Source organism: Bacillus seohaeanensis (assembly GCF_042684945.1).
In the GTDB taxonomy this organism is placed as follows: Bacteria; Bacillota; Bacilli; order Bacillales; family Bacillaceae_B; genus Rossellomorea; species Rossellomorea seohaeanensis.
On the sequence record NZ_JBHUMF010000033.1, the window covers coordinates 1 to 48,848 of the forward strand.

The following is a 48,848-nucleotide window of genomic DNA, read 5'->3' on the forward strand; positions in this document are numbered from 1 at the left end:
CGCCCTTTGCCTTTTTGGGATGATTGGCTTATGACTCGAGCCTCTAGCCGCTGGAGCTGGACAATGAAAAGCGGAAGCGGCTTATTCCAAGACGTAAATTACCATAAAAAGTAAGTTTGTCCAGAAACCCCGAAAATTTGTCCAGAAAAGATGAAAAAGTGTCCAAAAAGGTCAAGGAAATGTCCAGAAACTAAAGAAAAGTGTCCAATAAACCCAAAATAATGTCTAGAAACCTCACGACAGGAAAAATAGGAGGTAAAACAAACATGCGATACGGTTCAATAATCAATGGTAGAGAAAGAAATGAAACCCATAGAGATACATTAGAGGTTAGAAGCCCATATAATCAAGAAAAAGTCGCAGAGCTTGCTTTAGCAAAACGTTCTGATCTTGAAGATGCTGTGAATAATAGCTTCGATACTTTTCATTCTACAATGAAAACCATGTCAGCTCACAGACGGGCTGACATTTTACGAAAAACAGCTGACTTATTAGAGGAACGGGTGGAAGATTTTGCTCGTACAATAATGAAAGAAGCAGGAAAACCCATAAGATTTAGCCGAGATGAGATTAATCGGTCCATCCAGGTCCTTCGTTTCGCATCGGAACTTGCTAAAAATATTTTAGGTGAAGTTCTCCCCATGGATGCTGCTATAGGCGGAGAAAATAGAATGGGATTAGTGAAACGAAAACCTTTAGGTGTCGTCGGGGCTATTACGCCTTTCAATTTCCCGTTAAACTTAACACTTCATAAAGTTGCACCAGCTATTGCAGCAGGCAACACAATCGTTCTTAAGCCTGCTGAAAAAACTCCAGTATCCGCTTATATGTTAGTAAAATTATTTCAAGAAGCGGGTCTTCCAGATGGGGTACTAAATTTACTGATGGGGACTGGAGAAGAAGTAGGAGAACCACTCGTTACACATGAAAAAGTGCATAAAATTACTTTTACCGGAAGCTTACCTGTCGGAAGAAAAATTCGAGAATCTGCTGGATTCAAAAAGGTAACGTTAGAGCTAGGTTCAAATTCCCCCAATATAATATTTGAAGATGCTAATATTGAAAATGCTGCGACAAGTTTGGTCAAAGGTGCTTTCGCCTTTTCCGGGCAAGTTTGTATTTCCGCACAAAGAATTTACGTTCAAAAAAACATTTATGATCAGTTTCTTGAAAACTTTGTCAAGCAAACAAAAGAATTAAAAATTGGGGATCCCGAGAGCGAGGAAACAGATATTGGTCCAATGATTAATGAGGATGAAGCAAGACGTGCTAAGCTTTGGATTGATGACGCTGTAGAAAAAGGTGCTAAAATTGAAACAGGTGGTGAGCAAAATGGCACTGTACTCTCCCCTACGATTATGACAAATGTTGATCAAAATATGAAAATCATTGCCGAGGAAGTTTTTGCACCGATTGTATCGGTCATTCCTTTTGATAGTGAAGAGGAAGTTATTAAGTTTTCGAATGATTCCATTTACGGGCTACAAGCAGGGGTTTTCACAAAGGATATCGATCGTGCGATGCGTGTAGCAGACCAATTAGAAATGGGTGGAGTATGGGTTAATGAAATCTCCACTTACCGCCAAGATAATCATCCATACGGTGGTGTCAAACAGAGTGGCATTGGCAAAGAAGGGGTTAAATATGCAATTGAAGATATGACCGAAATGAAATTTATCGGGATTAAATTGGATTCATAAAGCTAAAAGAGGCTGGGACATAACTAAAGTACTATCCCCTAAAGACGAACAATGTCAGGTTAAATTGTTTAGTAATCACTGTTACACACCGCTGTTGATTTCCGTGTCAAGACTTCGCTTTCCGCGGGCGGTCGGTGAGCCTCCGAGAAAAGCGGAAGCGGCTCGTTTTGCTCGCGAAGAAAATAGGGAAATACCCAAAAGGCGCTTTTTGCCTTTAGGGTATTTCATCTTTTTCATAGCGAGTTAGCCGCTGGAGCTAGACATGCGCTGCGCTCTTGCGGGGTCTCACCTGTTCCGCTTTTCCCGCAGGAGTCTTCGTCTTGCACTCCAATCAACAGCTAGAACAAGTTAAAAAGAACAACAAGTTTTATGAAGACTTATAAAAAAAACGAACTAATTCGCCTTCAAATGAAAGAATTAGTTCGTTTTTTTATTCACCTAGAGCACATTTGTCCCAGCCTCTTTTTCCATTGTATTAGATGCATTTTATGAACGTTCATATACGATTAAGAAGCAAATGTAAAGTATTGAAATATCAATTTCTATCGTTTACTATATTCTATATTAGGAAATTCACTATATATAGTGTCACAAAACAACACATGCAACTAAATATTGTTTTTTATAACAGTAAGAAAAGGTGCCGAGTACGGCTTAATAGGGAATCTGGTGTAATTCCAGAACTGTCCCCGCAACTGTAAGTGTGACGAAATGGTTCATCCACTGTATACATATCGTATATGGGAAGGTTCCAAAGTAGAATGATCACAAGTCAGGAGACCTGCCTGTTTCTTACAAAGTTTCTTATTCTTCGGGGATTGAGATAATGAGACGATACTTTCACAGATTACTTTCTATCTCTATGTAAAGTATCGTTTAAATCCACCCTACTTCCAGGAGTGGATTTTTTTATTTTATTCTTCCCCTTCTAGTACAAAAAAGGAGGAAACATAATGAGTATTAAATTAGAAACAACCATTATTAAAAGAAAAAACGGGAAAGAAGAACTCTTTTCACCAGAAAAATTAACGTCTTTTATAAAAAGTGCTGCAGCGGACTTTCCTACGCTGAATACAGATGATTATATCTCTAGACTCATTACCACAATTGAATCCCAAAAATCGTATACGGTATCGCAAATCAATAATCTTTTACTGCTTGAAGGTTTAGCGAATATCTCCGAGCAAGAGCCTGATTGGACGTATGTTTGTTCAAGAATCTATATGCAACAACTGTACAAAGAGGCTGCGATTAATAGGAACTATCCGGCTAATCAAAACTATGGATGCTTTTATGAATTAATCGTCCGACTAACAAACAATGGAATATATAATCCTATTATTTTAGAAAAATATTCAAAAGAAGAGCTGCATGAGCTTGGGGATATGATTGTTCCTAATAGAGATAAGTTTTTTACATACATTGGATTGCGAACATTAGCGGACCGTTACCTTGCCCGGGATCACGAAAAAAACACCTATGAGTTGCCACAAGAACGATTCATGATGATTGCCGTAACCCTTATGATGAATGAACCTCGAGAATCACGTCTTTCACTTGTTAAAGACGCTTACTGGGCTTTAAGTAATTTATATATGACAGTTGCTACTCCTACATTAGCAAATGCGGGGAAAAGTTATGGACAGCTTTCTAGTTGTTTTATCGATACGGTCGATGATAGTCTCCAAGGTATCTACGACAGTAATACCGACATCGCCAATCTTTCAAAATCAGGTGGTGGAATAGGTGTCTACCTTGGCAAAATCCGAAGCCGTGGGAGTGATATTAAAGGATTTAAAGGCATTTCGTCTGGTGTGATTCCGTGGATGAAGCAATTAAATAATACAGCAGTAAGCGTTGATCAGCTTGGTCAGCGAAAAGGAGCAATCTCCGTCTACTTAGATGTTTGGCATAAAGATATCTTCCTCTTTCTCGACTCGAAATTGAATAACGGGGATGAACGAATGAGAACACATGATTTGTTTACGGGCGTATGTGTTCCGGACTTATTTATGGAGCAAGTAGAAGCAAGAGCAGATTGGTATCTTTTCGATCCTCATGAAGTACGAAAAGTAATGGGCTACAGTTTGGAGGATTTTTATGATGCTGAAAAAGGAGATGGAGATTTTCGTGCTCGTTATTGGGAATGTGTCGATAACCCTCTTCTTTCGAAAGAAAAGGTTCCTGCAATTGAGGTTATAAAAGGAATTATGAAGGGCCAGCTTGAAACCGGTACACCGTTCATGTTTTACCGAGACGAAGTCAACCGCCAAAACGCGAATCATCATCAAGGTATGATTTATTGCACTAATCTTTGTACCGAGATTACCCAAAACCAAAGTCCGACTACCGTGGACGAGCAGTACACATCAGACGGAAAAATTATTACCGTCAAAACCCCTGGTGATTTTGTTGTCTGCAACCTTTCTTCTATAAATTTAGGAAGAGCTGTCCCAGAAAATGTACTTGAAAAATTAATTCCAATACAAGTCAGAATGTTAGATAATGTCATCGATTTAAATACAATTCCTGTATTGCAAGCAAAGTTGACAAATGAAAAATATCGTTCGATTGGATTAGGTACGTTTGGCTGGCATCACTTGCTTGCATTAAAGGGAATCAAATGGGAAAGCGAAGAGGCAGTTGACTATGCGGATACACTTTATGAAAAAATTGCTTATTTAACCATCGAAGCAAGCATGAAACTAGCACAAGAAAAAGGTAGCTACCCTTTATTCGAGGGATCAAATTGGCACACTGGCACTTATTTTACGAAAAAAGGATACGATGACTCTTCTCGTTTGCTCGACTGGGCTTCATTAAAGGATAAAGTTCAGAAGTACGGGGTGCGAAATGGATATATGATGGCGGTCGCGCCAAATGCATCTACTTCCATCATCGCTGGTAGCACAGCGAGTATAGACCCTATTTTCTTCAAAATGTACTCAGAGGAGAAAAAAGATTATAAAATTCCTGTCACTGCTCCTGACTTGAATGAAACAACTACATGGTATTATAAATCGGCTTATTTTATTAATCAGAAATGGAGCATTAAGCAAAACGCCGCAAGACAGCAGCACATTGATCAAGCAATTTCTTTTAACTTTTATGTAGTCAATACAATTAAAGCGAAAGAATTATTAGATCTCCATCTTGAAGCTTGGAAAAGTGGATTAAAAACAACCTATTATGTCCGCTCGACTTCAAGTTATATAGAAGATTGTGATTCGTGTGCAAGCTAATGTTTTATGATCGGTGTCTTTTTTAAAGTTTAATTCAACAGTTGATATTCGCCTTGATTTCAACAGATGAATATCAGCTTTAAATGAACAGTTGAATAAACAGCCATATTCAACTGTTCAATCAAAACAACAATAATATTTAATATAAAAAAGCTAATACGAGGTGAAGAATATGAAGGAACTACTAAAAAAACGAGTACTCATGGACGCAACAGCGCCAAATCGCTCTACAAAGATAATTAACGGTGAAAGCTCCAACATATTGAATTGGGATGATGTCGCCTATTCATGGACTTATCCAAAATATAAAAAAATGCTCGCAAACTTTTGGACTCCTTTTGAAATTAATATGGCACAAGATGTGAAACAATTTGGTCAGTTAACGAAAGATGAACAGGAGTCGTTTTTAAAAATTATCGGACTGCTTGCACTCCTTGATAGTATTCAAACAGATTACGCTAGTAAAGTTGCAGATTATATTACTGACTCTAGTATTAACGCTTTAATGATTATTCTCGCACAGCAAGAAGTCATTCATAATCATTCTTATTCCTACGTATTATCTAGTATCGTTTCGAAATCCGAACAAGATAAAGTATTCGAATTTTGGAGAAACGAAGAAATACTTCGGAAGCGAAATGATTTTGTGACGAATGGCTATAAACATTTTGCTCTGGAAGCAAGTGTAGAAAATCTATTGAAATCAATTGTATATGACGTGATTTTAGAAGGCTTGTTCTTCTACTCTGGCTTTGCTTTCTTTTACAACTTGGCAAGAAATCAAAAAATGGTCGCAACGAGCACGATGATTAATTACATAAATCGTGACGAACAAATTCATGTGGACTTGTTTGTTAAAATTTTCAAAGAAGTGCTAAAAGAGTATCCAGAATACGATACGCCTTCTCTTTCCGATTTTGTAACAAGCACTTTTAAAGAAGCTGCAAAATTAGAAATAGAATGGGCTCATGAAATTATCGGTACTAAAATAGAAGGAATTCACATGAATGACCTCGAATCTTATATTAAGTTTTATGCGAATGTACGCTGTAACCAACTTGGATTTGAGCGTCCTTTCGAAGGCTACCGCACCAATCCATTAAAATGGATAAAAGCTTATGAGGAAGTTGACTTGGGTAAATCAGACTTCTTCGAACAAAAATCTCGTCAATATACCAAAGTCAACAACATCGACAATGGCTTTGACGAACTATAAAGGTCCGTCCCTAGACACGGTAATGCGTTAAAGCAACGAGGGACGGACCTCTTAAGGAGAAGCAGTATGAGAATCTTTCTTCGTTTTTTATTTTTTGTTATCGGTATTCTTGTTTTCAGTTATGGAATTTCAATGGCAATAAAGGTACAGTACTTGGGAATTCACCCCTGGGATGTATTAAATATTGCTCTGTTTGATAAATGGGGACTGACAATCGGAACCTGGAATCTCATCGTTGGCGGTGTATTAATTTCAGGCACACTCTTCCTAAATCGTAAATATGTCAGAATTGGAACGATACTAAATGGTCTTATGGTCGGACCACTAGTTGATTTATATTTATTTTGGGATATTCTCCCCCAACGTTCTAGCCTCTACCTAGACGCAATTATTCTCATCTTAGCAATTATCATTATGGGAATCGGTGGTGGACTTTACTCCGCATCTGGCTTAGGAACAGGTCCTCGTGACGGATTTATGCTTTCCCTTTCGGAATTAACAGGACAGTCTATAAGCAAAGTACGAATTGCTTTTGAAAGCAGCATTCTTATCATTGGTTGGCTACTGGGAGGTCCGATTTTCATTTTCACCTTTATCTATACATTTATTCAAAGTCCCATTTTTCAATTTTCATTTTTACATTTTACAAAACTTCTGGATTCTTATAGTGCTTCTCGGTCGAATAATTTTAATTTATAATAAATACTTTTACAGTTTAAGTTGGCTCAAAGAATGGGGCCAGCTTTTTTCTTTGGCTGTTTTCTAAAGGCTCTTTTCTCATAGATTATTGTTTTTACTTATAAATTTAGTCCGTTGATTTCCGCTACGGATACTCGCTTTCCGCGGGGAGAGAGGGAGTCAAATGCCCGCAGCGAGAATCAACTCAGTAAGTTAAACTTAGTTTCCGTTAAAAAGCAACAAACTTTACGAAAATAGCCTTTCTAAAAGATTATTGCTTGTAACAATAGTTGAAAACAGCCAAAGAAAAAAGGCCTCAACTGAGACCTAAACAATTTAATACCTGAGCAATTATCTTGAGAAATGTCTGCTATCATTACAAATACTTTCTCTGCACACTACGCCCATCGTACGTAAACAGCATTTCTCTTCCTTCAATAACGGATTCCATATGAACAGGGCGTCCCCATAGTTGATAAATATAAGGGAGAACTTTTTCTAAATATTTCAGATCAAGTTCGATATCTTCATACCAATGTTTCAAATATAGTTCACCATTTTTTAAATAGTCGCCATCATTAACTGTAATATAAGGAAAACCACCGTTGACTCTCATACTAACAAGCTGGTCACGGACCTTTTTCCATTCCTTATCAACAATCTTATAATCTTTCCCTTGTTTTTGGAAAAGGTACATATCCTCTCTCGTCACAAGATCTTTTGTTAAGTAATTTCGTAAAAAAGAAATATCCGATTCAATTTCTCTTACTTCAAACATCTTTTCACGACCTGAGTTTGGCCGAACCCCCATCCTTTTCATTTCATCTGTAGGGTTATTGTATCTCTCTTCGATATCTTCAAATATTTTCACACCAAGGTAATAGGGATTGATGCCTGTTCTTGATGGTTGAACAACACCTGCATTTAGTTTAGCAAACTCAATAGCTTCACCGCTCGTTAAATCCATTTCTCTAATGATGCGCTGATGCCAATAAGATGCCCAGCCCTCGTTCATGATTTTTGTTTCAAGCTGTGGCCAGAAGTAGAGCATTTCTTCTCTCATCATTGTTAAAATGTCCCGCTGCCAGTCTTCTAGTTCCCTGCTGTATTGTTCTATGAAAAGGAGAACATCCTTTTCAGGCTGCGGCGGGAATTTTTTCTTTACCTTTTTCTTTGGTCGGTCTTTTGGTTTATCATCAAGAGACCATAAATCATCGTACGGAGTAACCCGTGGTGCTTCTTCCTCCTCCCACTCCACATCGTCCATTGTCCACGAAAGCTTTGGACGCATTAAAGAAGGATCTATATGTTCATCTATCGCCAATACAGCATCAAGAAAAGCTTCTACTTCCTGCTTCCCATGATCAATCTCATACTGCCGCACTCGATCTGCTGTAGCTGCCATACTTTCCACCATATCACGTTTCGTGTTTTCAAATCGAATATTATTTTTGAAAAAGTCACAATGGGCTAGTACGTGGGCAACAATAAGCTTATTTTGAATTAATGAATTAGAGTCTAATAAAAAGGCATAACAAGGATTAGAGTTGATTACGAGTTCATAAATCTTACTTAACCCTAAATCATACTGGAGCTTCATTTTATAAAATTGTTTTCCAAAGCTCCAATGGGAAAAACGAGTCGGCATTCCATATGCACCAAATGTATAAATAATATCTGCAGGACAAATCTCATATCTCATCGGATAAGAATCCAGGCCAAACCCTGAGGCTATCTCGGTTATTTCGCTTATTGCTCGTTCGAGTTGCTTTTGTTCCTCCGGTTTCATATGCATCCCCCTTGTCTAGTCTCCTTAAAACACTATATGAGGAAAAACTCCATTTAATGATAATTGGTAGCTATCCCCAACCATATTAATGTATTAACGCACGAGAGAAGGGTACGCTGTTTTGCTGTTCATAAATCGTAACGGTAGCAACAATACCATCGACACCAGTGCTGCGAACAGAAATAGTGCTGATACACTTGTTTTTTCCATTAGCCATCCAGCAATAGCGATAGTAATACCAAATAAGATTGTTGTAAAAAGACCATGTACCGCATAAACTTTTCCAATTTTTTCAGGCGGAGTATTATATTGCAACATCGTTTGTAACATAATCGTTTTTATTTGTTCTACAGCACCAAAGAGGAATGATAAAAGTAGAGCCATTACCCCAAATGTCGTCCAGCCAAAAATAAAGATAATGAGAACAGATAAAACCGTTGTTATTATTAACCATTTTTCCGTATACTTAATAAAAAAACGTTGATTTTTAAATAATAAAAGTGAACCATTCATGATTCCGATGAAAAAACTACTGTTTATGTACCCCCACCATTGAGACCCAAGCTGTAATTGCTTTTCCACAAATAAAAACAGGATTGCCGCTAACCAAACAACACTTGAAACTGTTTGGAACACATTCAATGTGAAAATTACTTTCAAATTTTTATTTTTCTTTATTTCCCTCCACCCTTCTCCTAGTTGGGTAAACCAGACTTGTTTTTCCACCACAGAATTCGTAGGTATGAATGGCACTTTAAATTTTATAAAAGTACTTATTACATATAAAACTAATAGGAGAAGAAAAAAAACTTTTGCCGACAGAAGTCCATATAGTACCCCTCCAATAGCCCAACTTACAATTAGAAGTGTTTGATCTGTCATTGATAAATAACCATTCGGTGCCATTAGCTCCTCCCTTTTTATGAGAAACGGAACATATGCATTCTTTGCTGGAAGTATGAAGCTATCCAAAAGTGACAAAACTATCGCGAAGACATATACAAGGTGTACTGTTGGTTCTACTAAATAAAAAAACGATATACTAAATAAACCAATCAAAATTGTTTTTCCTGTTTGCGCATGTAATAATATCTTTTTCAAGGAAAATTGATTCAATAGTGGTGATAAAGCATTACTTATAATCCTAGAAAAAATGATGATTAGTGAAGTAAGCGCTACAAAAAAAGGCGAAGATGTTTGTTTATAAACTAACGAAATCAATCCAATTATTAAAAAGATATCCCCAACATTTGCAAGAATCTGGCCTAGCCATAGATAGTTAAATGTCCTTGAATTCATTCTTGCCCCCCTTACACTCCACAATAAAAACCCTATTTGTTTTTATTTACATATTAACAAAGTCCCCCTTTGTTACAGAATAAAAAGCCTCCAATTTAGGAAGCTTTCCTTTTACAAATGCTGTAGGTTTATCCTGCATTAACAACCAGTGGAGACGGAAAGAGTCCCCACTGATTGGAATTTCACTTTATTTCTAGGATAAATTAAAATGATTCAATTATTCATCCAATAGAAGGAAACCCCTTTGTACTAAGGTAACCAACATTTTCAGTGGAAAAATTAAAGATAATTCCACACAATAAGATTACCCCTTCAAGAGGAGGGAATTTGCATGAATAAAGTTGATTACGATCGAGCCTTGTATTACACGCATCGGTCCGAATGGGATAACCTTATGATCCTGATGGTGCGTACCCAAGATGATTTATTATCCAAACGAATTGAACATTTTTTACATGCCTACCACTTCTCTAAAGATTATGCTGTTATTGAGACAAGCCTATACACACTTTTACGCTATATTGAACATGCAAATACAACCTTCAGCCTAGAAACACCTATTGAAGAGACAGCAATGAAAATCTAATGCAAACAAGAATTCCACCAATCTTAAAAGGTCCGTCCCTCATCACTTTAAAGTATTGAGGGACGGACCTTTTCTTAGGCAATTGGATATTGCTGTGCGAATGGATGTATTTTTATTTCATCAATCAACATATGCTTTGGAGCAGATGCCATATAAACAACCGATTTTGCGATATCCTCGACTTTAAGCCAATCTTCTTTTTCTGGAAGTCCTTGAGTAGAATCTGCGAAGTAAGTATCAACCATTCCTGGGTTAATCGTTCCAACTCGAATGCCGTACTCTCTCACTTCTTGTGCAAGGGATCCACAAAAGCCTTGGACAGCATACTTAGTTGCTACATACGCTGAAGCGTTTGGAATCGTATATCGTGCCACATCCGAAGAAATCGTAATAATGGTACCAAATTTTTGACTTTTCATCGTTGGCAAGACAGCCTTAGAGCTCAAGAAAACCCCTTGAACATTCACATCAAAAATATGTTTCCATTCCGCTGCTGTCACTTCTTCTGTAGGTTTAAAAAAGCCAACTCCAGCATTGTTAACTAAGATATCTATTTTTCCGTAGGCAGCAATTGTTTTCTCTACCATTTGCTGAACATCTTCTTCTATTGATACATCTGCTTGCACAGATATAACATGTTCTACACCTGATTCCTGTAACTCTTTCGCAACCGTATGTATTTGCTCTGAGCTACCGACAACTGCAAGCTTCACGTTTTCTTTCGCAAACTGTTCCGTTATCTCTCTTCCAATACCTCTAGAAGCACCAGTCACGATAGCCACTTGATCTTTTAACATAATTGCTTTCTTCCTTTCTTGTTGAAAATTCTACTTTAATAAAGGAAATATATTTTTTCATGCAAATGTTACTTTATCATATTTTCTACTTTCCCCATAATGGCTTGTTGTAAGGAAGATAATTTTTCATCGCTTTCCTGTTGGGTTGAACCAATAACGCTAAAGTAAAACTTAATCTTTGGTTCTGTTCCTGATGGGCGTAGACATACCCATGACCCATCCTCTAAATGATATTTAAGAACATTGGATTTTGGCAACTCGATTGACTTTTCTTCCATCGTAATCATATCCATGCTTAAGCTACTTTGATAGTCTTCACTTGTTATTACTCTAATTCCAGCTACTTCTTTCAAAGGATCATCACGGAAATTTTTTAGAATTCCCTGAATTTGTTCGGACCCCTCTTTGCCTTTCAGTGTTAACGATTCTAGCCCTTCTTGGTAATAGCCAAAACGATTGTACAGGTCATTCAATGCGTCCCAAAGCGTTTTACCTTCGTTTTTATAGTATGCTGCCGCCTCTGCAGCCATCAGTACCGCTTGAATTGCATCTTTATCACGTGCAAAGTCACCAATTAAATATCCGTAGCTTTCCTCGTAACCAAATAAGAATTGATATTCACCAGACTGCTCATAATTTTTAATTTTTTCTCCGATAAATTTAAATCCGGTTAATACATCCTCAACAGAGGCACCATAATGCTCCGCCACTTTCCTACCCAATTCAGATGTAACAATTGTTTTAAACACTCTACCATTTGTAGGTATAGTTTCTTTTTCTTGCTTACGGGCTAAAATATAATCAAGTAACACTGCACCTGTTTGGTTTCCTGTAAGTAAGATGTATTCACCGTCTTCTCCTTTAACAGCAACTCCTAAACGATCAGCATCAGGATCTGTTGCAATTAAAATATCGGCATCGATTTCTTTTCCATCACGGATAGCTAATTCAAATGCAGCCTTGTCTTCCGGATTTGGAGATTTGACTGTAGAAAACTCAGGATCTGGTACTGCTTGTTCTTCTACAATATGTACGGACTCATAACCTAAGGCTTTCAAACCTTTTTCAGCCATCTTTTTCCCTGTTCCATGTAAAGGAGAGAAGACGATTTTAAGATCTACTTCTTTCGCAATTTGCGGTTTTTCTGAAATGGTTAGTAAATGTTCTAGGTAAGTTTGGTCAATCTCATTACCAATTATCTTAATAAAGCCATTTGTTTTTAGTTCCTCTTCTGTCTTAACCTTTAGTTCGAGTTCATTTTCTACTTTATTTACTTTTTCAATAACAATGTCCGCTATCTCAGGAGTTAATTGTGCACCGTCTTCACCATATACTTTATAACCATTGTACTCAGGAGGATTGTGGCTGGCAGTCACGACAATACCCGCAAACGCATGCAAATAACGCAGTGCAAAAGAAAGCTCGGGTGTCGGTTTTAGTTCATCGAATACATATGTTTGAATTTGATGTGAAGCTAATGTTTTAGCGGCCTCCATCGCAAACTCCGGTGATTTATGACGAGAATCATACGCAATAACAACTCCGCGTTTTTTTGCCTCTTCTCCCTGTTCTTCAATATATCGTGCAAGTCCTTCTGAAGCTTTTCTAACAGTATATACATTCATACGGTTTGTCCCAACACCGATTTCTCCACGCATACCGCCTGTTCCAAACTCCAAGTTTTTATAAAAGGCATCTTCTAGTGACTTTTCATCTTGTTTCATACTAGTGAGTGCCTCTCTTAAGCTTGTATCAAGCTCTTCAAATTGATCCCATTTTTCCCATGTAGTTTTCCAATCCAATAAGATCCCCTCCAAATGATGTCGTCACTATTAAATTCTCTTACACTTATTTATTTCCTTTTAAAACATTCCGTCAGTTTCCGACACGAATTTTAACAGTCTCATTTTACCATAAGTGTTTTGAAAGCGTAATCTCTCATCGTTCTGGATTAGATTTCTTGCATTCTGGATTGTTCTTCTTTTCTTTAAACAAAAAGAGCTTCAAGGATTTACACCTCAAAGCTCACATTATCATTTTTTATAACTCACATTATACACATCATGACGACGGTCCTTCAGTTGACGAACGGTACCTGATTGACGCTGGCGTCTCAGAACTTCTAAGTCAACATCACCAATCATGACCATTTCGATGTTCGGGTTTGTTTCTCCTACGATACCATCTCTTGCAAATTCAAAATCAGACGGTGCGAAAATTGCAGACTGTGCATATTGAATGTCCATGTTTTCTGTTTGTGGTAAATTTCCAACCGTTCCGGAAATAACCGTATAAATTTGGTTTTCCACTGCACGGGCCTGTGCACAGTAACGTACACGTAGGTAACCTTGACGGTCTTCCGTACAAAATGGAGTAAAAATAATTTTTGCTCCTTTATCCGTAGCAATACGAGCCATTTCTGGAAACTCGATGTCATAACAAATTTGAATGGCGATTTTGCCGCAGTCTGTATCAAATACTTTTACGGAGTCACCAGGACTGATTCCCCACCACTTTCGTTCATTAGGCGTTATATGGATTTTGTACTGTTTTTCAATTGTTCCATCGCGGCGGAATAAATAGGCGATATTGTAGATTTCATCATCCTCTTCTTTGACGAAATGAGAACCACCAATAATGTTAATATTGTAACGTACCGCCAAATCTGTAAACAATTCAATATATTCTTCCGTATAATCCGTTAGTTTGCGCACAGCTAAACTCGGTGATTTAATATTCAAAAATGACATTAACTGCGTAGTGAAAATCTCAGGAAAGACAACAAAATCTGATTTTGCATCTGAGGCAACATCTGTAAAGTATTCAACCTGATTCGCGAACTCTTCAAATGAATTAATCTTACGCATCATATATTGAACAACACATATCCTAACAGGGTAGCTTGTTTTAAAGTGACGTTTGCTTGAAGGGCGATAGTCTACATTATTCCATTCCATAAGTGTTGCGTATTTCTGCGAGCGTTTGTCGTCTGGCAAGTAATTCGGATTTATTCGCATTAATGTAAATCCATTTAGCAATTGGAAAGAAAGTACAGGATCATAAATTTTGTGCATTCGAACACTGTCTACATATTCTCTTGGAGACATTTCATCAGAATGCTTGTAAAAGTTCGGTATTCGTCCCCCAATAATGATACTCTTTAAGTTCCAATGTCTTGCCAACTCTTTCCTTGCCTCATATAAGCGATGTCCAACTTTCATACGACGGTAATCTGGATGTACCATAACTTCTATACCATAAAGATTATAGCCATCAGGATTATGATTTGTAATGTATCCATTGTCAGTGACATCATCCCATGTATGTCTATCATCATATTCATCAAAGTTAATAATTAAACTAGAGCAAGACCCGATAATATCGCCATCTAACTCCGCGACTAACTGACCTTCAGGAAAAATTTCTAAATGACTTTCTAGGTGTTCCAACTTCCATGGTTCCATTCCTGGGAAACAGATGGTTTGCATATTAATAATATGTTCAATGTCCTTATGTTCCATTGGACGAATGATCATTTTCTTTTCAAATTGGGAGAGATCTAACTTTTCTGCCATATGGTATTTCACTCCTTTGATCGTACTTCTCATGTAACAATATATTGTGCGAATACACACCATTCTATTTTATCAAATGTAGTTGTAAAAGTAGAATATAGTTGAAATCAACACGTAGATTTTAATGCAGTCGGTTCCTTTTTAAGCTTCGTAAAGATTCTCATAGAAATATCATTCTTATTACACTTAGTCATCCGTTGCGAATGATTGCATAAATAGTCATGAAACTATCATTTTTCGCTTGCAAATATCGTTCATTTTACTTTTATAATGGTACCATACTATAATTTATAAGAATATGAACTGAAAGGAGTTTAATATGGAGAAAAAAGCGGATACTCCTTTTTTTATAGCATGGGCTGCTTCCGTCATCGCAACATTAGGAAGTCTTTATTTTTCTGAAATAATGAAGTACGAACCGTGCCATCTCTGTTGGTACCAACGAATTATTATGTATCCTATGGTGATAATTCTCGGAATCGCTTATGTGAAAAAAGATTTTAAACTAGCTCTCTACTCGGCTGTTTTATCAGGAATTGGAATTCTTGTTTCTCTCTATCACTATTCTATTCAAAAAATAACTCTCCTGTCCGAAAGTGCCCCAGCTTGCGGAAGGGTTCCTTGCACGGGAGAATATATTAATTGGTTCGGGTTTGTGACGATACCGTTTCTAGCACTAACAGCCTTTATTATTATTTTCATTTCAAGCCTTATTGTTATTAAGGCAATAAGAAAGGTTAAGATGGTTTAGTAAGAGACGCACACTCTTCTACTTTTTATCGAACATGACTTTGAGTCGCTAAAAGAAAATAGGAGGAAAACTACATTGAAAAAAGTTATTATTTTTATCTCTGTTGTCGTCGTACTATTCGCAGGAATTGCTATTATAACTACGATGCAAAACAATGAAAAAGCAGAAGGAAATATGTTTAAAAAAGAAAGTTTGGATCCTGCAACTGTGGATTTACTTGACGATCCTAATTATCAAAACGTCATCCTTCCAGAAGAATTAGATAAAAAGCTTGAGGATGGTAAAGACGCGACAATTTATTTTTACAGTTCTACTTGCCCACACTGTAAAGAGACGACTCCAATGCTAGCGCCATTAGCCGAGGAAATGGATGTCAATCTTGAACAATATAATGTACTTGAATTTACACAAGGTTGGGATCAATTTCAAATAGAAGGAACCCCAACAGTGATCCACTTTGAGAATGGAAAAGAAGTAGATAGACTTACAGGTTCACACTCAAAAGAAACCTATACAGACTTTTTTAACAAATACGTAAAAGAATAAAGCTGTTTTCGTAAAGTTTGTTGCTTTTAAACTACAAACTAGGTTTAACCCACTGAGTTGATTGAAGCGGAGGGCACTTGACTCCTGCGGGAAGAGAGGGAAGTGGGAGACCCCGCAGGCGAAGCCGAGGAGGCTCCCATTCCTCCCCGCGGAAAGCAAGTGCCCGTAGCGGAAATCAACGGGCAGAATTTACAAATAAAAACAACAATCTATAAAAAAAGAGCCAAGAATAATAAAAATGCGGCTGTCTTCTCGAAGACTAGCCGCATTTTTTAAACTAGCAACTGATTTGCTGCTTTTGCATACATACTAAGATTGTACTTACTATTTTCCCCTTCCGAAAATTGCTCATAGGAAAATGGAAAACATAATCCGAAGTCTTGAAGTATTTGTACGTTAGTATAAAACATTTCTTCATAAGCCGATTCTTTTGAGGAATTTTCAATGATAGAAATAATTGTTTGAAGACTTGAAATTACTTGAAATGCCTCTTTTAATGTGCCGAAGTATTCAAAATGTCTTGTCGCCGTATGTAGCACTTGAAGATCTTCGAAATGTTCAATTTCATCATCTGTAAAATAATTAGGAAAGATTGTAAAATACATATAATTGATTAATTCTTGAATCTTCTCTTCCTGTTCATGTGTTGAAGCAATAACCACCTTCACCCGAAAAAACCACCTTCATCAAACTTGTAATCTCTTTGTAATGATACAATAAGAATAACATAGAAAATAGCTCTTTAAGGGTGGTAATTATCCCCACCGACTTGGTTTTAAATGGAAATAGATAGGAATATTCAACCATGAAAAGTAGAAGGATTTAATGTCAAAAGTTAGCCTTCGTACGAAACACTTGCTATATCAAACTTTTTAAGGAGGGTGTAATTTGAAAACAGAAAGAAAAGGAAGCATGTTTCAATTAGAGATCCCAATTGAGTGGGAAAACATAACAATTGAGGAGCTATTACGCAATAAATGGCAAGCCCCTAAAAAGCTTATCCATAAAATGCGCATGAATAAAGATATACAAGTTAACGGCGAATTATTTTCATGGCATAAACCACTTCAGAAGGGGGATCAACTGCAAATCAATCTCTTTTCTGAAGACGATTATGGCGTGATCCCCGTAGGCGAAGATATCGATGTTTTATATGAAGACGACCACTTACTTGTTGTGAATAAGCGGGCAGGTATTGATACTCATCCTAATGAACCTGATGAGGTAAATACGTTAGCTAATTTTGTCGCATTCTACTTACAAGCAAAAGGGGAAAAATGCAGAGTCCTGCATGTTCATCGATTAGATCGTGATACTTCGGGGGCAATTATTTTCGCTAAACACGCTCTTAGTAAAGCAATTTTAGACCGATTACTAACAGAAAGACAAATCAAAAGAACCTATTGGGCGATCGTACAAGGGAAGCTTTCAAAAAAAGCGGGGACTGTCAGTGAACCGATTGGACGGGATCGTCATCATAACACTAGAAGACGCGTCTCCCCTTCTGGCCAGCCTGCAACAACTCATTATAAATTATTGGAGGAAGCTAAAGGGAAAAGTTTAATCCAACTTCAACTCGATACGGGGCGTACCCATCAAATTCGTGTACATATGAGCTATATCGGACATCCACTTGCTGGCGATACATTATATGGAGGAAAGCCAATATATTCCCGGCAAGCATTGCATGCAAAAAAGATTGCATTTCCCCATCCACTTACAGGGGAAACTATCGAATGTAAAGCTAGTTTTTTAGATGATCCGCCTATTTTTTCTACATTTGGGTTATAAGCGTTTTTCATCTTTCTAGAAGGCTGTTTTCGTAAAGTTTGTTGCTTTTTAACGGAAAACTAAGTTTAACCCACTGAGTTGATTCTCGCTGCGGGCACTTGACTCCTGTGGGAAAAGAGGGAAGTGGGAGACCCCACAGGCGAAGCCGAGTGTCTAGCTCCAGCGGCTAGCTCGCTGTGAAAAAGATGATTACCCTCTAAAGGCAAAAAGCGCCTTTTGAGGGTAATCCCTATTTTCTTCACGAGCTGACCAAGCCGCTTCCGCTTTTATAAGAGGCTCCCATTCCTCCCCGAGGAGTCTTGTGCCTGTAGCGGAAATCAACGGGCTGAATTCATAAGCCAAAACAACAATCTATGAGAAAAGAGCCTTCTAGAAAAAGAGCCACTCTACACATGTAGAATGGCTCTTTCATTAGTATTTATTATTGTAAACCTTTTTTAAGAGCATCAGCAATTTGTACTGTTCTTCTTGCTTGGTGCTTAACAGCTGGTTCTACTTTTTCTACCATGTTCCCATCTTGATCAACGGTTACACTTGTTCCATAAGGATTTCCTCCAGTTTCGAATGTAACTGGATCTGTGTAGCCAGGTGCAGCGATGATTGCTCCCCAGTGCATCATTGACGTATAAAGTGCTTGAATAGTTGCCTCTTGACCACCATGAGCGTTTTGTGCCGATGACATGGCACTTACTACTTTATTCGCTAATTTACCTTGGAACCAAAGCCCACCAGTAGTATCAAGGAACTGTTTCACTTGACCTGGTACGTTACCAAAACGAGTTGGTACACTGAATATAAACGCATCCGCCCATTCTAAGTCCTCAAGACTTACTACTGGAACATCCTTTGTTGCTTCCACATGTTTTTTCCAAGCAGGATTTGAAGCAATTGCTGCCTCAGGAGCTGTTTCTTCTACACGTAAAACTTTTACTTCTGCTCCAGCTTCTTTTGCTGCTTCTTCTGCCCATTTTGCTAATTCATAGTTAGTACCTGTAGAGCTGTAATAAATAACTGCTAAATTGACATTTGCCATATTCAATCTCTCCTTATAATTATTATTTGAATTTTCAACACACTACTCAGTATGTCGGAAAATCAATAAAATACACCTACTATGAGAAACTTGGTTTTATACTTGATGAGACTTTTCAATAACAAGAATAAGTAATAATACTGCTTATACCGTTATGCCTTTCTTATTCCCTTCGAGCAAAACCTGAAAACATTCTAGCCCCTTTATTCTGAAGCTATATATCTCAGTTTTGAGATATATGAATAAAAAAATAACCTCTCGAAGTGTATTATTTTGATTTCAAGATAATCGTATCTTTTCTTCTAACTAAAGTCAATAACTAAATTTAAAAAAGTGGGACTATTTAGAAATTTATTCAGTCCCACTCTATATAAGTTCATAAATTAGAAATCATCTGGATTCGCTCCAAAACGTTCATTCATGTTCAATTGATTAATATGGTTCATATCCTCTAAAGAAAGTTCAAAGTCGAACAAATTACCATTCTCTTTGATCCTATTTACATGAACAGATTTTGGAATGATAATAACATTATTTTGTAAATGCCAGCGCAAAATAACTTGTGCAGCGGTTTTTCCATGCTTTGCTGCTATATGATTAAGCATCGGCTCGTTAAGTAATTTTCCTCGAGCGATTGGCGACCACGCCTCTACAGCAATATTCTGTGATGTACAATAGTCCCTTAACCCTTCTTGTGTTAATCGTGGATGCAATTCCACTTGGTTTAGAACAGGTTTTTCATTACTATCGCTTAGCAAATCTTCTAGGTGATGCTGTTTAAAATTACTTACCCCGATAGATTTTACCAATCCTTCATCATGAATTCGTTCTAAAGCTTTCCATGTTTCTTTATATTTGTCTTTCACTGGCCAATGAATTAAATACAGGTCAAGATACTCCATATCTAATTTTTTTAAACTTTCTTCAAACGCTTTTAATGTTGCATCATATCCTTGATCCGTGTTCCACACCTTTGAAGTGATGAATAAATCTTTTCTTGCAATTGAAGATTCTTTCGCTGCCTTCCCAACACTTTCTTCATTTTGATAAAAAGATGCAGTATCAATGGAACGGTAACCGTATTCGATGGCAGTCTTCACAGATTGAACGGTCTCTTCCGGATTTTCCATTTTATAGACACCTAAACCTACGTACGGAATTTCCTTTCCATTATGTAACGTGAATGTACTTTGAAGATTTTTCAACATATTTTCCCCTCCTCTCCTTTATTTTACAAACTTTCAGAATATATTACCAATAAGTTGAGGGATTCTTAAAAATTGGGTACTTTGACTTAAAAAATCCCTTCTCTGCTTTTATCTTAGTAGAGAAGGGATTTTTTAAAGAATGGCGGTTTTCGTAAAGTTTGTTGCTTTCCACTACGGGCAGGATTTATAAGTGAAAACAACAATCTATGAGAAAAGAGCCTAAAGAATAAATTGATTTTCATAACGACTAATAAAATATAATTGATGCAACGGTCTTGTCATCGCAACATATTGAAGTTTAATATCCAATTCATTCTCCTCGTTATAAGTTTCGTCAATTGCAGCAATCATGACTACATCAAACTCTAACCCTTTAGATAAGTAGGAGGGGACAATGACAAGTTGATCTTTCGGAATCGATTCCTGTTCTTGAAGGAGTTTCACTTTTATTGTTAAGCACTTCTCTAACGCTTTTGCAATTTTCCGGCAGTCCTTCATACTCTTTCCTATCACCGCGAAGGTTTGAAAATCTTTTGTCTTGCCCTCCTCTACTATTCTTTCCACTTTTTCTACTAATTGTTCTATTGTAGAAACAATGAAGGAAGTAGGTTTTTCACCGTGCCTTACAACGGGATTGACTTTCGGAAATGTGTACGGCAGCTTTTTTAGTAGATTATTTGCTTCATCCATAATCTCAATTGTCGTCCGGTAGCTTTTCTGCAATTCTGTGTAGGTTGCACGTGGGAATACCTCCTTAAAAATAGGCTCCCAAGAAGAAAGTCCTCGATAGGAATGGATCCCTTGTGCCAGGTCTCCAACTAATGTGAACATATCCGTTTCTAACGCACGTTTTAAGGAATAGAGCTGCAAGTAACTATAGTCCTGTGCTTCATCTATTACGACATTTTTTGCTTTGTAAAACTTGTCTATTCCAAAAAGGGCCGTTTGCAAATATAAAAGGGCGGCTAAATCCTCTACCTCATACCGTTTTTTTGAAAGAATGTTTAATGAGTATTTGGAGAGTTGTTCTGCTTTCACTCGCGATAAGTCTCCTCCTGAATACTCTACTAATTTTTCTGAAGAAGTAAAAAGTTCTTTATAATATTGATACAAATTTTTCTTCTCAAATTGCTTCATATATTGAGTGACACTCGTACTGATTGCTTTCTTCATTGCGGATAATCGCTCTGTTTTTTTATCTAGTGCCTTTGAAATATACTGTTTTCTATTTGGTGCTTTTGTATGTTGATAGAGTGCTTTTTCAATTTTTTCATCAAAAAAATCCTCTACCTTCTTTATCATTTGCGTTTTATTGGACCGAACATAGCTTTGAAGAAGACCCTTCAGTTTTTCCAACCTTCTAAACAAAGGGAGATATGTGTATTCCTCTGTAAGTAGTTTCGTAAATTTCTTAGCAGAAAATAGCTTATATTTATCTACCATAAAGTCCTTTTTAGGGTAAAACCGCTGTTCAATTTCTTCCAAATAGCAGTCTAATATTTTTCTGAAAGTCTTTGACCCTTTAAAGCCTGAAATCCATGAAGCCTCTTTGACATCATTCGTATCTTTTTCAATTAATTGAATAAGCTTATTATCTTCTACCAACTTTAGTTTCTTCTCAAGACATGTCATAACATAATCTGTAAAAGTCGTTTGTCTCACTTTTTCTACACCAAGCTCCGGCAATGCTTCCGAAATGTAATCAATAAATAACTTACTTGGAGCGAGGATCATCAATTGTCTCGGATCAAAATATTGTTTGTAGTTGTAAATAAAGTAGGAAATACGATGCAATGCAATCGTTGTTTTCCCACTACCTGCTGCCCCTTGAACAATAATCGGTCTGTTCAAATCAGCACGGATAATCCTATTTTGTTCTTCTTGAATCGTAGAAATAATTTCAGTCAAACGGTTACTGGAGCTTTTGGCTAAAGAATCTTGCAATAGTTCATCGGTCGTCGTCAAATCGATATCGCGTATTTCCTCAAGCTCCCCCTCTTCTATCATGTACTGTCTTTTTAAGGAAAGGTCCCCTTCGTATACTTCATCTTCTGCTTCATAAGAGACTTCCCCAATACGACCTTCATAGTAGAGGTTAGCAATCGGTGACCGCCAATCAACAATAATTTGTTCTTGATTTTCACGCTGGTAAAGTGATGTTTTTCCAATATAATGCTTTTCAGGTTGACTTGAATCGGTTCCTTTAAAATCGATTCTTGCAAAATAGGGTTTTCTTCGAGCCTTCTTTAATGACTCTAATTCTTCTTTTGACATGTCAAAGAAGCTGGCATTCGTTAAAATATCAATGTAGGCTGCACTAGACTCCAACCAATCAACGTCGCCAAATGCTTTTTCCATATTATCTTTGAATTTTTCTTTGCTGGATTCGGATGTTTCAATGACAACATCGATATACCGCTTCGTGAACTCTAACCGATCTTTTTCTGTTAAGAAGTCTGGATGTGGATGGATTTGCTTCGTCATACTTTTCTCCTTTCAAAAATGAAGTTAGCCGCGTTGGAGAAGTCTGACAAAATTATGTAGGCGTTGGGAGCAGAAATTTATATTATCAGAAAACTAACAACAATTCAACTTGTTTTTTTCGTACTTATTTATTGGGTTACTAAACCGTTTTCGCTATAATCAAAGTGGGCTTATATATTAAATAATAAAGGAGATTCTTATTATGAAGATTGCGGTTTTAAGCGGAAGTTCACGACCAAATGGTAACACAGAAACATTAGCATTACTTGCAGTTGAAAAACGTAATTATAAGCTTTTTAATTTAAAGGATTATCATATCAATCCTATAAATGATTTACGACATGACCCGAATGGCTTCCAACCTGTTGATGATGATTACGAAGAACTAATTAAGGAATTGCTTGAATACGATGTTTGGGTATATGCAACCCCTATCTATTGGTACGGAATGTCTGGCGTTATGAAAAACTTTATTGATCGATGGTCACAATTTCTTCGGGACCCACAATTACAGTTCAAAGAAAAAATGAGTCAGAAAAAAGCATATGTCGTAATTTGTGGTGGCGACCAAGCTAAAGTAAAAGGTCTACCACTTATTATGCAATTTAAATACATTTTTGATTTTGTCGGAACGGAATTTGGCGGATACGTTATTGGTCAAGCAAGTAAACCGGAAGATATCCATAAGGACGCACACGCATTAGAGCAAGCTAAATCTTTATTAGAGGTGTAAAACAATGAAACGATCGCCCATTTCATATTTTAGAATTTCAGGATTTATCGAAGGGATCTCTCTATTAATCTTATTATTTATCGCCATGCCACTGAAATATTTTGCTGGATTACCAGAAGTAGTGACAGTTGTCGGTTCGCTACACGGATTCTTCTTTGTTCTCTATATCCTTATTACTGGCTTTACAACATTAAAGGTCAAATGGCATCTTGGTTGGCCAATCGCAGCCGTCATCGTTGCCTTTATTCCATTCGGAAACTTTATCCTAGACTGGAGATTAAAAAAGACAGAACTAGCTTAAAAGAAAAGTGGTAGCGGCTTGGTCAGCTCCGACTAGCATAAGACGAGCATCCAGAAAAGGCGCTTTTTGCCTTTTTGGGGATGCTTGACTTATGACCTCGAGGAGCTAGCCGCTGGAACTAGACAAAGAAAAGTGATAGCGGCTCGGTCAGCTCCGACAAGCATAAGACGATCATCCCAAAAAGGCGCTTTTTGCCTTTTGGGGGTGCTTGGCTTATGACCTCGAGGAGCTAGCCGCTAGAACTAGACAAAGAAAAGTGGTAGCGGCTCGTCCTGAGGTGACAAGCTATTTTGAACCAGATCCTTCTATCTATATCCTATAACTGCAAAACCATACAAATAAGCCACTATCCATCCAAGGACAGTGGCTTTTATTTACATTTAACCTGTACTAACTATTTACCTTAGCTTTTCCACGGACTTTTTCCAGTTGACTGCCAAGATACTTTGCTAATTCCTGCATGCCAAACTTCCCGTATTTTTCTTCTGCTTCACTATTGTAGTTTGTGTTCGTATTAATATCATACGTAAATATTTCGCCCTCTTCATTGCGGATAAATTCAATTCCCGCAACCTTAACGCCATTATTTTTTAAGAAATTCTCATATTGAGAGATAATACCTTCTGAAAAGTCAGCAATAATTTGGAACTTCGGTTGCTCTTGCTGTTCCCCTACAGGACAAAATAGATCGTCAATTCGGCATGCGTCCGCTGGGCAAAGCTCAAATCCTTCCGATGTATCTACCCTTACTGCATATACAAACTTCCCACCAACAAATTCACAGCGAGTAATAGATGAATCGGGTGAAGTAATATACTCCTGAATGAGCGTTGTTCCGTCTACCGGTTCTTCAAATTCTGGTCCATTCACATACTGTTCTAAAGCTTCAATAGAATGGAACAACTGAACACCTAATCCTTTTCCAGCGCGATTATGCTTTGTAATAAAGGAAGGTTTATTCAATTTTTTTGCCGCTTCAATTATTTGTTCTTTCCCAACTGCTGCCAGTGTCTTAGGAGTTTTAATTCCTGCAGCCTCTAAAGCCATATATTGCTTCACTTTACTTAATTCTAATTTAAGTGCATCTGTTCCATTAATAACAAGACGGTTGTGTTGCTCTAACCAAGTAAGCACAGAATCCGTCAGCTCCGGTGAGTACCTATTCCCGCGTGTATGAGAAGAAGCACTCATTCTATTGTAAAATACTCCTTCAGGAGGTTTCTCATTTAAGTCGACGATCCCCTGTCCTAAAAACCACTCTTCATACGGTAATCCCTCTTCATCTAATCGTTTAGTAAGATGATTTGTCCATTCATTATTTTCATGGATAACATATATTTTACTCATAGCTTAAACCCCGTTTTATTTAAGATTTTTTCTCTGTAATGATAAAAGAAGGCTGTTTTCGTAAAGTTTATTGTTTGTGGGAAATGGACCGTTCCTTTCCACTCCCATTCACTCTGTGTTTTCAACTATTGTTAAAAGCAACACTCTTTTAGAAAACAGCCAAAAAGAAAAGCAGTTTTTAAAATTGCGATTCTTTAATTACTTACGACAGCGCGTTTAGCTTCAACTAGTGGCATAACGTCTCGTGAGAAACGTTCCATCTCTTCCAATTGAGGAGAAAATTGAAGAAGTAATAAATCAATTCCTGCACGTTCGTAAGCAATGATTTTATCTGCTACTTGTTCTGGTGTTCCAATTAGATTCGGACGTAAACCACGATTGGAAACAGAATAATCATAAAGCTTTACTTGCTGTTCTAATTGTGACTTTCCAACGAAGTCTTTATACCCTGAATAGGCGCTAGATTCTTTCACATCGGTAATACGATCAATCTCTGCTTGTGCTTCTTCTTCCGTATCGCGGCAAACAACATAGGCAGCCATACCAAATGATTGGAATGGTGTTTTTCCAGCCTGCTCGCGTCGTTCCTTCATATCCTTTACTTTTGTTTCTATTTCTTCTACCGTTCCCCCATGCATAACATACGCATCACATTTTTCTACAATTGTTTGCTTTCCTCTTGGACTTTCACCACCTGCATATAAAACAGGATTTGGCTTTTGAATTGGTTTAGGTGATAGATGAGCATTCTCTGCATTATAAAACTTTCCATTATAAGAAAACTGTTCTTCTTCCCATAGACCTTTTAAAACATCAATAAATTCCTCTGTACGGTCATAGCGCTCGTCATGTTCCGTAAATGCACCACCATATTGGCGTGCTTCTCCTTCCCACCAAGCAGAAACAACATTAAGTGTAAAACGACCATTACTTATATTATCAATATTCGCAGCCATTTTAGCCGTCACTGCTGGATTATGAAAAGCGGGACGGACTGCTGCCATGATTTCGATTTTCTCTGTAACTGCTGCAAGTGCCGCAGCCGTAGACCATGCTTCTAATGATGGACTCTCTGGTCCTTTTATATCATTAAGATACAATTCGGCAATCAGCGTCGTATCATATCCCCATTTTTCTGCTGATTGGATTACTTCTTTTGCGTATTCGAAAGTTGGTGGCATTTTCTCGTCTTCTACATTCCTTAACCACCCACCAAATATTGGTAACCAAAATCCGTATTTCATATTTAACTCATCTCCCTAAATTAACTAAGTGGTGAAACAATGAGGTAATTTTTAATAAATGGTATTAAAAAAACCTCTTCAGATAAGAAGAAGTTTGTTAGTATCCTCTCTTATCTTTCAGAACCAAATGCTCTGCTGGAATTAGCACCAATCTATTACTATTGGTTGCTGGGCTTCATCGGGCCAGTCCCTCTGCCTCTCTCGATAAGAATATTCAGTTATTTTCTTTCTTAGTAATCCTACTATAGAAGTTGGTTTTATGTCAAATATAAAGTAAAGCTTTAGTAAGTGCGGAATTTTTTCTTTATTTACATGCAAGAAAGCGCTCTTTAAGAAGCGCTAATTTCTGGTAGTTGTTGATCAATATTTTTAAAACGATTAGATCCTCCAAATAATACTTTTATAATGACTCCTGTGCAGCACTGCTTATAATAGAAAACCTGCTTCCTACTTAGGACAAAAGTTAATACAAAACATTTGATTATTCATTGAACATATTACTTGACTTAAATAAAAGGGGAAATTATAGTTGTCATTGTTTTCTACTTACAAAGGGAAACTTAGAAGTAACATACAAAAATATAGTATATTTATTCTCATGGCACTACGCGATCATTATCAAGTTGACACGTAGCTGTTGTGAACTTTACAACTAGGAGGTTACCATAATGACTGATTTTTTTAATATAGCAAGAGAAAGACGTTCTACAAAAGTGTACGACCCTAACTTAGAAATTCCTCGTGAAGAACTTCTAGAAATTCTTGAAGTTGCCGGAAGAGCTCCCTCTGCTTGGAATCTGCAGCATTGGCAGTTTTTAGTTTTTGATAATAAAGAATTACAACAAAGACTTCTACCAATCACTTTTAATCAACAACAATTTGCTGATGCTTCTGCAGTTGTAGCAATCTTAGGTGACCTTGAAGCGAACAAAAATACGGACAAAGTCTTTGACCCTTCCATTGAAAGAGGCGAAATGACTCCAGAGTTAAAAGAAATTTTAAGAGGACAAATTGAGGGTGCCTACAGACGTAAAGAATACCCAAGAGATGCAGCTTTCTTAAATGCTTCATTAGCTGCTATGCAACTTATGCTTGCAGCGAAAGCAAAAGGCTGGGATTCATGCCCTGTCGGTGGATTTGACCCAGCTAAATTAATGGAAGAATTCAATGTATCTGATCGGTATATACCGGTTATGCTTATTACGATTGGGAAACCGTTAAAAGAAGCACGTAAAACAGATCGTCTTGACATCCATGATTTAATTACTTGGGCGAAATAAAGTAAAACTTCAATCAGTAAGTTTTTTCCATCTCTACTGACAGTTAGTTGAACCAATTTGGCATTTACGGGGTAATTATTCTAACTTAAAAAGCTACATTGTAGAGCACAATGCTCTACAATGTAGCTTTTTTATATTTGTTCATTATATTTCTCCATTAATTAGCGAGTCACTCCCTTTATTTTTAAAATCAAACAAGGAAACATACATATTTCAAACATTTTAACCTTAAGATTGTTGCTTTTAACAACGTTTAAAAGCATAGAGCGAATCGGAATGGTCCATTACCCACAAACAAAAAATTTTACGAAAACAAACCTTCAAGAAAAATGTAATGGTATAAAAAATAACATAGCTAGCTAAATAACAAAAAAGCCTGTTAGAGTTTCTTACATAAACAATGAAACCACCCAAAATGTTCAGTATTATCTAAATTATCGATCAGATAAATGATACTATGTAAAATAATTTTGGGAGGTAGGAATGATTAAACAAAAACTTGTCCTTATAGGAAATGGTATGGCAGGCATTCGTTGTATTGAAGAGATTCTAAAAATTAATCCCCGTGGCTTTGATATAACCGTTTTTGGAAGCGAACCACATCCGAATTATAATCGAATTCTTTTATCTAAGGTACTGCAAGGTGATACAACAATTGACGATATAACATTAAACGACTGGAACTGGTACAAAACAAATAACATTCAATTATGCGTCGGAGAAGAAGTTATAAAAATTGATAAAGAAAATCAAGTTGTTTATTCAAATAAGAATCGAAGCGTTTCCTACGACAAATTAATTATTGCAACTGGGTCTATTCCATTTATCCTTCCCATCCCAGGGGCTAACAAAAAAGGAGTTACTGCTTTTCGAGATATTAAAGACTGTGAAACAATGTTGGATTACTCAGAAAATCATAAGAAGGCTGTCGTCATTGGTGGAGGTTTATTAGGACTGGAAGCTGCAAGAGGCCTTTTAAACTTAGGTATGCAAGTAGACGTCGTCCATATAGGTGATTATTTAATGGAGAAACAATTAGACAAAACAGCTGGGACGTTATTACAAAAAAATCTTGAAAAACAAGGAATGAACTTTTTATTAAAAAAACAAACGGTGGAAATCATCGGAGAAGATTCTGTTGAAGGAATTAGATTTAGCGATGGAAGTGAAGTAAAAACGGATTTAGTAGTAATGGCCGTCGGTATAAAACCGAACGCATTACTAGCTGAAAAAAATGGAATTCGTATGAACCGCGGAATTTTAGTCAACGATTACTTAGAAACAGACACTCCGAACATTTATGCAGTGGGTGAGTGTGCTGAGCATCGTAAAGTTGTTTATGGATTAGTCGCTCCTCTTTATGAACAAGGTAAAGTCTTAGCAAAACGGATATGTGGAATAAGTACAGATGGTTATCAAGGATCCGTTTTGTCTACTCAATTAAAGGTTTCAGGTGTAGACGTTTTTTCCGCCGGTCAATTCAGGGAAGATAACGAAACAAAATCATATCAAGTATATGATGAGTGGAATAATTCCTATAAAAAAATCTTAATACGCGATGAAAAAATTGTAGGCGCCGTATTATTTGGAAATACAAGCGAAGGAAATAAATTACTCCGTTACATCAACCAAGAAGCGAACTTTTCTGAATATACGAATCAATTTACTGTTTCTGATGCAGATTCAAAAGAAAACTTTGCAGCAATAATGGCGGATGATGAGCTCATTTGTGGATGTAATGGCGTAACGAAGGAAGAAGTTGTTAAAGCAATTTCTTCAAAAGGCCTAAAAACTGTTGAAGAAATTAAAGGGTGTACGAATGCATCAAGGTCATGTGGCGGATGTAAACCACTAGTTTCTGATTTATTAGCCCACACTTTAGGAGATGAGTTTGATCAGAGCGAACAAAAGCAGGCAATTTGTACTTGTACAACATTGTCCCGTGATGAAGTCGTGCAGGAAATTAAGGATAAGCAATTAACACATTTACGTGAAGTCATGAGTGTTTTAGGGTGGAAAGATGAAGAAGGTTGCTCCAAGTGCAGACCTGCATTGAATTACTACTTAGGCATGGTTCATCCAGAAAAATACGTAGACGAACGCGAATCAAGATATGTGAATGAACGACTTCATGCAAATATTCAAAAGGATGGAACCTATTCGGTTGTTCCAAGAATGTATGGTGGAGTAACTAATGCTGCGGAGTTAAGGAAAATAGCAAATGTGGCTGACAAATACGCAGTACCCCTTATCAAAATTACCGGTGGTCAACGTGTTGATTTACTCGGAATAAAAAAAGAAGATTTACCAAAAATGTGGGAAGATCTTGATATGCCATCTGGATACGCATATGGGAAATCAACTAGAACAGTGAAAACCTGTGTCGGTGAAAACTTCTGTCGTTTTGGAACACAAGATTCCATAGGAATGGGGATTGCACTAGAGAAAAAATTTGAGCGGTTAAACACCCCTCATAAAGTGAAAATGGCTGTCTCAGCATGTCCGCGAAACTGTGCCGAATCGGGAATAAAAGATCTTGGTGTTGTTGGTGTAGAAGGTTCATGGGAGCTTTACATTGGAGGAAACGGTGGAACACATTTAAGAGCTGGTGACCTTTTAATAAAAGTAAAAACAAAAGAAGAAGTATTGGAGTTCACAGGAGCCTACTTACAGTACTATAGAGAAACCGCTAATTACCTTGAACGTACTTCCGAATGGGTAGAGCGGATCGGATTAAACCATATCCAATCTATTCTTAAAAATAAGTCGTATCGAAATGAATTAAATGAGCGTATAGAGCAAGCATTATCAGGGGTAAAGGACCCTTGGAAAGAAGCAATTGAAAGTAAAACTATTCAAAAAGAACTTTATTCAAACGTATTAGTTCCTGTAGATACAAAATAACTTACACGGGGGAATAAAAAAAATGAAGCATACGGTTACGCGAACGAAAGTTACCACAGTCGCTGAATTGTCTGAAAAACTCGGAAAAAGAGTTCAAATAGGCCCTTATGAAATTGCTTTATTTAAATTATCTAATGGAAGTGTTCGAGCAATTGAAAATCGTTGTCCACATAAAGGTGGAGTACTGTCAGAAGGAATGATTAGTGAAAACTCAGTATTTTGCCCTATGCATGATTGGAAAATTAATCTAGATAACGGAAAGGTCCATGAACCGGATATTGGATGCGTTAAAACATATCAAGTAGAAGTCATAAATGATGAAGTTTATATAATCCTGTGAAAATTCCCTATTAGGAGTGATTTGATGGCATTTGTTAAACCTGATCAAGTTTTAAAGAATATGATTCAAGTGGGTGCACAAAAGTCAAGGTTATCAGTAAAAGACCTATTAATTAGAGGTGGCTTATCCGGGGCATTACTCGGATTTGCCACAACTCTTGCCTTCACGGCTGAAATTCAGTCGGATATGGGGATTTTAGGTGCCATCCTTTTCCCAGCAGGCTTTGTCATTATCATTCTACTCGGATTAGAACTTGTAACAGGAAATTTCGCGTTAATTCCAACCGCCGTATTACATAAACAAACAACTATACAAAAGATGTTATCGAACTGGTTTTGGGTGATAATAGGACATTTAATAGGTTGTGGGTTATATGCTTTATTATTTATCCTGTCCGAAACTAAGTTAGGGCAAGTATCAGACAGTATTATGATTGAAAAACTCATCGCTGTTTCTGAAGCGAAAACGATAGGATATGCAAGCCTCGGAACAGAAGGTCTTGTTGTTGTATTTATTAAAGCAATGCTATGTAATTGGATGGTAACCCTTGGCGCTGTCATGGCGATGACAGCAAAGTCTACGATTGGCAAAATAGCAGCAATGTGGCTACCAGTAATGACCTTCTTTGCACAAGGGTTTGAGCATGCTGTTGTTAATATGTTTGTCATCCCTGCAGGTATGATGCTTGGAGCAAATGTTTCTATGTTTGATTGGTGGTATTGGAACCAATTCCCCGTCACAATTGGAAACATTGTCGGCGGCTTCTTATTTACCGGATTAGCCCTATATGTAACCTATAACAAACAGGAATCGAAAGTGATAGTCAAAATGTCAAAAACAAAAACACTTTAAAAGGGGTTGTTTAGATGGGAAAAGTATATATAGTAGGCGCAGGACCTGGAGACCCGGAATTAATTACAATAAAAGCTTTAAAGTGTATTCAGCAGGCAGATGTAATTTTATATGATCGATTAGTTAATAAAGAATTATTAGACCACTCCAAATCGTTTGTGGAACTTGTTTATTGTGGAAAATCACCTAATAATCATACATGGAAACAAGAGACAATCAACCAGCTTTTAATTAAATATGCTAGTAGTGGGAAAATTGTAACCCGATTAAAAGGAGGTGATCCATTTATTTTTGGGCGAGGTGGTGAAGAAGCAGAAATACTAGCAAAAAACGGGATTCAATATGAAATAGTCCCCGGTATTACAGCAGGGATTGCTGCCCCAGCATACGCTGGCATTCCTGTAACCCATCGTGATGTTAGCAGCTCATTTGCAGTTGTTACTGGGCATAAAAATAACGGTGAACCAAAAGATATTGACTGGGAAAGTCTCGCGAATGGAGTTGATACCCTCGCCATTTATATGGGGATAAAAAACCTCCCTTATATTTGCCGTCAACTTATTAAACACCATAGAAATCCTCACACTCCTGTTGCTATTATTCATAAAGGAACGACAAGTAATCAACAAACAATTACAGGAACACTACTTACTATCGTTGATAAAATGAAAAAAGCAACTATTCGTAATCCATCCATGATTGTTGTTGGAGAAGTTGTTCATTTTCATGAAAAGCTCTCTCAGTTTACAGAACAGCCTCCCACCCCAAACGTGCATGAAGCGTTTGTATAAAGAGAAATGATAAAAAATCAGGCCCCCCACCTATCCTTCCTCGGTTCTTTCAAACTTTTGAGGTAAGGGTTCCCTGCTAATGTGGGATACATATTATCGTTTCTAAATATAAGGGAAAAGATGATATTCTATAGGATATAGAATAGAAATAATTACAGAGAATATGGGGGAATTATATAATGAAACAATGGCTGAAAGAGGTTGCTAGAGGAAAACGAGGTTCAAAAGATTTATCCTATGAAGAAACCTATCAATTAGCTCGTTTTATGTTGGAGGGAAATGCAACAGATGCACAAATTGCTGCCTATTTTATTGCCCAAAGAATGAAAACGGAATCATCGGATGAGTTATTAGCTTTTATCCATGCGTTCGAAGAAGAAACGGATAAACTAAATACGAAAAGTTCTCACCGTTTAATTGATTTTGCTAGTCCATATACAGGTCGGCATCTATTTGCTACCACTATCCCAGTCTCCATTTTACTTGCGGAAGCAGGTTTACCAGTATTTTTACATAGTAGTGACACACTACCTCCAAAGTACGGGACTTCCTTAAAAGATATCCTATTTCATTTGGGAATCAATCCAGCCCAGCCAGCTCCATTATTAACAAAAGAAATAGAAGAAACCAATATTGGATTTGCTTGGACAGAAAACTATTGCCCTCCATTAGTCAACCTTCGCAACATACGGGAAGAAATCGGTGTACGAACGTTATTAAATACTGTAGAAAAGTTATTAAATATTTCGAACGCAAAATCAATCATGATGGGTGCTTTTCATCGAACGGCAATAAATAAAATAGCTCCCATTTTCAAAAATATGCAATTTGAGAATATATACATTGTTCAAGGGATAGAAGGATCGGAAGACTTGCCTGTTCATCGAAATAGTTTTATTTACAAAATAACGAAGGAAAAAATGGAATCCTTCATTGTAAAACCAGATGAGTTTGGGCTTTTTCAAGAAGAGGTAAAGGAAAATCTTTCACCAGAACAACAATGTGAAAAAATCCTCGCTATATTAAATGGAGAAAGAGAAAGCAAACTTGATTACTATTATAATCAAATCCTTTTTAACGCTGGGATAAGATACTATCTTTTTAATGTAACGGAGTCGATAGATAAAGGAATAAAGATGGCCGCTGAACAGCTGAAACAAAAACGTGGAATAAAACAGCTAGAAAAATGGAGACAAAGTCAAAAACTACTTGAAAATCTATCCTAGAATAACTAAAGAACGAACCTAGGAAGGGAATTCCCTTCCTAGGTTCGTTCTTTTTTCTATCTCCTTTAAGAAACCTTCACCATACTAAGTGAAAACTAATTTGTCGTCAATTTTAATTCTCTTCATAAATGACCTTCATTATCATCATAATATAAAATAGTTAATTCAAGACTTGAGGTGAAGCTTTTACTACCTGCTAATACAAGATGAATAGTCCCTAAATAGGAACTTCCTATTATTTTTTATTTATTTTTTTAAGCTTTCCTATTGAAATTTAAACTAATACCGAATATTATTATAGTTGCGTTTTTTAATGTTCGTATTTTTGGAGGTTTATTTATGTTTAAACTAAAAGAAAATGGTACAACTCCTAGAACGGAAATTATTGCTGGTATTACAACATTCTTGACAATGGTTTATATTGTCGTCGTAAACCCTGTTATTCTTTCCGATGCCGGTGTACCATTTGATCAAGTATTTTTAGCAACAATCATATCCGCAGTTGTTGGTACATTGTGGATGGCGTTATTTGCTAACTATCCAATCGCAATTGCACCGGGAATGGGATTGAATGCCTATTTTGCCTATTCAGTAGTCGGGGCACATGATGATATTTCTTATACTACTGCTTTTGCTGCGGTCTTTGTTGCTGGTATTATTTTTATCATTCTATCCTTAACACCATTTAGACAAAAACTGATAGAAGCTATTCCACAAAACTTAAAACATGGCATCACTGCAGGTATCGGTTTATTTATTGCATTTATCGGCCTGCGATTAACAGGTCTAATTACATCTCATCCATCAAATTTAGTTGCTTTAGGTGATCTTCATTCATCATCATCAATGCTCGCACTATTTGGATTAGCTGTCACGTTAATATTGATGGTAAAAAATGTACATGGAGCATTATTTATCGGAATGATCGCAACAGGTCTTCTGGCATTTTTCACAGGACAACTTTCCTTTAATGAGGGGTTTGTTTCCTTTCCATCCTTACCTGAAGGATTAATGGTGGCCAACCCTGTTACTGCTTTTAGTGATGTTATACAGTATGGTTTATATGCTGTTGTATTCTCTTTCTTATTAGTAACTATTTTTGATACGACTGGAACAATGGTCGGTGTTGCACACCAAGCAGGATTAATGAAAGGTAACACGATGCCTCGTGCTCGTGAAGCATTGCTAGCAGATTCCGTTGCAACTACAGTCGGAGCAATGTTTGGGACAAGCCCGACTTCAGCCTTTGTGGAATCTTCTTCTGGAGTAGCTGCAGGAGGAAGAACTGGGCTTACTACATTGACTGTATCAATATTATTTATTGCTTCTGCTTTCTTCGGACCTTTAGTAAGTGCTGTTTCTGGATTATCAGCTATTACAGCACCTGCCTTAATTATTGTCGGAAGTTTAATGATGGGGAGCATTTCAGAAATAAAATGGAATCAATTAGATGAAGCTTTCCCAGCATTTCTAATAATTTTAAGCATGCCGCTTACTTCTAGTATTGCAACTGGTATTGCTCTAGGATTTATCTCTTACCCACTATTAAAAATAGTAAAAGGGGAATGGAAAAAAGTTCACCCATTAGTTTATATTTTTGCTGTATTATTCTTTTATCAGCTAGCATTTTTACCACATTAACACCAAAAGCGTAAGCAGCTTGCCCAGAGGCGACAAGCATAGGGCGCGTCATAAATTCAACTGTTAAAAATCGTTATATTTTTAACAGTTGAATTTTTTTATTTATTCTCCTGTTGAATTTCTAGCATTATTCTCCTGTTGAACCTTATTGTTGAACCTTATTACTCTTACACAGACACGCACCGCTATTCCTATGTCTCATAGGATAGTGTGTAACAAGAAAAAGAGGAGGTTACAACGAATGTACGATGATCGACAATTTAACTTTTTCCCATTTAATCCAGGAGGAAATCAGCAAAATCCCCCAGGGTTTCCAGGTGGAAATCAAACAAACTTTCCAAACTTCCCAGGCTTTCCAGGTGGGAATCAAGGTTTCCCTGGTGGAAACCAGGGATTTCCAGATTTTCCGCCACCAGGCCAACAAACGGGCGGACAAAATCAGCCACCAGGACCTCCCCCTAACATCCAACCGACACTAAGCACTACTCAAGGAGGGCCAAGTACAAAAGCAGTTGATCCTGGCTCTATTCGCGGGTGCCTTTACCGTTATACCTATATGTGGTTACGAGGCAGACAGAGATTTTGGTTCTATCCAACCTATGTAGGACGTCGTTCTGTTTCCGGTTGGCGTTGGTACGGATATAGATGGGTATACTATGGGGTAGATTTGGATCGAGTAGAATCATTCCAATGTTATTAGGGGTATAACGATGTATAATTCCTATTGGTCACAAAGAGAAAGCCAAAGTCATACTCCAGGTGTAATAAAGGTAAATGCAGAACATACACTTTATGTTGAACCAAATAGAGCTATTGTTTCTATCGGTATTGTCACAAAAGATAAAGAATTAGCCATTGCACAGAGGCAAAATCAACTTATTTCAAGCAAGCTCCTTCTTTCCCTTGAACAAAATGGTATTCCAAAAAATCATATCCAAACATCTACTTATCATATTTATCCGCAATACAATTTTGAAGACGGAGTTCAGACATTCGCTGGATATGAAGTACGACAAATATTTAGCGTTACTATTGATACTATCGATAAAATTGGAAAAATTATTGATGATGCAGTTAAAGCTGGTGCTAATACAGTAGAAAGTATTCAATTTATTAATTCAGATACTTCTAATGTTTATCAAAAAGCATTAGCAATTGCCTACAAAAAAGCATTTCAAAAAGCGGTGACTTTAGCAAATGCATCTGGTCAGAAACTTGTGACTCAACCTAAAATAATATCCGAAAAAACCTCTGGAAAAGAGATACCGTATGCGTCTAATCAGTTTGTTAAAGCAGCTAGCACAGAAGGTACCACTGTCCAAACCGGCCAAATTGCAGTTACGGCAGAGTTAATTGTTGAGTATTCAGCTTACTAGTCCAAAAGGAAAAGGCTAGTTTCACTCCTTTTCCTTTTTGGTTACATAGGCAGTACCATTGCTTCAAAACCCTACAGAAAGTAATTACTTCTATAGACTTTTAAGCTTCCTAATAAAAAAAGATGTTGCCCATAACTAAATAAGGCAGCATCTTCTAGTTTTCTTATTGTTGTGCAAGTTGCTTTGTTTTTTTTGTACACTCTTCCATCGCTTTTAATATAGCACCACGAAATTGGTTCTTTTCTAGACTAGATACAGCCTCTATTGTAGCACCACCAGGAGAACATACTCCATCTTTCAATACACCTGGATGTTCTCCTGTTTCTAGTACCATTTTTGCAGCTCCAAGAACTGCCTGAGAAGCAAGAGTATAGGCTTTTTCCCTTGGTACTCCCTGAAGTACCGCCCCATCTGCTAACGCTTCAATAAACATGAATACGTACGCTGGTGAAGAACCACTAACTGCAGGTATCGCGTCCATAAGGTTTTCCTCGACTAATTGTGATTTCCCGAAACTTTCAAGTATTTCTATTATTGTATGTAAATCTGTTTCTTCTACATATTGATTAACACAAAATGCCGTCATCCCTTCCCCGACAAGAGACGGAGTATTAGGCATTGTTCTTACAACCTTTACTTGTTTTTGGAATTGCTCTACCATCCAATCAAGGGTAATTCCAGCAGCAATCGTCACGATAACTGCTTCTTCTTTTACTGCCTCTTTTATTTCTTGAATTATTTCTAAATAGTGGTCAGGTTTTATAGAAAGAAAAATGATGTCGGCATCTCTTACTACAGAGCAGTTATCTGTTACCGCTCTAATTCCAAATGTTTCTTCTACTTTACTGACCGTATTAACTGTTTTAGCACTGGCTATTATTTGACTTCTCGAAACCAGCTGTGATTGAAGGATTCCTCCAATAATGGCTTGAGCCATATTTCCACAACCAATAAAACCAATTGTCTTGTTCATATATCCACAACCTTATTATGTAATTACATTCCTTATAAGGATAACAAACTTTTTAGCACAATATAAATTTTACTAATCCCTATCTATACATACGAATCAATCGCCAAAGACCCTGAAGCTAACTGTAGTTTGTTCCAATAGAAAAAGCCAGCCATTTTGGCTGACTTTTTATCAAGCATACGCTTTTTCTTCTTCCTTTCTAAAGAAGCTTTTCATTGCATGGAATACATCTGCTTTTTGTTTTAAAATAAAATAACGGAATTCTTCATTTTTAATGTTTTTATAGGCACTCATTAATGTAGAATGACGGTTATACTGGTTTACCTCACCGTAGCCAAACATACTGGATACCTTCATTAATTCTTCAACAAGCTTCACACATCTGACATTGTCCGAAGTCAAGTTATCACCGTCGGAAAAATGGAACGGATAGATATTATATCGTTCTGGACTATATTTGCTTTCGATTAACTCTAGTGCTTTCCGGTAAGCAGAAGAACAAATGGTTCCACCACTTTCTCCTTTAGAAAAGAAATGTTCTTCTGAAACGACTTTCGCTTCTGTGTGATGGGCGATAAATTCAATCTCAACTGTCTCATATTTTGTTCTAAGAAAACGTGTCATCCAAAAGAAGAAACTACGTGCCATGTATTTCTCCCATACTCCCATACTTCCACTAGTATCCATCATAGCAAGCACAACAGCCTTTGATTCTGGTTTTAATACTTCGTTCCACGTTCGGAACTTTAGATCTTCTTGATAGATGGGATGAAAACTAGGCTTCCCATGTATTGCGTTTCGTTTAAAGGCGGACATCATCGTTTTCTTTTTATCAATATTCCCCATTAATCCAGTTTTTCTAATATCATTAAATTCAATATGCTCAACTGTCTGAACATCTTGTTCCTTTTGCTTTAAGTTTGGAAGTTCTAGTTGACTGAACAATGCATCTTCAATTTCCATAAGCGACACTTCTGCTTCATAATAATCTTCCCCAGCTTTATCACCGGCACCTTGCCCTTTGCCAGGACCCTTTTGAGCTGATCCGTCTCGAGCAATAACATCCCCTACTTGACTGTCCCCATCACCTTGACCCGCGTGTTTGTTCTTGTCGTAATTGTACCGAATTTTATATTCATCCAATGAACGAATTGGAATTTTTACAACTTCCCTTCCATTGGACATGATGATATTTTCCTCAGAGATAAGATCCGGTAAATTATTACGAATGGCGTCTTGAACTTTTTCTTGATGCCTAGTTTGATCATCGTGACCTTTGCGGTGGAGGGCCCAGTCTTCCTGCGAAACAACAAACTGATGATCCTTTTGACTCACGATACATTCCCTCCTTAAAAATTTTTCACGTTTTCAAATTCTCCTGCATACAATATGTTGACTGTCAAAAACAATTGGCTATAGTTATAAAACTTTCGCTAATTACTCTATCCTATGCAGAAGTATCAATAAATTTACAAATTATTTAGATAATTAGACAAACAACTATGTTTGGACAAGCCTATTTTTTTGCCAATGAAACAAGACCGTTGTATTGATAAGTATTATAAAAAACGAGCATTTATGAATAAAAAAGCCGCTTAATTAGCGACTTTTTTATCTAGTTCCTACCGCGAGTTCTATCACTTTTAAAACTTGGTGACTACTGATTACTTACGATGTCATTCCCCTACTGATGCAGTTTCTTTCGGCGGTGCTTTGTAGGCGTCGATTAATAAAAATACTCCTGTAACTATATGCATGATCATTCCTAGAACTGGAATCCAGCCAACACAGCTTGTAACAATACCTAAAATACTTCCGTGTTTATTTTCTTTTTCTTGAATAGAAAAAATAAGTGTAACAATATGTAATGCAAGCATAATCCAAAGCGGTGCCCACGCTAAAGACAGAATGATTGATCCTCCTAAGATAGGAATCCCAAGAAATGCTTCTATTCCCCCTGAAGTCCATTTTAATATTGTTGATATTTTCATGTACTTTCTCCTCCTTTCCTTCATTAATGCAAATAAAATACTTCGTCAAGTTTCCGAATAAAAACCCCTTTTTATTTTACCCCTTTCTACTATATCAAAAAAGAAACTGACCTTCCTTTATGAAGATCAGTTTTATTTTACTACTAACCACCACCGAGGGAATACATCTCGCTGGTGGAAGTATCACTTTATCCCGCAGTCACTGTCGGTAATCCCTCTCACTCTTCGGGAACCGACAGTATACTGCCCGATTTGTTCTACTAACCACCACCGAGGGAAAGCACCTCGCTGGTGGAAGTATCACTTTATCCCGCAGTCACTGTCGGTAATCCCTCTTATTCTTCGGGAACCGACAGTATACTGCCCGATTTGTTCTACTAACCACCACCGAGGGAAAGCACCTCGCTGGTGGAAGTATCACTTTATCCCGCAGTCACTGTCGGTAATCCCTCTCACTCTTCGGGAACCGACAGTATACTGCCCGATTTGTTCTACTAACCACCACCGAGGGAAAGCACCTCGCTGGTGGAAGTATCACTTTACCTGTTTAATAAGCTACCTACATAACGCAGTAGTTCATTGGCTGATGTTGAGTTGTATCCATGTTCATCGATTAGACGAGCAACTACTTCATTGATTTTTTTCAATTGCTGTTCATCTGGTGTTTTGGAAGAAGTAGTGATTTTCACAACGTCTTTCAAATCAGCAAAGAGTTTTTTCTGAATCGCCTCACGTAAACGATCATGTGAATTATAGTCGAATCTTTTTCCTTTTCGTGCATATGCGGAAATACGGATAAGAATCTCTTCACGGAATGCTTTTTTCGCATTTTCACTAATACCAATCTGTTCTTCAATCGAACGCATAAGCTTTTCATCTGGATTAATTTCTTCTCCAGTCAATGGATCATGTAACTTCGCTCTGTTACAATAGGCCTCCACATTATCTAGATAATTATCCATAAGCGTTTTCGCTGATTCTTCATACGAATAAACAAATGCTTTCTGCACTTCTTTTTTCGCAATATCATCATACTCTTTTCTTGCAAGTGAGATGAAATTTAAGTACTTCTCTCGGAGTTCTTGTGTGATCGAAGGATGCTGATCCAATCCCTCTTTTAATGAACGTAATACATCTAAAGCATTAATTGTCGGAATTTCTTTACGAATAATCGTAGAGGAAATTCGGTTAATAACATAACGAGGGTCAATACCGCTCATTCCCTCATCCTGGTATTCTTTTTTCATTTCATCTACATCCGCTGAATTAAATCCTTCTACATTCTCACCATCGTATAAACGCATCTTTTTAATTAAATCAATATCTCCTCGCTTTGGTTCTTTCATGCGTGTGAGAATGGTAAACATCGCGGCAACCCTCAATGTATGAGGAGCAATATGAACATCTGATACATCACTTTCCTGAATCATCTTTTCATAGATTTTCTCTTCTTGTGTCACTTTTAAGTTATACGGAACAGGCATTACGATAATACGCGAATGCAATGCTTCATTTTTCTTATTCGAAATAAACGAACGATACTCTGTTTCATTTGTATGTGCAACAATAAGTTCATCTGCCGAAATTAATGCAAATCGTCCAGCCTTAAAGTTTCCTTCCTGTGTAAGGGAAAGTAAGTGCCAAAGAAACTTTTCATCACATTTTAACATCTCCTGGAACTCCATAAGACCACGGTTTGCTTTATTCAATTCTCCATCAAAACGATATGCTCTCGGATCGGATTCCGAACCGTATTCAGCAATCGTTGAAAAGTCGATACTACCAGTTAAGTCAGCAATATCTTGAGATTTTGGATCGGACGGACTGAATGTACCAATCCCCACTCGTTTATCTTCTGAGAAAAAGATTCTTTCAACAAGAACATCTTCAATTCTTCCTTGGTATTCTTTTTCTAATCTCATCGCATTAAGTGGTGACAAGTTTCCTTCAATTCTAATCCCATACTCTTCATAAAAATCATCCCTTAAATGATGCGGAATTAAATGAAGTGGATCTTCATGCATCGGACAGCCTTTAATGGAAAAAATTGCACCTTTATCAGTTCTTGCATACGCCTCTAGCCCTCTTTTTAACATAGCAACTAATGTAGATTTACCCCCACTTACCGGCCCCATCAATAGTAAGATTCTTTTACGAACATCCAGTCGTTTTGCTGCTGGATGAAAATACTCTTCCACTAATCTTTCTAGTGCTTCCTCTAAACCAAACAACTGTTGATTAAAAAACTTATATTTTCGTTTCCCGTCATGCTCCTCGACTCCAGCATCCTTAATCATATTGTATACCCTGGAGTGAGCTGATTGGGCAATCCAAGGCTTCTCCTTCAAAATTTCCAAATACTGTCCAAATGTCCCTTCCCACTTCAGCTTTTCTTCTTCTTCACGAAAGTTTTCAATTTTTCCTAAAATATCCATAAGGACCTCCCCTATCGCTTGATGAGAGACGATTAATATACTCTATGCGCTTGGTCAAATGAACATGCTAAAGAAGCGAGATTTCTTGAAACGTTTTCCTTCTGTCATACAATTGCCAGAAAAAAACTCACGAGAACATTCACATACATAAAAAAATAGGCTATACTAAAAAAAGATTATGTAATAACGGCAAAAAGGGAGGATTACATAAATGGGTACTATTTTAATTTTAGGTGTTTCTGTAGCCTTTTTAACAGCTATTTTCACTGCTGGTTACAATGATAAACCTGGCTCAAATTAACTATTGAAAAAGGACTGACTATTTTAAGTCAGTCCTTTTCATTGCTTTGTTCTAAGTTAGTGCTTGCCCTTTTATTTTTACCTTTTATTAAATCCCTTACCTTCAACAAATTCTTTCATATACATTCTATGACGATTTGTCAGCATCTTGGCCATCTGTCCTGTCCAGCTATCGCTTCTTTTACCATTTGTTCTCTCTTTGTAATAACTCGAAACAATTTCATTATATTCATCTAGTTCTTTCTTCATTTCCACCTCTTGTGATTGGTACGAGTCCTCATGATAAACATGACGATAAGGTAGTCTCGGTTTTACATCTGTCTCTTTATCAGGATATCCTACAGCAAGACCAAATAACGGGACAACACGCTCAGGTAGGTTTAATAACTCACTTACTGCATATAAATCATTGCGAATACCACCAATATAACAAATGCCCAGTCCCATTGATTCTGCTGCAACAGCGGCATTTTGAGCTGCTAATGCAGCATCAATTAGAGCTACCATAAATTTTTCCGTGCTTTCGATAGACGGGATAACATCTCCGCTTTCCCATTCTCCAATTTTTTCATGACGATAAAGGTCTGCACAAAATACAAAAAAATGTCCGTTATTGGCAACATAGCTTTGACCGCCAGCTATTTCAGCTAGCTGTTCTTTTTTTTGCTCATCTTTTACCCCGATGATTGAATACGCTTGAATATAACTTGACGTACTTGCTGCCTGTGCACTTTTCACTAGTGTTTCTATTTGTTGATCTGTTAATTTTTTCTCTTTAAACTTACGAATTGATTTGTGGTTTAATATTGTTTCAATAGTAGCGTTCACTTCCATCTCCCCTTTTGCTAATTCTACCTCTTATTATAGGCAAATAACACGGGGAACGAAAAGCAGCTTGCTTACTTAATGACAAAAGTCTTATAAATAAGAAAAAAGAGAACTGACCTTTTATGGCAGTCAGTCCTCCTCTTCCTATAATAAACCTGGATAATTTTGCTGTCTTAACGCTTCATATATAAGAATTGCTGCTGTATTAGAGAGATTCAATGAGCGAACATTATCATTCATTGGTATACGTAAACAACGATCCATGTTTTGTTCAATCACTTCATCCGGCAATCCCGTTGTTTCCCTTCCAAAAAGGAAGAAATAGTCTTTTTCTAATTTACTGTAATCAAAAGTTGTATGTGGTTTTTTTCCATACTTTGTTAAATAAAAGAATTCTCCACCTTCATTTTTCTCAAAAAATTCTTCAATGGAATCATAATAGACGATATTCACAAATTCCCAATAATCAAGCCCTGCTCTTTTTAACATTTTATCGTCTGTGGAAAAACCTAATGGACGAATTAAGTGCAGTGTCGTGTCCGTTGCTGCACATGTTCTTGCGATATTTCCTGTATTAGCGGGGATCTCTGGTTGATATAAAACAACATGTACTCCCATGATATAAGTCACCTCATCTATAGATTAACACTTTTACCAGTATACCTTTTTCAATACCGGTGCAATTGTTGAACAAACTCTATGTGACATTATACCATTTCTACTCCAATCGACAATACTCAACGATCGTCAACAATAGTAAAAAATTTATATTTTATATTATCTGTGTACGCAGTAGAATCTTCATAATTCCAATAACGCATCCTACTATTTGTCGTATGGGCATTAACTAGTGGCATTCCCTTTGCATCTTTTGCTGTAACAATTGTCGTATGATCATACCTTCCATCTCCTTGAAAGTCATAACAAATTACGTCACCAAGTTTTAGTTCCTCAGGGCTATTTACCTCTTTTCCCCTTAAACCGACCTTAGAAGAAGGTATGTACCACCTTAAGGAGTTTGCAACCGTCCAACTATAGCTCCAATTATTGTTTCGCATCCACCAGCCTTTGCTTCGATTCGGATAGCCTCTCATCGGAGCATTCCCTGCATGCAAACATTGTGAAATGTAATTCGTACAATCCACATCAAATTTTTTATATACAGGATTATAACTATTCCACCATTTTTCAGCGTACTGTACTGCTCGTAAACGATCATATTGATAGTTCGAGCGTTCTTCTACATTATCTAAAACCTCTTCCTCTAGTATCTCCTTGTTTTCTTCCCCTAATTTAGAAATCTCAATATCTTGACCTAAATAATTTTTTTGAAAAAGTGCATATCTACTCTCTACTTCTTCCTCCATATACAAATGTGTTCCTTGTTTTATTAAAAACTTATAATGCACATCATAGAATACATCCTTACCCAATTCCTTGTTATGGATAGAATTTATTTTCCCCTTTGCTTCTACCTTCACAATTTCAGCCTGTCTTTTCGAGAACAATTGTAGTTTTCTTTGGATTTTTTCTTCTTGCTCACTGTTACCATCACTATTTGTGTAATCAGCAACATACCGCTCTACTTGTTGTATTAATCGATTTCTTATCATTTGTTTCCCTCCTTACTTTATCTGTATGAAAGGAAAAAAATAAAAAAACCTAATGAATAGTAACTCATTAGGTAAAACAATACATTTTTATTATAAATTCTTTTCTACTAGATCGTTGTTTTAACTTGTAAATTCTGTCCGTTGACCTCCGTTAAAAACAACAACCTTTATAAAAATAGCATTATGGTAAAATTAGCTCTAAACCTTTTTCTATCTCTTTCAATACGTCCTCGTCTGTTTCTCTTTGTTTTAATTGAATCAAAGCTTCCTCTGCCTGTCTCCCACCTATTTTTCCTAATGCCCAGGCAGCCGTGCCTCTAATAACAGGTCGAACATCCTCATTCATTACTTTTATAAGGTCTTCCACCGCCGTATCATCTTTATAATGAGCAAGTGCAATAATAGCATTTCTCTGAATGGGCTTTTTCCCTCTCCATGATCCAGAAATATACCCATATTTCTCCTTAAACTCTCGATTACTTATTGATAATAGAGGTTTAAGCAGTGGCTTGGCAATCTCGGGATCCGGTTCCATTTCTTCATGAAAATGAAAATCCTTGCCTTTATTTTCAGGACATACCGTTTGACACGTATCACATCCATAAATTCGATTGCCTATTTTTATACGATACTCGTCTGCAAGGAATCCTTTTGTTTGGGTCAGGAATGCAATACAACGCTGCGCATCCAATTGCCCACCTTGCACAAGCGCTCCCGTTGGACAAACGTCAACACATTTATTACATGTACCACATTGGTCTTCCATTGGCTCATCCGGTTCAAATGGTAAGTTTGTAATCATCTCTCCCAAATAAACATAGGAACCAAACTCAGGAGTTATCACTGAGCAGTTTTTACCGCTCCAGCCAATTCCTGCCCGCTCTGCAACCGCCCGATCAACCAGTTCTCCAGTGTCAACCATCGACTCACATCGTGCATTAGGAATTCTTGATTGTATATATTCCTCAAGCTTTGCTAAGCGGTCTCTTAAAACAACATGATAATCCGTTCCCCATGAAGCCCTGCAAAAAATACCTCTTCGCTCACCTCTTTTACTTTGAGGAGCATCTTTCATCCTTGACGGATAAGCAAGTGCGATTGCGATAATAGATTTTGGCTCATTAAAAATGAGAGATGGCTCTGTTCTTTTCTCTATATCACTTTCTTCAAAACCCGATTGAAATCCTAACATTTCTTGCCTTATCAACCTATTCTTCATAGTGGAAAAACTATTCGCAGTAGTAAATCCTATTTTGTCTATCCCTATTTGTTTGCTGTACTCAATAATGTCTTTTTTTAATGAATCAAAATCCATTAACATTCCCTCCTTTCAATTTGGTGAGTCAAATAACGTGAAACTTCCATCAGTTGCTTTTACATCCTTCATTAAGAGTTACTGTCCAATAATCCGGATATATGAAATTAGACCCTGTACTATGATAAACTATTTTAAACGAAAACGGGAGGAAAAATCATTGGAAATTAAGATTAATTCTTCAATTTGCACGAAAGTACCAGAAATAAAAATCGGATTTATTCATTATGAAAATATCAAAGTTGATGCATCTCCACAAATGTTAAAAGGCAGACTTCAATTATTTCAGGAGTCCATTTTCTTTGACTTACAAGACAAGCCTCTGACTGATGTAGAAGGGATAAAAGAATGGAGACAAACCTTCAAAAAAACTGGTAAAGACCCTAACCGCTATCGTCACTCTGCCGAAGCACTATACAGACGAATAAAAAAACAGAATTACCTTAGCACAATTAATTCTGCAATTGACCTAAACAACTTCTTTTCCCTTCAATATGAAGTACCAATAGGCATTTATGACTTAGATAAATTAACAGGAAAAGAGATTCAGTTGAAAATAGCCAGTGAGAGCGAAACCTATACAGGACTGAACGGCAGGGAAAACTCGTTAGAAAACTTAATTGTGTCCTGTGACCAGAAAGGTGCGTTTGGAAGTCCCTTCGTCGACTCAGATAGGGCTCCAGTTAATAACTGTACAAAAAATGCGATTCAGATTGTTTATTTAAAGCCTTCCCTTTCAATAGAGGAAGCAAACAGACTAACAGATTCATTAATGAAAATGTTCTTACAGATCCACGGCGGCTCTGGTACATATAAAGTTGTTAGTTGCTGATAGCAGAGCTATTAGCTATAATAAACCAGCCGAGAAGAGGATTGGAATATCCTCTTCTCGGCTGGTTTTCTTTATTCCATATCCATCCCATGACTACTAGCTATAATTCTAGCAAAATGAGTATTCAAGTTTTACAGCGCGCAAAATGCCCCCTCGATAAATAATATTGGCACCTAGATCTATCGCTAGTGACATTGTCATAGGATGTAAAAATCGAGAAGATAGTATCAACAAAAAACGCAGTATCTCATCAGTGAAAAATGAAATACTGCGTAATAATTTTATGTATTGGAGCGGGTGATGGGAATCGAACCCACGACATCAGCTTGGAAGGCTGAGGTTTTACCATTAAACTACACCCGCGGGTGAAAAGATGGTACCGGTGGCCGGGGTCGAACCGGCACTCCAGAAGGAACACGATTTTGAGTCGTGCGCGTCTGCCAATTCCGCCACACCGGCATCTTTTGGAGGCGGCAACCGGATTTGAACCGGTGATAAAGGTTTTGCAGACCTCTGCCTTACCACTTGGCTATGCCGCCTTAATTTTGGAGCGGAAGACGGGATTCGAACCCGCGACCCCCACCTTGGCAAGGTGGTGTTCTACCACTGAACTACTTCCGCATACTGGGCTAGCTGGATTCGAACCAGCGCATGACGGAGTCAAAGTCCGTTGCCTTACCGCTTGGCTATAGCCCATTAATAATAACTAGTATATGTCACATTGTTTCAATGTGTGACTATGTATGGGGCGATTGATGGGAATCGAACCCACGAATGTCGGAGCCACAATCCGATGCGTTAACCACTTCGCCACAACCGCCATAATAATTGGCAGGGGTAGTAGGAATCGAACCCACACCGGAGGTTTTGGAGACCTCTGTTCTACCTTTAAACTATACCCCTATGAATAATGGTGGAGGGGGGCAGATTCGAACTGCCGAACCCGAAGGAGCGGATTTACAGTCCGCCGCGTTTAGCCACTTCGCTACCCCTCCATATTGCTATATGGTGCCGGCAAGAGGACTTGAACCCCCAACCTACTGATTACAAGTCAGTTGCTCTACCAGTTGAGCTACACCGGCGATATATAGAATAATTAAAAATCATTTATTTGTTTAAAGTGGTGGCTCAGGACGGAATCGAACCGCCGACACATGGATTTTCAGTCCATTGCTCTACCAACTGAGCTACTGAGCCATAATTTACAGTTAAATAATGGCGGTCCGGACGGGACTCGAACCCGCGACCTCCTGCGTGACAGGCAGGCATTCTAACCAGCTGAACTACCGGACCATATTCGGTTTTCACTTTATTGAAAACCTGGTATTGCGGGGGCAGGATTTGAACCTGCGACCTTCGGGTTATGAGCCCGACGAGCTACCAGACTGCTCCACCCCGCGACGATTAAAATAAAATGGTGGAGGATGACGGGATCGAACCGCCGACCCCCTGCTTGTAAGGCAGGTGCTCTCCCAGCTGAGCTAATCCTCCAATATGTAAATGGTGACCCGTACGGGATTCGAACCCGTGTTACCGCCGTGAAAGGGCGGTGTCTTAACCGCTTGACCAACGGGCCATCTTAAGTATTAATATGGCGGAGAGCAAGGGATTTGAACCCTTGAGACAGCGTTGACCGTCTACACGATTTCCAATCGTGCTCCTTCGACCACTCGGACAGCTCTCCTTATGGCTCCGCAGGCAGGATTCGAACCTGCGACCGATCGGTTAACAGCCGATAGCTCTACCACTGAGCTACTGCGGAACGTTTGCCTGGCAACGTCCTACTCTCGCAGGGGGAGATCCCCCAACTACCATTGGCGCTGAAGAGCTT

Annotated in this window: 39 protein-coding genes, 16 tRNA genes and 2 riboswitches; of the genes, 20 read left to right on the forward strand and 35 right to left on the reverse strand. The window is 37.5% G+C overall.

Going from position 1 to position 48,848, the window contains the following annotated elements; genetic code table 11:
- The first annotated feature begins 266 nt into the window (after positions 1–266).
- The 4 genes from ACFSUL_RS19835 to ACFSUL_RS19850 all read left to right on the forward strand — a co-directional run bounded on the left by ACFSUL_RS19835 (position 267) and on the right by ACFSUL_RS19850 (position 6,857).
- Positions 267–1,700, forward strand: coding sequence for an aldehyde dehydrogenase family protein (locus ACFSUL_RS19835; RefSeq protein ID WP_377937895.1), 1,434 nt, complete (start codon positions 267–269; stop codon positions 1,698–1,700).
- Between the two features lie 622 nt (positions 1,701–2,322).
- Positions 2,323–2,503: riboswitch (cobalamin riboswitch) on the forward strand.
- 150 nt (positions 2,504–2,653) lie between these two features.
- Positions 2,654–4,942 (forward strand): ribonucleoside-diphosphate reductase subunit alpha, encoded by a 2,289-nt coding sequence (locus tag ACFSUL_RS19840; RefSeq protein ID WP_377937897.1) that lies wholly within the window; start codon positions 2,654–2,656, stop codon positions 4,940–4,942.
- A 172-nt stretch (positions 4,943–5,114) separates the two neighbouring features.
- Positions 5,115–6,158, forward strand: coding sequence for a ribonucleotide-diphosphate reductase subunit beta (locus tag ACFSUL_RS19845; RefSeq protein ID WP_377937899.1), 1,044 nt, complete (start codon positions 5,115–5,117; stop codon positions 6,156–6,158).
- A 66-nt stretch (positions 6,159–6,224) separates the two neighbouring features.
- Positions 6,225–6,857 (forward strand): YczE/YyaS/YitT family protein, encoded by a 633-nt coding sequence (locus ACFSUL_RS19850; protein ID WP_377937901.1) that lies wholly within the window; start codon positions 6,225–6,227, stop codon positions 6,855–6,857.
- A gap of 355 nt (positions 6,858–7,212) precedes the next feature.
- On the opposite strand, the gene ACFSUL_RS19855 is transcribed toward ACFSUL_RS19850, so the two are convergent.
- Positions 7,213–8,625 carry a SpoVR family protein gene (locus ACFSUL_RS19855; protein WP_071413259.1) on the reverse strand — a complete coding sequence of 471 codons (1,413 nt, stop codon included), beginning with the start codon at positions 8,623–8,625 and terminating at the stop codon, positions 7,213–7,215.
- Between the two features lie 93 nt (positions 8,626–8,718).
- A complete protein-coding gene (locus ACFSUL_RS19860) occupies positions 8,719–9,924 on the reverse strand; it encodes an MFS transporter (protein ID WP_377937903.1) in 1,206 nt (401 codons plus the stop codon).
- A gap of 331 nt (positions 9,925–10,255) precedes the next feature.
- On the opposite strand from ACFSUL_RS19860, the gene ACFSUL_RS19865 reads away from it, so the two are divergent.
- Positions 10,256–10,510 carry a YhdB family protein gene (locus ACFSUL_RS19865; protein ID WP_071413261.1) on the forward strand — a complete coding sequence of 85 codons (255 nt, stop codon included), beginning with the start codon at positions 10,256–10,258 and terminating at the stop codon, positions 10,508–10,510.
- A gap of 74 nt (positions 10,511–10,584) precedes the next feature.
- Here ACFSUL_RS19865 and ACFSUL_RS19870 read toward each other — a convergent pair whose 3' ends face one another.
- The 3 genes from ACFSUL_RS19870 to ACFSUL_RS19880 form a co-directional block, all read right to left on the reverse strand.
- On the reverse strand, positions 10,585–11,307 hold the full coding sequence (locus ACFSUL_RS19870) for an SDR family oxidoreductase (protein WP_071413262.1): 723 nt from the start codon (positions 11,305–11,307) through the stop codon (positions 10,585–10,587).
- A 68-nt stretch (positions 11,308–11,375) separates the two neighbouring features.
- Positions 11,376–13,109: a phospho-sugar mutase gene (locus tag ACFSUL_RS19875; protein WP_377937906.1), complete on the reverse strand. Its 1,734-nt coding sequence runs from the start codon at positions 13,107–13,109 to the stop codon at positions 11,376–11,378.
- A 231-nt stretch (positions 13,110–13,340) separates the two neighbouring features.
- Positions 13,341–14,882: a GNAT family N-acetyltransferase gene (locus ACFSUL_RS19880; protein ID WP_377937908.1), complete on the reverse strand. Its 1,542-nt coding sequence runs from the start codon at positions 14,880–14,882 to the stop codon at positions 13,341–13,343.
- 319 nt (positions 14,883–15,201) lie between these two features.
- Between ACFSUL_RS19880 and ACFSUL_RS19885 the strand changes: the two genes are divergently transcribed.
- Both ACFSUL_RS19885 and ACFSUL_RS19890 read left to right on the forward strand, forming a co-directional pair.
- Positions 15,202–15,633 carry a disulfide oxidoreductase gene (locus ACFSUL_RS19885; RefSeq protein ID WP_377937910.1) on the forward strand — a complete coding sequence of 144 codons (432 nt, stop codon included), beginning with the start codon at positions 15,202–15,204 and terminating at the stop codon, positions 15,631–15,633.
- A 75-nt stretch (positions 15,634–15,708) separates the two neighbouring features.
- Complete coding sequence (locus tag ACFSUL_RS19890) at positions 15,709–16,179, forward strand: thioredoxin family protein (RefSeq protein ID WP_377937912.1); 471 nt, start codon at positions 15,709–15,711, stop codon at positions 16,177–16,179.
- 272 nt (positions 16,180–16,451) lie between these two features.
- Here ACFSUL_RS19890 and ACFSUL_RS19895 read toward each other — a convergent pair whose 3' ends face one another.
- Positions 16,452–16,847 (reverse strand): YhcU family protein, encoded by a 396-nt coding sequence (locus ACFSUL_RS19895; RefSeq protein ID WP_377937914.1) that lies wholly within the window; start codon positions 16,845–16,847, stop codon positions 16,452–16,454.
- Positions 16,848–17,067: 220 nt separating this feature from the next.
- Between ACFSUL_RS19895 and ACFSUL_RS19900 the strand changes: the two genes are divergently transcribed.
- On the forward strand, positions 17,068–17,970 hold the full coding sequence (locus tag ACFSUL_RS19900) for an RluA family pseudouridine synthase (RefSeq protein WP_377937916.1): 903 nt from the start codon (positions 17,068–17,070) through the stop codon (positions 17,968–17,970).
- A 421-nt stretch (positions 17,971–18,391) separates the two neighbouring features.
- On the opposite strand, the gene wrbA is transcribed toward ACFSUL_RS19900, so the two are convergent.
- The 3 genes from wrbA to helD form a co-directional block, all read right to left on the reverse strand.
- Complete coding sequence (gene wrbA, locus ACFSUL_RS19905) at positions 18,392–19,003, reverse strand: NAD(P)H:quinone oxidoreductase (protein ID WP_377937918.1); 612 nt, start codon at positions 19,001–19,003, stop codon at positions 18,392–18,394.
- Positions 19,004–19,386: 383 nt separating this feature from the next.
- Positions 19,387–20,211 (reverse strand): aldo/keto reductase, encoded by an 825-nt coding sequence (locus tag ACFSUL_RS19910; protein WP_377937920.1) that lies wholly within the window; start codon positions 20,209–20,211, stop codon positions 19,387–19,389.
- Positions 20,212–20,430: 219 nt separating this feature from the next.
- On the reverse strand, positions 20,431–22,695 hold the full coding sequence (gene helD / locus ACFSUL_RS19915) for an RNA polymerase recycling motor HelD (RefSeq protein WP_377937922.1): 2,265 nt from the start codon (positions 22,693–22,695) through the stop codon (positions 20,431–20,433).
- Positions 22,696–22,903: 208 nt separating this feature from the next.
- Here helD and ACFSUL_RS19920 point away from each other — a divergent pair, with 208 nt between their 5' ends.
- Both ACFSUL_RS19920 and ACFSUL_RS19925 read left to right on the forward strand, forming a co-directional pair.
- The gene (locus ACFSUL_RS19920; RefSeq protein ID WP_377937964.1) at positions 22,904–23,428 is read left to right on the forward strand and encodes a flavodoxin family protein; all 525 of its coding nucleotides are present in this window, start codon (positions 22,904–22,906) and stop codon (positions 23,426–23,428) included.
- Between the two features lie 4 nt (positions 23,429–23,432).
- Entirely contained in the window at positions 23,433–23,729 is a 297-nt protein-coding gene (locus ACFSUL_RS19925) for a DUF3817 domain-containing protein (RefSeq protein WP_377937924.1), read from the forward strand.
- Positions 23,730–24,119: 390 nt separating this feature from the next.
- Here ACFSUL_RS19925 and ACFSUL_RS19930 read toward each other — a convergent pair whose 3' ends face one another.
- Both ACFSUL_RS19930 and ACFSUL_RS19935 read right to left on the reverse strand, forming a co-directional pair.
- Positions 24,120–25,076 carry an ATP-grasp domain-containing protein gene (locus tag ACFSUL_RS19930; RefSeq protein WP_377937926.1) on the reverse strand — a complete coding sequence of 319 codons (957 nt, stop codon included), beginning with the start codon at positions 25,074–25,076 and terminating at the stop codon, positions 24,120–24,122.
- A 194-nt stretch (positions 25,077–25,270) separates the two neighbouring features.
- The gene (locus tag ACFSUL_RS19935; protein ID WP_377937928.1) at positions 25,271–26,320 is read right to left on the reverse strand and encodes an LLM class flavin-dependent oxidoreductase; all 1,050 of its coding nucleotides are present in this window, start codon (positions 26,318–26,320) and stop codon (positions 25,271–25,273) included.
- A gap of 107 nt (positions 26,321–26,427) precedes the next feature.
- A riboswitch (SAM riboswitch) is annotated at positions 26,428–26,531 on the reverse strand.
- A gap of 457 nt (positions 26,532–26,988) precedes the next feature.
- Between ACFSUL_RS19935 and ACFSUL_RS19940 the strand changes: the two genes are divergently transcribed.
- The 9 genes from ACFSUL_RS19940 (at position 26,989) to ACFSUL_RS19980 (ending at position 36,730) form a co-directional block, all read left to right on the forward strand.
- Positions 26,989–27,600 (forward strand): nitroreductase family protein, encoded by a 612-nt coding sequence (locus tag ACFSUL_RS19940; protein ID WP_071413275.1) that lies wholly within the window; start codon positions 26,989–26,991, stop codon positions 27,598–27,600.
- 483 nt (positions 27,601–28,083) lie between these two features.
- The gene (gene nirB, locus ACFSUL_RS19945; RefSeq protein ID WP_377937931.1) at positions 28,084–30,504 is read left to right on the forward strand and encodes a nitrite reductase large subunit NirB; all 2,421 of its coding nucleotides are present in this window, start codon (positions 28,084–28,086) and stop codon (positions 30,502–30,504) included.
- A 22-nt stretch (positions 30,505–30,526) separates the two neighbouring features.
- The gene (nirD, locus tag ACFSUL_RS19950; RefSeq protein ID WP_377937933.1) at positions 30,527–30,844 is read left to right on the forward strand and encodes a nitrite reductase small subunit NirD; all 318 of its coding nucleotides are present in this window, start codon (positions 30,527–30,529) and stop codon (positions 30,842–30,844) included.
- 24 nt (positions 30,845–30,868) lie between these two features.
- The gene (locus ACFSUL_RS19955) at positions 30,869–31,696 is read left to right on the forward strand and encodes a formate/nitrite transporter family protein (RefSeq protein WP_377937935.1); all 828 of its coding nucleotides are present in this window, start codon (positions 30,869–30,871) and stop codon (positions 31,694–31,696) included.
- Between the two features lie 14 nt (positions 31,697–31,710).
- On the forward strand, positions 31,711–32,487 hold the full coding sequence (cobA, locus tag ACFSUL_RS19960) for a uroporphyrinogen-III C-methyltransferase (RefSeq protein WP_377937937.1): 777 nt from the start codon (positions 31,711–31,713) through the stop codon (positions 32,485–32,487).
- Positions 32,488–32,666: 179 nt separating this feature from the next.
- Positions 32,667–33,713 (forward strand): anthranilate phosphoribosyltransferase, encoded by a 1,047-nt coding sequence (locus tag ACFSUL_RS19965; protein ID WP_377937939.1) that lies wholly within the window; start codon positions 32,667–32,669, stop codon positions 33,711–33,713.
- A 339-nt stretch (positions 33,714–34,052) separates the two neighbouring features.
- Entirely contained in the window at positions 34,053–35,354 is a 1,302-nt protein-coding gene (locus tag ACFSUL_RS19970; protein ID WP_377937941.1) for an NCS2 family permease, read from the forward strand.
- 241 nt (positions 35,355–35,595) lie between these two features.
- On the forward strand, positions 35,596–36,054 hold the full coding sequence (locus ACFSUL_RS19975) for a transporter (protein WP_377937943.1): 459 nt from the start codon (positions 35,596–35,598) through the stop codon (positions 36,052–36,054).
- 10 nt (positions 36,055–36,064) lie between these two features.
- On the forward strand, positions 36,065–36,730 hold the full coding sequence (locus tag ACFSUL_RS19980; RefSeq protein ID WP_377937945.1) for an SIMPL domain-containing protein: 666 nt from the start codon (positions 36,065–36,067) through the stop codon (positions 36,728–36,730).
- Positions 36,731–36,893: 163 nt separating this feature from the next.
- Here ACFSUL_RS19980 and proC read toward each other — a convergent pair whose 3' ends face one another.
- The 8 genes from proC to queG all read right to left on the reverse strand — a co-directional run bounded on the left by proC (position 36,894) and on the right by queG (position 46,185).
- On the reverse strand, positions 36,894–37,703 hold the full coding sequence (proC, locus tag ACFSUL_RS19985) for a pyrroline-5-carboxylate reductase (protein ID WP_377937947.1): 810 nt from the start codon (positions 37,701–37,703) through the stop codon (positions 36,894–36,896).
- Positions 37,704–37,874: 171 nt separating this feature from the next.
- Positions 37,875–39,038 carry a sporulation protein YhbH gene (yhbH, locus tag ACFSUL_RS19990; protein WP_377937949.1) on the reverse strand — a complete coding sequence of 388 codons (1,164 nt, stop codon included), beginning with the start codon at positions 39,036–39,038 and terminating at the stop codon, positions 37,875–37,877.
- Positions 39,039–39,379: 341 nt separating this feature from the next.
- Complete coding sequence (locus ACFSUL_RS19995) at positions 39,380–39,694, reverse strand: hypothetical protein (RefSeq protein WP_377937951.1); 315 nt, start codon at positions 39,692–39,694, stop codon at positions 39,380–39,382.
- A gap of 539 nt (positions 39,695–40,233) precedes the next feature.
- Positions 40,234–42,129 carry a PrkA family serine protein kinase gene (locus ACFSUL_RS20000; RefSeq protein ID WP_377937953.1) on the reverse strand — a complete coding sequence of 632 codons (1,896 nt, stop codon included), beginning with the start codon at positions 42,127–42,129 and terminating at the stop codon, positions 40,234–40,236.
- A 378-nt stretch (positions 42,130–42,507) separates the two neighbouring features.
- Positions 42,508–43,257, reverse strand: coding sequence for an oxygen-insensitive NADPH nitroreductase (gene nfsA / locus ACFSUL_RS20005; protein WP_377937955.1), 750 nt, complete (start codon positions 43,255–43,257; stop codon positions 42,508–42,510).
- Positions 43,258–43,401: 144 nt separating this feature from the next.
- The gene (gene trmL, locus ACFSUL_RS20010) at positions 43,402–43,875 is read right to left on the reverse strand and encodes a tRNA (uridine(34)/cytosine(34)/5-carboxymethylaminomethyluridine(34)-2'-O)-methyltransferase TrmL (protein ID WP_377937957.1); all 474 of its coding nucleotides are present in this window, start codon (positions 43,873–43,875) and stop codon (positions 43,402–43,404) included.
- A 119-nt stretch (positions 43,876–43,994) separates the two neighbouring features.
- Positions 43,995–44,867, reverse strand: coding sequence for an amidase domain-containing protein (locus ACFSUL_RS20015; protein WP_377937966.1), 873 nt, complete (start codon positions 44,865–44,867; stop codon positions 43,995–43,997).
- Between the two features lie 184 nt (positions 44,868–45,051).
- On the reverse strand, positions 45,052–46,185 hold the full coding sequence (gene queG / locus ACFSUL_RS20020; RefSeq protein WP_377937960.1) for a tRNA epoxyqueuosine(34) reductase QueG: 1,134 nt from the start codon (positions 46,183–46,185) through the stop codon (positions 45,052–45,054).
- Positions 46,186–46,345: 160 nt separating this feature from the next.
- Between queG and ACFSUL_RS20025 the strand changes: the two genes are divergently transcribed.
- Complete coding sequence (locus ACFSUL_RS20025; protein ID WP_377937962.1) at positions 46,346–47,017, forward strand: B3/B4 domain-containing protein; 672 nt, start codon at positions 46,346–46,348, stop codon at positions 47,015–47,017.
- A gap of 289 nt (positions 47,018–47,306) precedes the next feature.
- Here ACFSUL_RS20025 and ACFSUL_RS20030 read toward each other — a convergent pair.
- The 16 genes from ACFSUL_RS20030 to ACFSUL_RS20105 form a co-directional block, all read right to left on the reverse strand.
- A tRNA-Gly gene (locus ACFSUL_RS20030) sits at positions 47,307–47,380 on the reverse strand.
- Positions 47,381–47,391: 11 nt separating this feature from the next.
- Positions 47,392–47,476: transfer RNA gene (locus ACFSUL_RS20035), tRNA-Leu, on the reverse strand.
- Positions 47,477–47,482: 6 nt separating this feature from the next.
- Positions 47,483–47,556, reverse strand: a tRNA-Cys gene (locus tag ACFSUL_RS20040).
- Between the two features lie 7 nt (positions 47,557–47,563).
- Positions 47,564–47,638: transfer RNA gene (locus tag ACFSUL_RS20045), tRNA-Gly, on the reverse strand.
- 3 nt (positions 47,639–47,641) lie between these two features.
- Positions 47,642–47,713, reverse strand: a tRNA-Gln gene (locus ACFSUL_RS20050).
- A 48-nt stretch (positions 47,714–47,761) separates the two neighbouring features.
- Positions 47,762–47,837, reverse strand: a tRNA-His gene (locus tag ACFSUL_RS20055).
- A 9-nt stretch (positions 47,838–47,846) separates the two neighbouring features.
- Positions 47,847–47,920, reverse strand: a tRNA-Trp gene (locus ACFSUL_RS20060).
- Positions 47,921–47,928: 8 nt separating this feature from the next.
- Positions 47,929–48,012 (reverse strand) — tRNA-Tyr (locus tag ACFSUL_RS20065).
- Between the two features lie 11 nt (positions 48,013–48,023).
- A tRNA-Thr gene (locus ACFSUL_RS20070) sits at positions 48,024–48,099 on the reverse strand.
- A 39-nt stretch (positions 48,100–48,138) separates the two neighbouring features.
- Positions 48,139–48,214 (reverse strand) — tRNA-Phe (locus tag ACFSUL_RS20075).
- 19 nt (positions 48,215–48,233) lie between these two features.
- Positions 48,234–48,310, reverse strand: a tRNA-Asp gene (locus ACFSUL_RS20080).
- A 33-nt stretch (positions 48,311–48,343) separates the two neighbouring features.
- Positions 48,344–48,417: transfer RNA gene (locus ACFSUL_RS20085), tRNA-Met, on the reverse strand.
- Between the two features lie 15 nt (positions 48,418–48,432).
- Positions 48,433–48,508 (reverse strand) — tRNA-Val (locus ACFSUL_RS20090).
- Positions 48,509–48,518: 10 nt separating this feature from the next.
- Positions 48,519–48,593, reverse strand: a tRNA-Glu gene (locus ACFSUL_RS20095).
- Positions 48,594–48,609: 16 nt separating this feature from the next.
- Positions 48,610–48,701, reverse strand: a tRNA-Ser gene (locus tag ACFSUL_RS20100).
- A gap of 3 nt (positions 48,702–48,704) precedes the next feature.
- A tRNA-Asn gene (locus ACFSUL_RS20105) sits at positions 48,705–48,779 on the reverse strand.
- Positions 48,780–48,848 lie beyond the last annotated feature (69 nt).

Excerpts from the sequence above, each read along its gene's own strand:
- ACFSUL_RS19835 (WP_377937895.1), top strand. The coding sequence starts at position 267 with ATGCGATACGGTTCAATAATCAATGGTAGAGAAAGAAATGAAACCCAT.
- ACFSUL_RS19840 (WP_377937897.1), top strand. The coding sequence starts at position 2,654 with ATGAGTATTAAATTAGAAACAACCATTATTAAAAGAAAAAACGGGAAA.
- ACFSUL_RS19845 (WP_377937899.1), top strand. The coding sequence starts at position 5,115 with ATGAAGGAACTACTAAAAAAACGAGTACTCATGGACGCAACAGCGCCA.
- ACFSUL_RS19850 (WP_377937901.1), top strand. The coding sequence starts at position 6,225 with ATGAGAATCTTTCTTCGTTTTTTATTTTTTGTTATCGGTATTCTTGTT.
- ACFSUL_RS19855 (WP_071413259.1), bottom strand. The coding sequence starts at position 8,625 with ATGAAACCGGAGGAACAAAAGCAACTCGAACGAGCAATAAGCGAAATA.
- ACFSUL_RS19860 (WP_377937903.1), bottom strand. The coding sequence starts at position 9,924 with ATGAATTCAAGGACATTTAACTATCTATGGCTAGGCCAGATTCTTGCA.
- ACFSUL_RS19865 (WP_071413261.1), top strand. The coding sequence starts at position 10,256 with ATGAATAAAGTTGATTACGATCGAGCCTTGTATTACACGCATCGGTCC.
- ACFSUL_RS19870 (WP_071413262.1), bottom strand. The coding sequence starts at position 11,307 with ATGTTAAAAGATCAAGTGGCTATCGTGACTGGTGCTTCTAGAGGTATT.
- ACFSUL_RS19880 (WP_377937908.1), bottom strand. The coding sequence starts at position 14,882 with ATGGCAGAAAAGTTAGATCTCTCCCAATTTGAAAAGAAAATGATCATT.
- ACFSUL_RS19885 (WP_377937910.1), top strand. The coding sequence starts at position 15,202 with ATGGAGAAAAAAGCGGATACTCCTTTTTTTATAGCATGGGCTGCTTCC.
- wrbA (WP_377937918.1), bottom strand. The coding sequence starts at position 19,003 with ATGGCAAATGTCAATTTAGCAGTTATTTATTACAGCTCTACAGGTACT.
- ACFSUL_RS19910 (WP_377937920.1), bottom strand. The coding sequence starts at position 20,211 with ATGTTGAAAAATCTTCAAAGTACATTCACGTTACATAATGGAAAGGAA.
- helD (WP_377937922.1), bottom strand. The coding sequence starts at position 22,695 with ATGACGAAGCAAATCCATCCACATCCAGACTTCTTAACAGAAAAAGAT.
- ACFSUL_RS19925 (WP_377937924.1), top strand. The coding sequence starts at position 23,433 with ATGAAACGATCGCCCATTTCATATTTTAGAATTTCAGGATTTATCGAA.
- ACFSUL_RS19930 (WP_377937926.1), bottom strand. The coding sequence starts at position 25,076 with ATGAGTAAAATATATGTTATCCATGAAAATAATGAATGGACAAATCAT.
- ACFSUL_RS19935 (WP_377937928.1), bottom strand. The coding sequence starts at position 26,320 with ATGAAATACGGATTTTGGTTACCAATATTTGGTGGGTGGTTAAGGAAT.
- ACFSUL_RS19940 (WP_071413275.1), top strand. The coding sequence starts at position 26,989 with ATGACTGATTTTTTTAATATAGCAAGAGAAAGACGTTCTACAAAAGTG.
- nirB (WP_377937931.1), top strand. The coding sequence starts at position 28,084 with ATGATTAAACAAAAACTTGTCCTTATAGGAAATGGTATGGCAGGCATT.
- nirD (WP_377937933.1), top strand. The coding sequence starts at position 30,527 with ATGAAGCATACGGTTACGCGAACGAAAGTTACCACAGTCGCTGAATTG.
- ACFSUL_RS19955 (WP_377937935.1), top strand. The coding sequence starts at position 30,869 with ATGGCATTTGTTAAACCTGATCAAGTTTTAAAGAATATGATTCAAGTG.
- cobA (WP_377937937.1), top strand. The coding sequence starts at position 31,711 with ATGGGAAAAGTATATATAGTAGGCGCAGGACCTGGAGACCCGGAATTA.
- ACFSUL_RS19965 (WP_377937939.1), top strand. The coding sequence starts at position 32,667 with ATGAAACAATGGCTGAAAGAGGTTGCTAGAGGAAAACGAGGTTCAAAA.
- ACFSUL_RS19970 (WP_377937941.1), top strand. The coding sequence starts at position 34,053 with ATGTTTAAACTAAAAGAAAATGGTACAACTCCTAGAACGGAAATTATT.
- ACFSUL_RS19975 (WP_377937943.1), top strand. The coding sequence starts at position 35,596 with ATGTACGATGATCGACAATTTAACTTTTTCCCATTTAATCCAGGAGGA.
- ACFSUL_RS19980 (WP_377937945.1), top strand. The coding sequence starts at position 36,065 with ATGTATAATTCCTATTGGTCACAAAGAGAAAGCCAAAGTCATACTCCA.
- proC (WP_377937947.1), bottom strand. The coding sequence starts at position 37,703 with ATGAACAAGACAATTGGTTTTATTGGTTGTGGAAATATGGCTCAAGCC.
- ACFSUL_RS19995 (WP_377937951.1), bottom strand. The coding sequence starts at position 39,694 with ATGAAAATATCAACAATATTAAAATGGACTTCAGGGGGAATAGAAGCA.
- ACFSUL_RS20000 (WP_377937953.1), bottom strand. The coding sequence starts at position 42,129 with ATGGATATTTTAGGAAAAATTGAAAACTTTCGTGAAGAAGAAGAAAAG.
- trmL (WP_377937957.1), bottom strand. The coding sequence starts at position 43,875 with ATGGGAGTACATGTTGTTTTATATCAACCAGAGATCCCCGCTAATACA.
- queG (WP_377937960.1), bottom strand. The coding sequence starts at position 46,185 with ATGGATTTTGATTCATTAAAAAAAGACATTATTGAGTACAGCAAACAA.